Genomic DNA, 56108 nt, shown 5'->3' with positions numbered 1-56108 from the left:
TGGCGGTGTCGCCCTTCTTGGCGCCGAGCTCGCTGAAGGTGTTGTTGTCGTGCGCCCGGTTGTGGGTGACGCGGTTGCGGTTGCCGCCGAACACCTCGATGGCGGCGCCGTCGTAGCCGTAGTCGGGGCTCTTGGCGTAGCTGCCGGTGATGGTGTTGCCGGTGACGAGGTTGTCGTCGCCGTTGAGCAGGATGCCGAACGCGCCGGAGTCGTTGTCGCCGCCCTTGTCGGCGATGCTCATCCGGTTGTTGGCGGTGAAGGTGCTGTCGCGGACGGTGTTGCGGGCGCCGGTGGGCGCGATGACGGCGCCGGCGATGTTGCGGTCGGCCTCGACGCCGGACAGCGTGTTGTGGTCGCCCTCGACGCGGAAGCCGGCCCAGCGGCAGCCGGAGGCGCGCAGGCCGCTGACCTTCCAGTGGTTGCCGGAGATGACGACGCAGTCGGCGTCGCGGCCGCTGATCCTGGCCAGCGGCCCCTTGCCGTACGCCTTGACGGTGATGGGGCCGGCCGCGGTGCCGCTGGCGGTGAGGGTGAGCGAGCCGCTGAACGTGCTGCCGCGCCGGATCGCGACGGTGTCGCCCGGCTGGAGCGAGGTGGCGTTGACCGCGTCCAGCGACTTCCAGGCGGCCGACTCGGACGTGCCCGCGGCCGAGTCGTCGCCCGCCTTGGAGTCGACGTAGTAGGTCGTGCCGGCCTGGGCCGCGGCCTGCAAGGGGACGGCGGGCAGGAGCGTGGCCAGGACCGCCACGGACAGTAACCTCATACGTGACACCACTATCTAATTGAACGTTGCACGGAGATGTGCCAACTTAGCGTGATCGCGGGGCGAGGCGCCAGACGCGGAACGACGGCCCGTCCCCGGGCAGCACGTCGCCGTCGGGCGCGTCGTGCACCCCCTCGGCGTGCGTGCCCAGCCGCAGCTCCGGGCCGGGCGCGCGGCGCGCGCACACCACCAGCGTCTCCTCGTACGTCTCCCGCGCGAACACCAGGCAGTCGGCGTCGGCGTGCAGCCAGCGCAGGCCGCCGTGGCGCAGGGCGGGCTCGGCGCGGCGCAGGCCCAGCAGGGTGCGGTAGCCGGCCAGGGTGACGAGATCCTGGTCGGCCGGGCGGTTCCAGGGCATGGGGGTGCGCGCGTGCTCTCCGTTGACGCCGGTGAGCCCGTACTCGCTGCCGGCGAAGACCATGGGCGTGCCCGGCAGCGTGGCCTGCAGGCCGAGCGCCACCAGGTGGCGCTCGCGCGAGCCGGTCACGGTGCGGATGCGCGGCGAGTCGTGGGAGTCGAGGAGCTGCCAGGAGTGCACGAGCGAGCGCCACGACAGGTGCGAGGCGAACGCGCGGAACGTGGCGAGCGCGTCGGTCCCGTCGCGGCGGGGCACGCCGCCGGGCACGCCGAGGAAGTGCTCCAGGCCGGGGTCGTCGCCGCGCAGCCAGGCCCACACGGGCCGGGTGAAGCCGCCGTAGTTCATGGTGCCGTGCCAGCCGTCGCGGTCCAGGTCGGCGGAGGCGTCGTGGTTGTGCTCGGCGATGAACGCGGCCTGCGGCGGCAGGGCGCGGCGCAGCATCGCGGCCACCTCGTGGGCGTGGTCGGCGGCGCCGAGCCGGCCGGTCATGTTGGCCACGTCGACGCGCCAGCCGTCGAACGGCCCGATCCAGCGGGTGAGCACCTCGCGCATGCGGGCGCGGACCAGCTCGCTGCTCCAGTCGAGCTTGGGCAGCGACTTGAAGCCCCACCACGACGCGTAGTCGCCGGTGTCCGGGTCGAAGAAGTACATCTCGCGCTCGGGCGCGCGCACGTCGGACACGGCGGCGGTGAACCACTCGTGGGAGTCGCCGGTGTGGTTGGTGGTGATGTCGCCGAGCAGCCGCATGCCGCGCGCGTGCAGGGCGTCCGACAGCCGGTGCAGCGCCTCGTCGCCGCCGAGCAGCGGGTCGACCCGGTCGAACGTGGCCGCGTCGTAGCGGTGGTTGGAGCGGGCCGGGAAGATCGGCGTCAGGTAGACGGTGTCGGCGCCCAGCGCCTCGATGTGGTCCAGGCGCTCGGTGATGCCGTCGAGGTCGCCGCCGTAGAACTGCTCGGCGGTGCCGGGGCCGTGCGGGATGACGGGGTCGCGGTCCCAGTCGCGCGGCAGCGCCCAGCCGGGCAGCTCGCGCATCGGCCGGGAGGCGGCGAAGCGGTCGGGGAAGATCTGGTAGACGATCGAGCCGGCCATCCAGGCGGGCGGCGGCGCGTGGCAGACCAGCCGGAAGTCGCCCGAGTCGGGCAGGTCGTGCCGGACGAGCCCGGCGGCGGTCAGCCAGCGCTGCCCGCGCGCGGTCTCCAGCAGGAAGCGGTAGCGGGTCACCGGGTTGACCGCGGTGACCTCGGCCCGCCACCACACGTCGCCCGCGCCGTAGCCGCCGACCGCGCGGGCGGTCCTGGCGGCGTCGACGGACGCGGGCGCGTAGCGGGGCTCGCCGTCGTGCACGGCGCGTACGTGGACGCCGGTGACGCCCGCGGCGCGCGGGGCGCGCAGCCACAGGGTCACCGTGGAGCCGAGCTCGGGCGCCTGGGCGGAGACGTAGAGTGCGGAGCCGTCGTGATGCGGCTCGTCGATCAGGCGCACGTGATTCCTATCCCTTGACGGCTCCGGCGGTCAGGCCGGAGACGATGTACTTCTGCAGCCAGAGGAACACCCCCACGGTGGGGATCGCGGTGAGCAGCGTGCCGGCGGCGAACATGCCGAAGTTGGCGTTGCGGTTGTCGCCCGCGATCATCCCGAACATGCCCACGGCGAGCGTCTTGCTCTCCGGGTCGCGCAGGAAGACGCTGGCCATGAGGAACTCGCTCATCGTGCCGATGAACGCCAGCAGCGCGGTGACCGCGAGGATCGGCGTGACCAGCGGCATGATGACCCGCCAGAAGATCTGCGCGTGCGTGGCGCCGTCGACCGTGGCGGCCTCGTCGAGCTCCTTGGGGATGGTGTCGAGGAAGCCCTTCATCAGCCAGGTGTTCACGCCGAGCGCGCCGCCGAGGTAGAGCAGCAGCAGCCCCCACACGGTGTCGAAGCCGAACGCCGGGTAGAGCTCGGTCACCCTGGTGAAGATCATGAAGATCGTCACGATGGCCAGGAACTGCGGGAACATCTGGATGAGCAGCAACGCCAGCAGCCCGGCCCGGCGGCCGGCGAAGCGCATCCGGCTGAAGGCGTAGGCGGCGAACATCGACAGCAGCAGGCTGGCGAACGAGGCGGTCAGCGCGATGAACACCGAGTTGAAGAACCACCGGCCGAACGGGTAGACGTCCGAGCCGAACAGGTCGGCGAAGTTGCCGAGCCCGAACCCGGTCGGCAGCAGGTCGGTGGAGGCCAGCGTGCCCAGCGGGTTGATCGCGGCCGAGAGCACGAACACGATCGGGAACAGCGCGAACGCGCACACCGCCAGCGCGAACGCGTGCCTGAGCGCCATCTTCACGCGTACACCTCCTCCTGCTTGCGGGTGCGCCGGAACGCCGTCGCCGAGATGATCGCCACGATGGCGAAGATGAACACCGACACCGCGGCGGCGAAGCCGAACTGCGCCCCGCCCGCGCCGAACGCCAGCCGGAAGGTGTAGGTGATGAGCAGGTCGGTGGCTCCCACCTGCGGGTTCTCCGCCGGGAACGGCCCGCCGTCGGTGGTGAGCGCGATGGCGTTGAAGTTGTTGAAGTTGAACGCGAACGACGAGATGAGCAGCGGCGTCAGCGCCACCAGCAGCAGCGGCAGCGTGACCTTGCGGAAGCCCTTCCACGGCGTCGCGCCGTCGATGGAGGCGGCCTCGGTCAGCTCGCGCGGGATCGCCTGGAGCGCGCCGGTGGTGACCAGGAACATGTACGGGAAGCCGAGCCACAGATTGACCAGGATCACCGCGAGCCTGGCGGTGAGCGGTTCGCCCAGCCAGTCGACGTCCAGCCCGAACAGCTGGTTGATCAGGCCGAAGTCGCGGTTGAACATGTCGCGCCAGACCATCAGCATGGCGAAGGCGGGCATGGCGTACGGCAGGACGATCGCGATCCGGTAGATCCTGGTGCCGCGCATCCGGGGATGGTGCAGCGCCAGCGCGACCGACATGCCGAGGGCGAACGTGCCGGCGACGGAGGCCAGCGCGAACACCACGTTCCAGCCGAACACCCCGGCGAAGTAGCCGGAGATGGTGGGGTTGGTCAGCACCCGGGCGAAGTTGTCGAGGCCGACGCCGACCTGCCAGCCCTGCGCCAGGTGGTCGCCGGCGGCGTTGACGAAGTAGCCCTGGCTCTCGTCGGCGGTCCACGGCCCGCCCTCGCCGCGCACGCAGTCGCAGGCGGCGTCGTACACGAGCGCGGCCCTGCCCTCGACGGCGCGGCTGAGCCCGTTGGCCTTGATCGCCCCGCCGGGGGTGGGCACGGACAGCGCGGAGATCTCCTTGGCGCGGGCGGCGGCCTCGGGCGCCTTCAGCACGGTGAGCCCGGGTGCGCTCAGCACCTTGCCGGTGACGCCCACCCGGGCGCCGGCCAGCGGCTCCAGCCCTTCGGCGGTGCCCAGCCCGGCCTGCTTGGTGTCGGGGTCGACGAGCAGGAACACCAGCTCGCCGTCGCGCAGCGCGGCGGTCAGCGCGTACTCCGGTGAGCCGGGCGCCTGGCGGACCGAGCCGGTCTCGATGGCCACGACCGCGTCCTGCTTGCTGCCCCGGTGGCCGTCGCCGAAGTTCGTGAACGCGGTCGTCACCGTGTAGACGACGGGCACGACCTGGAACGCGATGAGGAAGACGGTGCCCGGGACCAGGTACTTGGCCGGGACGAGGCGGGGCGTCAGGTAGAGGTAGCCGATCAGCGCCGTGGCCGCGCCGAGCACGCCGAGCCCGAGCCAGGACTCGGCGGCGACGAGCGGCGGCACGGCGTAGAGCAGGATCGCGGCCGCCACGGCGAGCACCGCGATCCGGCTCACCACGAAGGCGGTGGTGATGTTGCGGCGGGGCCGCGGAGCGCGCTCCGCGGCCCCGGGCACGTCCGGAGCCATGACGTCAGTTCTTGAGCGCGCCGTCGATGGCCTTCTGCGCGGCCGCGGCCGCCTTGGCCGGGTCGCCGCCCTTGACGACCGCCGCCTCGGCGATGCCGAACGGCTCCCAGATCGCGGCCATCTCGGGGATGGCGGGCATCGGCATGCCGTCCTTGCCGGCGTCCATGAACTTGCCGGCGTCGGGGTCGGCGGCCTTGACCTCTTCGAGGGTCTCGGCCAGCGCCGGGGGCCGCGGGTCGGCCTCGTACAGCGCCTTGGCCACGTCCTTGTTGGTGACGTAGTTGGTGACGAACTCCTGGGCGAGGGTCTTGCTCTTGCCCTTGGAGGCGACGAAGAAGCTCTGCACGCCGACGAACGGGGTGGCCGGCTCGCCGTCCTCGAACGACGGGACGGGCGTGATGTCGTAGCCGAAGCCGCCCTTCTTCACGTCGGTCATCGCCCACGGGCCGGAGATGAGGTAGGCGCACTTCTTGCCGGCGAAGCTGGTGATGTAGTTCTCGTTGGTGATCGACGTCTTGAGCGCGCCGTCGCCCTTCTCGCCGAGCTCCTTGAACCTGCCGAACGCCTTGACCGAGCCCTCGGAGCCGAGCAGCACCTTCTTGGGGTCGGGGTCGCCGGAGGCGGTGGTGCCGAACAGCGCGCCGCCGCCGGAGGCGAAGATCGGGTAGGCGTGGAAGGCGTCGCCCTTCTGCGCGACCGGAAGGCAGAGGATCTCCTCGACCTTGCCGTCGTCCTTCAGCTTCTTGCCCGTCTTCACCATCTCCTCGATGCTGGCGGGCGCGTCGGGGGCCAGGTCGGTGTTGCGGATCAGCGCGATGTTCTCGACGGCGTACGGGGCGCCGTACACCTGGCCGTCGAAGGTGACGGCCTTCATCGCGATCGGGGAGAACGCGCTCTTCTGCTCCTCGGTCAGGTTGACCGGGTCGATGGCGCCGTTCTGCACCAGGTTGCCGATCCAGTCGTGCGCGCCGACCATCACGTCGGGGCCGCTGCCCTGCTGGGAGGCGGTCAGGAAGACGGTCTGGTTGTCCTTGCTGATCTCCTTGACCTCGACGGTCACGCCGTTCTCGGTGCCGAACTGGTCGGCGAACGGCTTGAGCGCCTTGACCCGGTTGGGGTCGGCCCAGATGACGAGCGTGCCCCCCGCCGCGGCGGGGGCCGACGCCGATCCGCTCGCCCCGGCCGTGGGCGCGGCCGACGGCGCGGCCGGGTCGGAGCCGCCGCACGCCGCGGTGGCGAAGGCCAGGGACGCGAAAGCGGCCACACCCAGAGCTCGCTTGCTCATGAGACCTCCTGAGGTCACGGAGGATGGGCGACACCTGAGCGTGCGCCGCCACCAAAGATCGTTAACAGGACCGCTTTCGCGGCTTATGTGACCGGGACGTTAGCGGCTCTTTGCAAGAATTGGAAGAACTTGCAATCGAGCGTTACCCGATCCACACCGTACGGGCCGAGGGAAACGCGCCCGGCCCAGCGCAGAGGCGATCTGCAACTTTCGGCAACTTGCGCTCAGCCGATCGGGCACGCCATCCTGCACCAGACATCACGGACACCCCCGGGGAGGACAGCCATGCCCGACAACGACGACTGGTGGCGCGACGCCGTCGTGTACCAGGTCTACCCCCGCAGCTTCGCCGACGCGAACGGGGACGGCGTCGGCGACCTGGAAGGGGTGCGCCTGCGGCTGGGCTACCTCAAGAGGCTCGGCGTGGACGCGATCTGGCTGAGCCCGTTCTACACCTCCCCGATGGCCGACGGCGGCTACGACGTGGCCGACTACCGCGACGTCGACCCGATGTTCGGCACGCTGGCCGACTTCGACGCGCTGATCGGCGACGCGCACGAACTGGGCCTGCGGGTCGTCGTGGACCTGGTGCCCAACCACTCCTCCGACCGCCACCCGTGGTTCCGGGCGGGGCTGCGCGACCGCTACATCTTCCGCGACGCCCCCAACGACTGGGAGTCGATCTTCGGCGGCCCCGCCTGGACCCAGGTGGACGACGGGCAGTGGTACCTGCACCTGTTCGCCCCCCAGCAGCCGGACCTCAACTGGGAGAACCCGGAGGTGCGCGCCGAGTTCCGCGACATCCTGCGGTTCTGGCTGGACCGGGGCGTCGACGGCTTCCGGGTCGACGTGGCGCACGGCATGATCAAGGCCGAGGGGCTGCCCGACGTCGGCCCCAAGGAGGGCCGCCAGGCCGAGATGCTGGGCGACGAGCGGGTGCCGTACTTCGACCAGGACGGGGTGCACGACATCTACCGCGAGTGGCGGCCGATCCTCGACTCCTACCCCGGCGGCCGGATGGCGGTGGCCGAGGCGTGGGTGTCGTCGCCGGAGCGGCTGGCCCGCTACATCGGGCCGGACGAGCTGCACCAGGCGTTCAACTTCGAGTTCATGATGGCCGACTTCCACGCCAAGTCGTTCCGTACGGTGATCGAGAAGTCGCTGGCGGAGGCGGAGCTGGTGGGCGCGCCGACCACCTGGGTGCTGTCGAACCACGACAAGCCCCGGCACGTCACCCGGCACGGCGGCCTGGCCCGCGCCCGCGCGGCCACCCTGCTCATGCTGGCGCTGCCCGGCTCGGCCTACCTCTACAACGGCGAGGAGCTGGGCCTGCCCGAGGTGCTGGACCTGCCCGACGAGCTGCGGCAGGACCCGGCCTTCCGGCGCACCGGCGAGAGCCGCGACGGCTGCCGGGTGCCGCTGCCGTGGACGGCCGGGCCCGGCTGCGGCTGGCGCGACCCGTGGCTGCCGATCCCGGCGGAGTGGACGGCGCTGTCGGCCGAGGCGCAGGAGGACGACCCCGCCTCCACGCTCAACCTCTACAGGGCGGCCCTGCGGCTGCGCAGGGAGCACCCGGCGCTCGGCGGCGGCACGCTGACCTGGCTCGACTCCCCCAGGGACGTGCTGGCGATCAGGCGCGAGCCCGGCCTGACCGTGGTGCTCAACACCGGCGAGGAGCCGGTCGACCCGGGCCTGGGCGGGCGGGTGCTGCTGGCGAGCGGCCCGCTGCCCGCCGGCGGCGCGATCCCGCCGGACACCGCCGTTTGGCTGCAGCATTGACCATACTTTGCCCGCAGGCGGCATGCGCGAGTGACTGCGGTTTGTAGCCTCGGTGGGTGTCACGCCTGTGGGCCCGCTCTCTGCGCGGACGCGTCACCCTCGTCGCCACGGCGGTCGCCGCCCTGGTGCTCACGCCCGTGGCCGTCGGCAGCGTGATCATCGCCAGGTCGCTGGTGGCCGACGCCGTGTGGTCCGACACCCGCGACAGCGCGGGCCGCACCGTCACCGAGGTCCGCACCGGCGCGCTCAGGCCCGGGGCGACGGTGCCGGTGCCGGACCCGTCCATCGACCTCATCCAGGTCGTCGCCCCCGACGGGACCGTCGTGGCGGCCAGCGACGCCGCCCGCAACCGGCCGCCGATCAGCGGCGTGCGCCCGCCGCCCGACGCGGGCGCCATCGACACGACGAGCTGCCGCTCCGGCGAGTGCCTGCACCTGACGGCCATGCGGGTCTCCCACGACCCCGGCGCGGCCGTCGTCTACGCCGGCCGCCGCACCCCGTCGGTGCTGGCCACCCGGACGCTGGAGGTCACCGTGGCCGCCCAGCTCGGCGCCCTGGTCGCGCTCGCCTCCTGGGCCACCTGGGCCGTCACCGGCTGGGCGCTGCGCCCGGTGGCGGCGATGCGGGCCGAGCTGGACGAGGTCAACGTCGGCGACCTGAGCAGCCGGGTGACGCAGCCGCGCGGCGAGGACGAGGTGGCGCAGCTCGCCCGGGCCGTCAACGGCACTCTGGCCCGGCTGGAGCGCTCGGCGCTGCAGCAGCGGCAGTTCGCCTCCGACGCCTCCCACGAGCTGCGCACCCCCATCGCCGGGCTGCGCGCCCAGCTCGAGAGCGCCGAGCTCTACCCGGAGGAGACCGACGTGCAGGCGCTGGTCAAGAGCTGCCTGCGCGACACCGACCGGCTGGAGGCCATCATCACCGACCTGCTCCTGCTGGCCAGGATCGGCTCCCGCGTCGACGTCGCCAAGGAGCGCACCGACCTGGCCGAACTGGTCCGCCAGGAGCTCGCCACCCGCAAGGACAAGATCCCGGTACGGGCCGAGCTGGAGGAGGGCGTCGCCGTGCAGGGCGTGCGCCTGCAACTCGTCAGGGTGCTGACGAACCTGCTGGACAACGCCCAGCGGCACGCCGAGAGCCGGGTGCGCGTCACGGTCTCGCGGGAGAACGGCCAGGCGGTGCTGGCCGTGGAGAACGACGGCGCGCAGATCGCCGAGGAGGACCGCGAGCGCATCTTCGAGCGCTTCACCCGCCTGGACGCCGCCCGCAGCCGCGACGCCGGCGGCACCGGCCTCGGCCTGGCCATCGCCCGCGACGTGGCCATGGCGCACGGCGGCGAGATCCGGGTCGAGGACCACCCCGACGGCGCCCGTTTCGTGCTCCGGCTGCCCGCCGTCTGAGGCACACGGAAAGTTCAGGACGGGGACGCTGCCAGTTCAATCGGTCCCTCTAGCTTCTGGGTGCAACCCGTAAGCATGGAGGAGTCACGTTGCGAGTCCTGGCCGTAGTTCCCGCCCGCGGAGGTTCGGCGGGCGTACCCCTGAAGAACCTCGCGCCGGTCGGCGGGGTCCCGCTGGTGGCCCGCGCGGTGCGCGCCTGCCTGCGGGCCGAGCTCGTGGACGAGGTCGTGGTGTCCACCGACCATGCCGGGATCGCGGAGGCCGCCCGCCGGGCCGGCGCGCGCGTCGTCGACCGGCCCGAGGAGCTGAGCGGCGCGACCGCCTCCAGCGAGTCGGCCGTGCTGCACGCGCTCGACACGCTCGGCGAGGACCCCGAGGTGGTCGTGCTCGTGCAGTGCACCAGCGCGTTCATCGACCCCGAGGACCTGTCGGCCGCGGTGCGGCGGGTCCTCGACGGCGAGGCCGACTCCGTCGTGTCGGGGCTGCCGACGCACGAGTTCCTGTGGACCGGCAACGGCTCCGGCATCAACCACGACCCGGCCGTGCGCCGCCGCCGCCAGGACCTGGAGCCGCAGTACCGCGAGAACGGCGCCTTCTACGCGATGCGCACCGAGGGGCTGCGCGAGCACGGGCACCGCTTCTTCGGCGCCATCGCCGTCCAGCCGGTGCCGCCGCAGCACGCGATCGAGGTCGACAACCCCGAGGACCTGGAGCTCGTCCGGGCGCTCGCGCCGTTCGTCGACGCGCCCGAGCCGATCGACGTCGACGCCGTCATCACCGACTTCGACGGCGTGCACACCGACGACCGCGCCTACGTCGACTCCGACGGGCGCGAGATGGTGCTGGTCAGCCGCTCCGACGGGATGGGCGTGTCGCTGCTGCGCCGCGCCGGGGTCAAGGTGCTCGTCATGTCGACCGAGCACAACCCGGTGGTGGCCGCGCGGGCGCGCAAGCTCGGCGTGCCGGTGCTGCAGGGCCTGGCCGACAAGCGCACGGTGCTGCGCGACTGGCTGGCCATCGAGGGGCTCGACCCGGCCCGCGTCGCCTACGTCGGCAACGACGTCAACGACCTGGGCCCGATGGCCGAGGTGGGCTGGCCGGTCGCGGTGCCGGACGCGCACCCGCGCGTGCGCGCCGCCGCCCGCGTCGTCCTCACCAAGGTCGGCGGCGACGGCGCGGTGCGCGAGCTGTGCGACCGGGTGGTGGCCGCCCGGCCGGAGCCCGAGCCCGCCCCCTCCCCCGCGCCCCGCCGCACGTTCGGCCCGGTCGCGATCGGCGACGTGCTGGTCGGCGACGGCGAGCCGGTGTACGTGATCGGCGAGATCGGCATCAACCACAACGGCGACCTGGACGTGGCCCGCCGCCTCATCGACGTGGCCGCCGACGCCGGCTGCCAGGCGGTCAAGTTCCAGAAGCGCACCCCGGCGATCTGCGTGCCCGAGGAGCAGAAGGGGCAGATCAGGCAGACGCCGTGGGGCGAGATGACGTACCTGGAGTACAAGGAGCGCACCGAGTTCGGCCGCGACGAGTACCGGCAGATCGCCAAGTACTGCGACGAGCGGGGCCTGCACTGGTTCGCCTCCCCGTGGGACGTGCCGTCGGTGGAGTTCCTGGAGGAGATGGACGTCCTGGTGCACAAGGTGGCCTCGGCCGGCGTCGCCGACCACGAGCTGCTGCGCGCCCTGGCCGCCACCGGCAAGCCCGTCATCCTGTCGACCGGCATGTCCACCCTCCAAGAGATCGACCGGGCCGTGGAGATCCTCGGCACCGACCGGCTGATCATGATGCACGCCACCTCCACCTACCCGCTGCCGCCGGAGGAGGCCAACCTGCGCACGATCACCACGCTCAAGGAGCGCTACGGCGTGCCGGTCGGCTACTCGGGGCACGAGCGCGGCCTGCAGATCTCGCTGGCCGCGGTCACGCTCGGCGCGGTCTGCGTCGAGCGCCACATCACGCTCGACCGGACCATGTGGGGCTCCGACCACGCCGCCTCCCTGGAGCCGGCCGGGCTGGAGCACCTGGTGCGCGACATCCGCGTCATCGAGCAGGCCCTGGGCGACGGCGTCAAGCGCGTCTTCCCCGGCGAGGAGGCCCCCAAGGCCCGGCTGCGCCGCGTCACCGTCTGACCCTTCTGGCCCGTACGGCCGCGCGGCCGTACCTGGAGACCGCATTGATCACACTCTCGGTCGTCGTGCCGATCCGCGACGGCGAGCGCTTCATCGCCGACGCGCTCGCCTCGCTGTGCCGCAACGCCCGGCGCGACTTCGAGTTCATCGTGGTCGACGACGGGTCGGTGGACGCCACCGGCGCGATCGTCGACGACTTCAGCGCCGACCTGCCCGGCCTGTCCGTGATCCGCAACCCGGCTCCGCTCGGGCTCGCGGACGCGCGCAACGCCGGGCTGTCGGCCGCGTCCGGCCGGTACGTCACGTTCATGGACGGCGACGACTGGCTGGCCCCCGGCTACCTGGCACGGCTCGTCGAGGCCATCGAGGGGCTCGGCTGCGACTTCGTGCGCGCCGACCACGTCCAGGTGGAGGGCCGCAAGCGGGTCGTGCACCGCGCCCCGCTGGCGCGGCGCGGCGCGGTGCTCGACCCTCGCGACGCGATCCTGCCCGCCGGGGTGCGCACCATGGTGGACTACCCGTACGCGTGGGCGGGCGTCTACCGCCGCTCACTGCGCGACCTGCTGCACTTCCCCGGATCGCTGCACACGGCCGAGGACCGGCCGTGGATCTGGCGGCTGCACCGGGAGGCGGCGACGTTCGCCGTGGTGTCGCTGGCCGGGGTGTTCTACCGGCGGCAGGTGGCCGGATCGCTCACCCAGGTCGGCGACGAGCGGCAACTGCACTTCTTCGACGCCTTCGAGCTGGTGTTCAAGGACCTGGAGGAGGAGTTCCTGCCCAAGGCGGTGCGGAACTTCTGCGCCCTGCTCGCCCACCATCTGGAGATCGCCGACCGGTTCACCCCCGCGCTGCGGGCCCGCTTCGAGGAGCGCGGCGCGCAGCTCGCCGGCTCGCTGCCGGTCGAGCTGGTGGCCGAGGCCGCCTCCGGCATGTCCGCCTCGCGCGAGGCCACGCTGCGGACCCTGCTGCCCGGCCTGCCCGCCGGTTCCCGCCATCGCCGCGATCGGGAGGACCCATGACCACGGTGTTCTACGCCTCGACCCTGTTCGGCGCGATGTCGCTGGCGGCGGCGATCGACGACGGCCGGTTCGGCGGCGGGCGCGCCGTCCTGCTGGTGTCGTCGAACGGCGCCGTGCCGGAGGCGGCCACGCCGCTCGACGCCACGCCGGGCTTCGCCGCGCTGCGCTCCCGCTTCGACGAGGTGCACTCGTGGAACGAGCTGATCGCGCCGCTGCACCCGTCGGACTGGCGGGCCCGGGTGATCGAGGTGCCCATGCTGGAGCGGCTCATCGGCGCCCGGCTCGGGCTGGAGCGGGTCGACGAGCTGGTGCTGGAGTCGATCGCGGTGCCGCCGGCCCGCACGATCGCCGGGCTGGTGCGCGACTGCCCCATCACCGTCTACTCCGACGGGCTGATGAGCTACGGCCCGACCCGCGACCCGCTGCCCGCCGAGATCTTCCGCCGCGTCACCCGGCTGCTCCACCTGGACCTGGTGCCCGGCCTGGAGCCGCTGCTGCTCAGCGAGTACGGCGTGCCCGCCGAGACGCTGCCGCAGGAGGCGTTCCTGGCCGTGGTGCGGGAGGTGGCGGCGACGGCGCCGGACATGATGGCGGCCGAGGCGCTGATCCTCGGCCAGTACCTGTCGGCGCTGGACATCGTCACCCCGCAGGAGGAGGCGGAGCTGCACGAGGCGATGCTGCGGGGCCTGGTGGCGCGCGGCCACACCACGGTCGCGTTCAAGCCGCACCCGGCGGCGGGCCGCCGGCACGCCCAGCTCCTGCGGGCCGCGGCCGAGCCGCTCGGCGTGCGGCTGATCGTGGCCGGCGAGAGCGTGCCGGCCGAGGTGTGCTTCGCCGCGCTGCGGCCGGAGCTGGTCGTCGGCTGCTTCTCGACCGCGCTGATGACCGCGCGGCGCTACTTCAGCCTGCCGGTGGCCACGTACGGCACCGGCCTGGTGCTGGAGCGGCTGGCCCCGTACGAGAACAGCAACCGGGTCCCGGCGACGATCGCCGACGCGCTGCTGCCCCGGCTGTCGGCCGACGGGAGCGTGGAAGCGCCGCCCCGGCTGGACGTGACCGCGCTGGTGCGCGCGGTGGGCTACTGCATGCAGGCCGACGCCTACCCGGAGCTGCGGCCGGAGACGCTGGAGTTCAATCCGCGCTACTTCAAGAGGAAGCGGCTGGAGAGTCTCGGCCTGGCCGAGCGGCCCAGCGCGATGGGCCGCTTCCGCAGGAAGCTGTCTCAGGTGAGAGCCTTCAGATAGCGGCGCACCCGCCGCTCGGCCCGCCGGCCCGCGCGCAGCATGTTCGGCGGCACCTCGACCCGCAGCCGGGCGCGGCGGCGGGCCGCGGCGTGCTCCGGCCCGTCGAGCAGCGACCTGGCCGGCACCCTCGGCCGGGAGACGACCAGCCCGGTCAGCAGGCCCGTCCAGTCGTCGCGCCCGGCCGGGTGGAAGTAGTTGGCGGCGGTCCAGCGCGGCTCGGCCCGCCGGAAGTCGCCGCGCGCCAGGTCGTCCAGGGTGCCGAGCAGGCCGCTGCCCTCGAACACCAGGTTGATCATCTCGGCGTTCACGCCGAAGTCGCTGAGCACGATGAGCGGCACGTCCTGCGCGATCGCCTCCAGCGCGGCCGTCGAGCTGACGGTGACGAACCCGGCCGCGTGCGCCAGGTGCTCGCGCATCGAGCCCGCCTCGAACCGCAGCCGGCCCGGCTCGCCGAGCTCCCGCCAGAGCCGCTGGTAGTGGTGGCGCTCGCGGTGCGTCTGCTGCTCGTCCTCCAGGGCGCGCAGCTTCACCACCACGTCCAGGTCGGGCCGCGCCGCGGCCAGCTCGGCCAGCCCGCGCAGCACCCGCTCGCGCTCCTCGCGGGCGCGCGGCACCTTGGCCTGGGTGGCGAACACCACCCGGTCGCCGCCGCCGCGCCCGGGGGCCGGGCGCAGGAACGGCAGCCTGGCCAGCCCGACCGCCCCTCCCCCGCTCAGCCGGGCGGCCACGGCGGCGAACTCGGCCACCTCCCGCTCGCTGTGCACCACGAACAGGTCGCAGCCGCTGCGGTAGATCCACGCCTTGTCCGTGGCCGGCACCGAGATGCCCGGCAGCCCGGTGACGAACACCGGCCGGGGCCGCAGCCCGTCGAGCACGCCCGAGACGAGCACGTCCACCACCGGCCCGGTGCACGCCACGAGGATCGCGTCCGGCCTGGACCGTTCCGCCAGCCGGCGCACCGCCCTGGCCGTCAGCACCGGCGGCGCGGGCAGCTCGCCCACCGCCGCGGCGATCTGGTCGGCGGACGGCGCGATCGGCGTGCGCACCACGACGAGCTCGCTCGCGCAGCCCGCCGGCAGGTCGCCGAGCAGGCAGGCCGCCCATTTCAGATACGAGTCGGAGTCGGCTATCGCCAGCACCCTCACCCGGTCACTCCTGTCACTTCCGTCAGATGCGAGCGCAGAGCGGGGGCCGCTCTGCTGGTCCACCAGTCGTCGGGCACCTCGACGGGCTCCACCGCCACCCCGCGCGGGCTCAGCAGCACGCGCAGCGAGGAGATCGCGGTGGACGGCAGGCTGAGCACCCGCTGCCCCGGGTCGAGGCCGCGCAGCCGCAGCTCGGCGGGCAGCCCGGCCTCGTGCACGGTGATGCCGGGACGCTCTCGGATCAGCGCCACGTCCACCGGGTCCTCGCGGCGGTGCGGGTAGTAGGCGAGCGGCTCGCGCGCGGCCAGCTCGGTCAGCCAGGTCAGGTAGCGGTCGCGGCGCACCAGCCCGTTGCGCACCAGCGAGGTGCCGAGCACCACGGTGCGCTCCGCCGGGCCGGGGTCGCTCGGCGGCTGGCCGCGCAGCCAGGCGAAGTCGTGGCGCACCAGGTCGACGCCCGCCTCGGTGACCGCCTTGTCCAGCTCGCGGGAGACCGGCAGCGCGGTGAACACCGTCACCCGGCCGGCGCGCAGCCTGAGGGCCGCGGCCAGCCCGAGCGCCGTGCGCAGCAGCCCGGGGTGGGCGCGCGCCCGCAGCAGGGGCCGGTACGGGCCCGCCGCCAGCAGCTCCAGCAGCCGGATCGTGGCCAGCCCGTCGTCGACCACGACGACGCGGCCCGGATGGGCCGTCAGCCAGCGCAGCTGCACCTTGCCCGAGAACGCGTCACCGACGGCCGACGGCCGGCGCGGCATGCGCTCGCGCGGCTCGGCCAGCTCCAGGCCGTCGGGCAGCGGCAGGCGGCGCAGCTCGCGCCGCGTCACCCGCAGCGCGCGCAGCCCCGCGCGCGGCACGACCTCGGCCGACGGCCCCAGCAGCCCGGCATGGTGGGCCTCGACGGCGCACAGCATCTGGAGCGGCGACTCCACCCAGGCCGACGCCCGTTTGACCACTGATGTTCTCCCAGCCAGGTGATGGCCCGTTCACGACCGCTTCAAGCTAGCCCGGGCGGCTTAAGCCGCTCGGAACGGCACGTGAACAATGGAGGGTATGAACTCGCTACGGCTATACAGAGACGGCGTGGAGATCCCGCAGCTGGGGCTCGGCGTCTGGCAGGTGCCCGACGACGAGGCGGAGCAGGCGGTCACGACCGCGCTCGCATGCGGCTACCGCCACATCGACACCGCCAAGCTCTACCGCAACGAGGCCGGCGTCGGGCGGGCGGTGCGCGCCTCCGGCATCCCGCGGGAGAAGCTGTTCGTCACCACGAAGCTGTGGAACAACGACCACGACCGCGCCGAGCAGGCCTTCGAGGAGAGCCTGGGCAGGCTCGGCCTCGACTACGTCGACCTCTACCTGATCCACTGGCCGGCGCAGCGGCAGGACAAGTACGTCCAGGCGTGGCGCGCGCTGGAGAAGGTCTACCGGGACGGCCGTGCCAAGGCCATCGGCGTGTCCAACTTCACCGTCGAGACGCTGGAGCGGCTGCTCGACGAGGCCGACGTGCCGCCGTGCATCAACCAGATCGAGCTGCACCCGTACTTCCAGCAGCGCGAGCTGCGCGAGTTCCACGACAAGAACGGCATCCTCACGCAGGCCTGGAGCCCGCTCGGGCAGGGCAAGGGGCTGCTGTCGGAGCCCGCGCTGGCGGTGCTGGCCGACAAGCACGGCCGCACGCCCGCGCAGATCGTGCTGCGCTGGCACATCCAGCTCGGCAACATCGTCATCCCCAAGTCCGTCACGCCGGCGCGGATCAAGGAGAACATCGCGGTCTTCGACTTCACGCTCGACCGGGAGGACATGGCCGCCATCGGCGCCCTGAACGCGGGCCGCCGGCTGGGCCCGGACCCGGACGTGTTCCCGTGAGGTGAAACCGGTCAGGTTTCGCGTCCGCGGATGAATCAGTACGATCTTCCGCGTGCGAGATCTAGCGTGGGGCATCGCGGCGACGGGCGGCATCGCCAGGACCGTGGGGGCGGTCATCGCGGCGGAGCCGGGCATGCGGGTGGCCGCCGTCGGCTCCCGCGACCTGGGCCGGGCCAAGGCGCTGGCGGCGACGCTGGGCGCCGAGTCCGCCCACGGCTCCTACGCCGAGCTGTGCGCCGACCCGGCCGTCGACGCCGTCTACGTGGCGACCCCGCACGCCCAGCACCTGGAGGTGGCCGAGGCCGCGATCGCGGCGGGCAAGGCGGTGCTGTGCGAGAAGCCGCTGGCGGCGAGCCTGGCCGACGCCGAGCGCATGGTCCGCCTGGCCCGCGAGGCCGGGGTCTTCCTGATGGAGGCCATGTGGATGCGGTTCAACCCGCTGGTGCGCATGCTCAAGGACGACCCGCGCTTCGGGGAGATCCGCTCGGTGCGGGCCTCGTTCGGGTTCGCGCTGCCGTACGATCCCGCGCACCGGCTGTGGGCGCCCGAGCTGGGCGGGGGCGCGCTGCTCGACCTGGGCATCTATCCCCTGGGGCTGGCCCAGCTGTTCCTCGGCATGCCCGAGTCCATGCACCTGACGGGCGCGCTGGCGCCCAACGGGGTCGACGCGGAGGCGGGCGGGGTGCTCGTCTACCCGGGCGGCCGGCGGGCGCTGGTCGACACCTCGCTGCTCGCGCACTTCCCCAATTCGGCCAGCATCGTGGGCACCGGGATGCGCGCCGACCTGGACGCGCCGTTCTGGGCGCCCCGGCGGGTGGTGCTCAGCGGGCCGTCGATGGAGACCGAGGAGCACGAGCTCGACCCGGCCGACAACGGCTACGCCGGGGAGCTGCGCGAGGTGCGGGACGCGCTGGCCGAGAACCGGACCGAGAGCGCGATCATGCCTCTTGACGAATCCCTTGCCATGATGGGGCTCCTGGCCGACGCGCGCGGGCAACTCGCCTAGCTGCAACTTTATCGACTTGTAATGCCTTGGCGGATGTATTACCTTATGGCGCATTCGCGGCTTACGTCCGGTTTGTCCGGTCGTTGCCAACCATCGCACAACACTCACAGGATCGTCCTGTGACCGCTGAATCCGCCTTGCGCGGAGCCGGGGACCCATGTCCTTTGGGGTGAATCGGCACCTTGTGTGCCGTAGGGCAGCTTCCACGCCCGAACCCGTCAGCTAACCCGGTAAGCGGCATGGAAGCAAGGAGTAATCCCCTCGATGGCGAAGCACCGTCTTACCCGTGCCCCGAAGAAGCTTCACCCCCGCGCCGGCGCCTCCCTCCGCGCCACCCTCGGCGCAACCGTCCTGGCCGCCGGACTCGGCGCCGGGATGACCACCGCACTCCCCGCCCAGGCCGCCGAGCCCGGCCACCAGGTCGAGACCCAGACCATGTCCGAGTCCACGCAGACCAGGGCCGGCGCCAACCAGGTCAACGTCACCGCCTCCCAGGTCCTGGCCCTGGCCAAGGCCCAGGTCGGCACCTCCGAGAACGCCTACGGCGGCGGCACCAAGTTCCAGGAGTGGTACGCCAGCTCCAAGCGCGCCCTCGAGACCGTCGCCCGCGACGGCGGCAACCCCAGCGCCTACCTCAACGCCCCCTGGTGCTCCATGTTCGTCTCCTGGGTCGGCGAGCAGACCGGCGCCCGCCCGCAGGTCGGCTGGGACGCCTACACCGTCACCCACGCCAAGTGGTTCGCCGCCAACGACCGCTGGGGCACCGAGGCCAAGCCCGGCGCCGTCGTCTTCTTCGCCTGGAACGGCAGCAAGAGCATCAGCGCCATCCAGCACGTCGGCTTCGTCGTCAAGGACAACGGCGACGGCACGATCTCCACGATCGAGGGCAACACCGGCAACGGCAAGGTCGAGGAGCGCGTCCGGCCCAAGTCCCAGGTCGTCGGCTACGGCTACCCCTCGTACGCCGCCTGACCCTCCCCCTGGCGAAGCGCGCGCCCCTCCCCCGGGCGCGCGCTTCCGCGTTTTCTCCCCTCCCCGTGTCGATCCGGCCCCCTCCGGGACGACGCACAGGTGTGGCAGGCTCGCCGGGAGCCCGCTTCACCGCCTGGACGAGGAGAACGCACCGTGAAATTCCTGATCGTCGGCAAGGCCAGCGAGGAGACCGAGGCCGGCGCCCTGCCGAGCCAGGAGCTCGTCGACAACATGACGGCCTTCAACGAGTCGCTCGTGAAAGCGGGCGTCCTGCTCGCCGCCGAAGGGCTCCACCCCAGCTCGCGCGGCGCCCGCATCGCCTACAGCGGCGGCAAGGCCCGCGTCATCGACGGGCCGTTCGCCGAGGCCAAGGAGCTCATCGCCGGCTTCTGGCTCATCCAGGTCAAGTCGCGGGAGGAGGCGCTCGAATGGGCCCTGCGCGTCCCCGTCCCGCCCGGCCACGACGGCGTCGGCCTGGACGTCTGGCAGGTCTTCGACCCCTCGGACATGCCCGAGACCTCCCTGACCCCCGAAACCGCCCAACGCCACGCCGTCATCCGCGCCGCTCTCGACTCCCCACCTGAGCCCTGACCGTCCGAGAGCGACGCCCCCGCGGGAGGCGACCCCGCTGCGGCGGCCCCTCCCGGGGAGGCCACCCCCCGCCGGGGCAGGCGGAAAGCCCCAGGATGGCGGCAACCCCGGAAGGGGCGCCTCGGGCAATCCGGCCCTCTGGCGGCCTCCGCCGGGGCGGCCCCACCCCACCGGCGATCCCGGTCGGGCCCCCCAGGGGCGCGGCCCCACCGGCGGCGCGCGCCCCGGACAGCCCGGCCCCACCGGCAGGCCGGACCCAGCCCCTCCGGTGCCCGGCTCCCGGGGGCGCGGCCCCACCGGCCGCCCGTACCCCGGACGGTCCGACCCGGCTGCTGGGCTGGGCGGTGCTGGTGGGTTGCGGGCCGCGTGGTGCGGCGCAGCCGCCGCCTCGTGGGAAGCCGCCGCCTCAGGGAGGCGTGCCCCCACGGAGCGGCAGGGGCCGTGTGGTGGAAGGGGTGCGTCCCACGAGAGAGCGCTTGGGTTGCGAGTAAGCGGGTGGGGCTGTTGTCATGGGCGGGTGACGGCGTCGGAGACTCATCGGGCCATTGAGGCGGTGTGGCGGATCGAGGCGGCCCGGGTGATCGCCGGGCTGGCCGGGATGGTGCGTGACGTCGGCCTGGCGGAGGAGCTGGCGCAGGACGCGCTGGTGGCGGCGCTGGAGCAGTGGCCGCGGGAGGGGGTGCCGCGCAATCCGGGCGCCTGGCTGATGACCGTGGGCAAGCGCCGGGCGGTGGACATGATCCGGCGGCGGGAGCGGTTCGAGCGCAAGCTGGTCGAGCTGGGCCGGGAGCTGGACGACGAGACGGAGCTGCCGGGCGTCGAGGAGATCGAGGACGACCTGCTGCGGCTGGTGTTCACGGCGTGCCATCCGGTGCTGTCGACGGAGGCGCGGGTGGCGCTGACGTTGCGGGTGCTGGGCGGGCTGTCGACGGACGAGATCGCGCGGGCGTTCCTGGTGCCGGAGGCGACGATGGCGCAGCGGGTGGTGCGGGCCAAGCGGACGCTGGCGGAGCGCGGGGTGCCGTTCGAGGTGCCGGAGGGCGCTGAGCTGGCGGATCGGCTGTCGTCGGTGCTGGAGGTCATCTACCTGATCTTCAACGAGGGCTACTCGGCGACGGCGGGTGACGACTGGATGCGGCCGGGGCTGTGCGAGGACGCGCTGCGGCTGGGGCGGGTGCTGGCCGGGCTGATGCCGAAGGAGGCGGAGGTGCACGGGCTGGTGGCGCTGATGGAGATCCAGGCGTCGCGGGCGGCGGCGCGGGTGGGGCCGTCGGGCGAGCCGGTGCTGCTGCTGGAGCAGAACCGGGCGCGCTGGGACCGGCTGCTCATCGGCCGCGGCCTGGCGGCGCTGGCGCGGGCCGAGGAGCTGAGCGGGGACCGGGGCGGGGACCTGGGCGAGGCTGCGGGCGGGGATGCGGGCGGGGATGCGGGCGGGGGGATGGGGCCGTACACGTTGCAGGCGGCGATCGCCGCCTGTCACGCGCGCGCGCTGACGGCGGAGGAGACCGACTGGGCGCGGATCGCGGCGCTGTACGAGGAGCTGGCGCGCCTGTCGCGCTCGCCGGTGGTGGAGCTGAACCGGGCGGTGGCGCTGGCGATGGCGTACGGCCCGGCGGTGGGGCTGGAGCTGGTGGACCAGATCGCCGGGGAGCCCGCGATGCGCGGCTACCACCTGCTGCCGAGCGTGCGCGGGGATCTGCTGTTCCGGCTGGGCCGGCTGGCGGAGGCGCGGGCGGAGTTCGTGCGGGCGGCGGGGCTGACGCGCAACGGCCGGGAGCGGCGGCTGCTGGAGGAGCGCGCCCTGGCCTGCGGCTGATCCGCGCCGCCGCCGGGGTGGGCTGCCCGGAGTGGTGTGGAATAGGTGCGCATGAGATGGGAGCGCTCCCAAAGGGCTATATGAGCCCTTTAAGGTGAAAAATCCGCTTCTAGTGGCCCGAAACACCCCATAGGTAACGGTTGAGTTTCGGGACGTTGACGTCCGCACGCCGTACGGGCACTCTTTGTGGGAGCGCTCCCAAAGACCTTCCTCTCGCGGCTCACCCCGCGATGCACCTCCCACGATCCACACCCAAAAGGGGTACGGAATGACGAACCACAAGCGCTTTGCTGTTTCCGGTGTCATGGTCGCGGCGCTGGCCGTCGCGACGGCCGCGTGTGGCGGCGGCGGCACGACGACGCCGGCCGGGGCCGGTGAGACGACGGCGGCGGCAGAGCCTGTCACGATCAATGTGCACACCTTCGGCGGTGGCGAGAACTTCGGTTACGACGCCGCCGTCGAGAAGTGGAACGCCGAGCACCCGAACATCCAGATCAAGTACACGAACCTGACCGACCGGTTCGAGGACGTCTACCTGCCGCAGCTGCTCCAGCGCCTGCAGGCGGGCAGCGGCGCCGGCGACATCGTCGGCATCGACGAGGGCGCGATGGGCCTGATGGCCGCCCGGCCGCAGTTCTTCACCGACCTGGGCGAGCACGGGCTGCAGGACCGCAAGGCCGACTTCCCGGCGGCCAAGTGGGAGGCGGGCGTCAACGCCGACGGCAAGCTGTTCGCGCTCGGCACCGACATCGGCGGCATGACCATGTGCTACCGCAAGGACCTGTTCGAGAAGGCGGGGCTGCCGACCGACCGCGAGGAGGTCGCCAAGCTCTGGCCGACCTGGGACGCGTACCTGGAGGCCGGCAAGAAGTTCCAGGCCGCCAACAAGGACGCCAAGTGGATGGACGGCCCGAACACCATCTACAACGTGATCCTGTCGCAGGAGGCGCCGAAGAACGGCAACGTCTCCTACTTCGACAAGAGCAACCAGCTCGTGCTGGAGACGAACCCGGCGGTCAAGACGTCCTTCGACTGGGTGCAGAAGTTCAGCCAGCAGGGCCTGACGGCCAAGCTGCAGGCGTTCAGCCCGCCGTGGAACAAGGCCATCAAGGGCGGCGACTTCGCCACCATGGGCTGCCCGTCGTGGATGCTCGGCGTGATCTCCGGCGCGGCCGGTGACGAGAACAAGGGCAACTGGGACGTCGCGGCCGTGCCGGGCGGGTCGGGCAACTGGGGCGGCTCCTGGCTGGCCATCCCCAAGCAGACCAAGCACCCGAAGGAAGCCGCGCAGGTGCTCAACTACCTGACGGGCAAGGAGGGCCACGTGGCGGCCTTCAAGGAGGCGGGCGCGTTCCCGAGCTCCATCCCGGCCCAGCAGGACCCTGAGGTGGCGGGCCTGAAGAACGAGTACTTCAACGACGTGCCGACGGGCGAGATCTTCGCGGCCTCGGTCAAGGACCTGCAGCCGGTGTTCCTCGGCGAAAAGCACGCCCAGGTCAAGACCTCGGTGGAGAAGGTGCTCGAGGGCATGGACCAGGGCGCCATCGGCTACGACGAGGCCTGGACCAAGTTCGTCGAAGCGGGCGTCAAGGCAGCCGGCTGACGGCTCGCCTGAAGGAAACGGGTGGCGTCCTCCCCCGCGGCGGACGCCACCTCACTCCCGCCCCGGCTCGAAAGGCCCTTCATGACTCTCCAACTCGCGCCGCCGCGGCACGCGTCCGGCAGGCGGGCGGCGCCCAGGCGGCGTATGGCCCGCTTCGACATCAAGGGGATGCCGTATCTCCTGGTGTCCCCTTACTTCCTGCTCTTCGCCGTATTCGGGATCTTCCCCCTGGTCTACACGCTCTGGCTGTCGCTGCACGACGCCGAGCTGGCCGGGGACCGGACCTTCGCCGGCCTCGGCAACTACGCCGAGCTGATCGCCGACGCCGAGTTCTGGAACGCGGTGTTCAACACGGTCGGCATGTTCGTGCTGGCCACCGTCCCGCAGCTGATCCTGTCGCTGGTGCTGGCCAACGCGCTGAACAAGAGACTGCGCGGCCGGCTGCTGCTGCGCCTCGGCGTGCTGCTGCCGATGATCACCTCGGTGGTCGCGGTGGCCGTCATCTTCAGCCAGCTCTACAGCCGTGACTACGGCCTGTTCAACTGGGCCCTCGGCCTGGTGGGCATCGAGCCGATCGCCTGGCAGAACGAGAAGTGGTCGTCCTGGATCGCCATCGCCACGATGGTCGACTGGCGCTGGACCGGCTACAACGCGATCATCCTGCTCGCCGCGATGCAGACGATCCCCAAGGACCTGTACGAGGCCGCCGCCATCGACGGCGCGTCGGCCCGGCGGCAGTTCTGGCAGATCACGCTGCCGATGCTGCGCCCGACGATCGTGTTCGTGGTCTTCATCTCCACCATCGGCGGCCTGACGCTGTTCACCGAGCCGGTGACGTTCGAGGGCGAGCAGATGATGACCGGCGGCACCACCGGCCAGTACCAGACGGTGGCGATGTTCATCGTGGAGCAGGCCTTCCGGGGCAGCTTCGAGATCGGCTACGCCTCCGCGGCGGCCTGGCTGCTGTTCGTGCTGATCCTCATCGGCACGATGATCAACTACTTCTTCACTCGCCGCATCGGGGGTGCGCGATGACCGCCGGACAACCGACCGGCCGCCTGTGGGAAGCGGGGGCTCTCACCAAGGTCGTGCTGGCCGTGGCCCTGCTGCTGTCCGCCTTCCCCATCTACTACATGTTCATCATGGCGACGCGGACGAACGACGACGCGCTCGACGTGCCGCCGCCGCTCCTGCCCGGCGGCCACCTGGGCGAGAACGTCGAACGCCTGCTCACCACCGAGGACGCGTACTTCATCACCGGCCTGGTCAACTCGGCGATCGTGGCCACGACCGTCACAGTGTCGGTGGTGCTCATCTCGACGCTGGCCGGGTTCGCCTTCTCCAAGCTGCGCTTCCGCGGCTCGAAGGTGCTGCTCGGCGTGATCCTGGTGACGATGATGGTGCCGCTGCAGCAGATGGGCATCGTCCCGCTCTACGAGCTCATGGTGACGCTCGGCTGGACCGGCAAGCTCCAGGCGGTGATCCTGCCGTTCCTGGTGAACGGGTTCGGCGTGTTCATGATGACGCAGTACGCCTCCCAGGCGGTGCCCGACGAGCTGGTCGAGGCGGCCCGGGTCGACGGGGCGTCCACGATGGGCATCTACCGCAAGGTCATCCTGCCGGCGCTGCGGCCGGGCATGGCGGTGCTCGCGCTGCTGGTCTTCATGCAGACGTGGAACGAGTTCATGTGGCCGCTCATCGTGCTGCTGCCGGAGAACCCGGTGGTGCAGACCTCGATCGCGGCGCTCAACCAGGCGCACGGCACCGACTACGTGATGCTGTTCGCCGGCACCGCGGCCTCGGTCCTCCCTCTCTTCGTGGTTTTCGTGCTGTTCGGCCGGCAGATCGTCGGCGGCCTGATGGAAGGTGCGGTCAAGGCGTGACGACTCAGGAGGAGCAGACCCGCTCCGAGCTGCGATTCCCCACCGGGTTCGCGTGGGGTGCGGCCACCTCTGCCTACCAGATCGAGGGCGCGGTGACGGCCGACGGCCGCGGCGTCTCCATCTGGGACACGTTCACCAGAACGCCGGGCAGGGTGGTCGGCGGCCAGCACGCGGACGTGGCCATCGACCATTACCACCGTTACCGCGACGACGTGCGGATCATGGCGGACCTGGGGCTGAGCTCCTACAGGTTCTCCGTGTCGTGGCCGCGCGTCCAGCCGTACGGTTCGGGACCCGTCAACCACAAGGGTCTCGACTTCTACAAGCGACTGACGGACGAGCTCCGCTCGCACGGCATCGATCCCTGGCTGACGCTCTACCACTGGGACCTGCCCCAGGCCCTGGAGGACAAGGGCGGCTGGCCGGAGCGCGACACCGCGCTGCGCTTCGCCGAGTACGCGGCGGCGGTGCACGACGCGCTGAAGGATCACGTGCACACGTGGAGCACCGTCAACGAGCCGTGGTGCGCGGCCTTCCTGGGTTACGCCTCGGGCGAGCACGCTCCGGGACGCCGCGAGCCCGAGAACGCGATCCGGGCCGCGCACCACCTCAACCTCGCCCATGGACTAGGGGTCCAGGCCATGGGCGCCAGGCGGGTGGGGGGTTGCGTCAACCTGTACGCGATCACCCCGGCCACGGCCAGTGAGGCTGACCAGGACGCCGCCCGCCGCATCGACGGGCTGCAGAACCGGTTCTTCCTCGACGCGCTGCTGACGGGCCGCTATCCCCAGGACGTCCTGGACGACCTGGGGATGGACCTGTCCTTCATCGAGGACGGCGACCTCAAGACCATCAACGCGCCCATCGACGTGCTGCTGGTCAACTACTACAGCCGCTTCACCGTCTCCGGTGAGGCCGGCGGGAAGGCGTCGGCCTCGGCCGCGCCGACCGAGACGGGCTCGCCGTGGATCGGCAGCGAGCACGTGTCGTTCGTCAACGGCGGCCGGCCCGTCACCTCGATGGGCTGGGAGATCGACGAGGACGGCCTGGTCGAGGTGCTGCAGCGGGTGGCGCGCGACTATCCGCCGGTTCCGCTGGTGGTCTCGGAGAACGGCGCGGCCTTCGACGACGTGCTGGAGGACGGCCGGGTGCGCGACACCGAGCGCCGTGACTACATCGAGGCGCACCTGCGCGCCTGCCGCACGGCGATCGACTCCGGCGTGCCGCTCGAGGGCTACTTCGCCTGGTCGCTGATGGACAACTTCGAGTGGGCCTGGGGGTACGGCAAGCGGTTCGGGCTGGTCCGCGTCGATTACGAGACGCAGCAGCGGGTGCTGAAGGACAGCGCGATCTGGTATGCCGAGATCATCCGGCAGAATAGGGCCCATGAACCGACCGACTCTTGAGGCAGTCGCAGCTCGGGCCGGCGTCGGCCGGGGCACCGTGTCGAGAGTCATCAACGGCTCACCCAACGTCAGCGAGAAGGCCCGCGAGGCGGTCCAGCAGGCCATCCAGGAGCTGGGTTACGTGCCCAACCGGGCGGCCCGCGCGCTGGTGACGCGGCGCACCGACACGGTGGCCCTGGTGGTGTCGGAGTCGGAGTTCCGGGTGTTCGACGAGCCCTACTTCGCCGGCACCATCCGGGGCATCGGCTCGGCGCTGACCGAGACGGGGCTGCAGCTCATCCTGGCGATGGCCCGCTCGCGGCAGGAGCACGCCCGGCTGGAGCACTACCTGACCGGCCAGCACGTCGACGGCGTGCTGCTGCTGTCGCTGCACGGCGACGACCCGCTGCCGGGCCGCCTGGAGGCGATGGGCGTGCCGACCGTGCTGGGCGGCCGGCCGGTCGGCCCTGCGACCCCCTACAGCTACGTCGACATGGACAACAGGGCGGGGGCCCGGCAGGCGGTCAAGCACCTGCTGGGCCTCGGCCGCGCCCGGATCGCCACCATCGCCGGGCCGCAGGACATGGGCGTGGGCGTCGACCGTCTGTCGGGCTACCGCGACGCGGTGCTGCCGACGGGCCTGCCGGAGCTGGTGGCCTACGGCGACTTCTCCGAGGAGAGCGGCGAGTCGGCCATGGCCGAGCTGCTGGCCGCCCATCCCGACGTCGACGCGGTGTTCGCCGCCTCCGACCCGATGGCGCTGGGCGCGATGCGGGTGCTCAAGGCGGCGGGCCGGGCGATCCCGGAGGACGTGGCGGTGATCGGGTTCGACGACTCCAAGGCCGCGCTGCACGCCGACCCGCCGCTGACCACCGTGCACCAGCCGATGGAGGCGATGGGCCGGCAGATGGCGCTGCTGCTGGTGGCCCGCATCAACGGCGAGGAGCTGCGCCAGCCGGTCGTCATCCTCGACACTCACCTGGTGCGCCGCGAATCCGCCTGACCTGCCGATATCATTTCCGAAACCGTTTACACCAGTCGAGAGGACGTCTGTCGTGCCTCAGCTTGTCGGCGGGGGCTACACCGCTCAGGTGAGCCGCCGCGGAGCCGCGCTCAGGACACTCAGGCACGGCGAGCGCGACCTGGTCACCTCGTGGCCCGAGGGCGGGCCGGTGCCCTACTTCGCGGGCACGATCCTGGCGCCGTGGCCCAACCGGGTGGGCGGCGCCCGCTACACCTTCGAGGGCCGCACGCACGAGCTGGCGGTGACCGAGCCGGAGCGCGGCCACGCCATCCACGGGCTGGTGGCGCGTGACGACTGGGAGATCGCCGAGGCGGACGGCTCCCGGGTGCGGCTCACGTACCGGATCGACGGCGCGCCCGGCTATCCGTTCACGCTGGAGCTGGCGGTGACGCACGAGCTGGGCGAGCGGGGGCTGACCACGACGGTGCTGGCCCGCAACGCGGGCGAGCACGACGCGCCCTACGGGTGCGGGCCGCACCCGTGGCTGCTCGGCGACGAGCTGGAGGTGCCGGCGGCCAAGGTGCTGCTGCCCGACGACGCGCTGCTCCCCCGCGAGCTGGCGGACGTCTCCGGCACCCCGTACGACTTCACGCGCGTCCGGGCGGTGGACGGCGCGGTGGTCGACCACGCGTTCACCGGCCTGGCGCGGGGCGAGGTGCGGGTCGGCGGGGTGCGGCTGACGTGGGACCCGGCGGTGCTGCCGTGGGTGCAGGTGTGCACCAGCCGTCAGCTCGGCTACGAGGGCGTGGCTGTGGAGCCGATGACGTGCCCGCCCGACGCGTTCAACTCGGGCACCGACCTGGTGGTGCTGAAGCCGGGCGGCGAGCACGAGGCGCGCTGGACGATCGGCGCGGCCTGAGGCCACACTTGCTCGCGTGGACAGCAGGACGAAACGCCGCTTATCCCCCGCCGAGCTCGACGCCCTGGCCCGCCGCGCGCTGGGCGCCGGGGTCGTGGGGCACACCGAGCTGACCGACGGCTACGCCAACGCCGTGTGGCGGCTGCGGCTGGACGACGGCCGCGAGGTGGTGTGCAAGCTGGCGCCGCCGCCCGAGCTCGACCAGCTCAGCTACGAACGCAACCTGCTGCGCATGGAGGCGGCCGCGTACGAGCTGGTGGCGGCGGCCGGGGTGCCGGTGGCGGCGCTGCTGCGGGCCGGGTTCGACGATCCGGTGCTGGGCGGCGACTACCTGATGCTGTCCGCGCTCGACGGCGTGTCGTGGAACGACGCGCGGCCGGGCAACGAGGACGAGCTGCGGCGCGAGCTGGGCCGGCTGATGGCCCGCTTCAACTCGGTGACCGGCGAGGTGTTCGGCTACCCGCACGCCGGGATCACCGGCGCGACCTGGCGGGAGGCGTTCCTGGCGATGGCGGGGGCGCTGCTCGGCGACACCGGGCGCTACCCGACGCCGCTGCCCGCGCCGCCCGGCCGGATCATGGAGGTGCTGGAGGCGGCCTCGCCGGTGCTGGACGAGGTGACGACGCCGCGGCTGGTGCACTTCGACATCTGGAAGGGGAACGTGTTCCTCGACGTGTCGGGCACGCCGCGCATCCAGGCGATCATCGACCACGAGCGGGCGTTCTGGGGCGATCCGCTGGCCGAGTTCGTCACCCCGACGATCTTCGGGGAGCTGCGCGAGGACGATCCGATGCTGGCCGGGTACCGCGAGGTGCGCCCGCTGGAGCTCACCGCGTCCGCGCGTACCCGGCTCGACCTCTACCGCGCCTACCTGTCGCTGATCCTGCTGGTGGAGAACGGACCCAGGCAGTACCCCGAGGAGGAGTACGCCCGGATCCGCGACGCGGCGTTCAGCTCACTGGGCGAGCTGCTGGATCGCCTCGTAGCTCCCGCCCCTGGGGCCCTCGCGTAGGTCGCGGCACTGGCCGCCGCCCGCGCCGGTGACCCGGTTCGGCACGCCCAGGTCCGCCGGGGCGGGGGTGTTGCCGGTGCAGGAGAGCGCGCCCTTGACCGTGGTGCCGGACACGGCCGGGGCCGTGTTGCGGGTCAGCGAGGCCGCGCCGCGCAGCTCGGCGCCCACGACGGTGAGCGTCCCGGTCCGGTCGGCGGTCAGCGCGCCGTCCACGCGGGTGCCCAGCAGGTGCAGCTCGGCGGCGCCGGAGGCGGTGAGGGTGCCGGAGATCCGGCCGCCGTCGGCCACCAGCGACGCCCCGGCCCGCACCTGGACCGGCCCGGTGACGGTGGCGCCGTCGAGGCAGGTCACGCCGCCGGTCACGGTGAGCGGGCCGCGGTGGGCGCCGGTGACCGTGCGGGTGCAGGCGGGGGGCGGCGCGATCGTCGTGACGGTGAACGACTTCGCCTTGCCCGCGTTGCCCGCCGCGTCGATCGAGCGGTACTCGACCGTGTGCCGGCCCCGGGGCAGCTTGCCGTACACGAGGTGGTCGATGACCGTGCCCTCCTCGGTGAACGTCCACGGCAGCTCCGAGGAGGTCGGCCAGCCGAAGTAGTTGAACCAGCCGTCGCCGTCGACCCGCGACTCCGAGACCACGTACCCGTCGCGGTCGTCGTCGCCGGTCAGCCGCATCGAGAACGGGCCGTTGTAGACGTAGGTGTCGCCGGACCTGACCAGCGGCTCCGACAGCTCGTAGCCGGTCGCGGGGGCGACGGCGTCGACCGTCCAGGTCAGCGTGTCGCCGCCGAGGCTCGCGGTGAGCCGGTGCGTGCCGGGGCTCAGGTCAAGCTCGCCCAGGTCGAGGTCGGTGCTGCCGTCGCCGACGCGCTCGCCGTCGAGCTCCCAGGCGACCTTCGGCACGGTGTGCGCCGGGTGCGTGGTCTCAACGTATATGACGTCCTCGGCGCCCGCCGGGCGGCCGGTCGGGGTGGAGGAGGTGAAGCCCGGCTCGACGCCGTCGGGCGGGGTGGTGAGCGTCGTGTCGACGGTCCACGTCCTGCTCGCCGTCAGCGCGGCGCGCACGGCCGGGTCGCGGACGAACTCCGTCGGGTCGGTCACCGTGGCCTTGACCGTGTGGGTGCCGGGGCTGAGGCCGAGCGTGCGCAGGTCGAGCGTGTCGGCGTCACCCGGCAGGTCCTTGCCGTCGACGTTCCAGGTGGTGGTCAGGCTGTGGCTGACCGGGCGCATCGGCTCGACCCACAGCACGCGGTCCGCGCCGACCGGCTGCCCGGACGGGGTGGCGTCCTGCACGACCGCGGTCTTCGCGGTGATGCGCCGGACCATGACCTCGCGGCTGACCTGGTCGAAGTAGTAGCCGAGGGTCTTCATCATCGAGTGCTGACTCGGCCGCCACACGCCCGTCGTGGCGTACAGGCCGCCCTCGTAGCGGGCGATCGGGCCGCCCGACTCGCTGGGCTCGCCCAGCCAGCGCCACCACTTGCGCTGCTGCTCGCGCATCTGCTGCTCGGTCAGCAGCGTGTGGTGCGCCGACGACGGCTCGCCGCCGCTGTAGGCGCCGCCGGGTTCGCCGCGCTGGTAGTAGTCATACTCGTCCTGCAGCCCGCCCAGTGAGTGGCCCAGCTCGTGCGGGCTGATCAGGGCGGACATGGCGTTGCTGCCCGACGCGGTGGCGTACGAGCCGCCCGCGCCGCCGTACGTGCCGCTGTTGCCCAGGGCGAGGATCTGCCGGTTGCCGGACGTGGTGCCGGCGACCAGGTTGGCGTAGCGGTTGGCGGCGCCGTTGTCCATGGTGATGAGCCGCTGCACGCTGCCGGGGTTGCAGCGGCCCCAGAAGCCCATGCTCAGCGGGGTCGTCCTGCGCGGCGAGGTCAGGTCGGGGTCACAGCTGATGCCCGATTCGCCGGACACGATGTCGACCCGGTAGACGTTGATGTAGTTGCGGTAGGACTTGAACGGCTCGATCGACCACATCACGTTGAGGTGACGGTCGACGTCCTGGCCGAACTTCGCCTGCTCTGACTCGGTGTAGCCGTCGCCCATGACGATCAGGTTGAAACGCTTCTCCGGCGCGCCGGTGACCTGCACGGGCACGACGGTGGCGGCGCCGGGCTCGGCGGCGGACACCGTGGCCGCCACCGTGGCGGTGGTGGCGACAGCCTGGGAGGGGACGTACACGACTGCGGCGGCCAGCACGAGGGCCGCGATTGTGCGCATGCCCAGCACTATCGGCCCGGCCACGCCGGACGTCTCATCCCATAAGGGCATAACCCCGGCGTGATACCTTCTGCCGGATGAAGCTGGAGCTGCGGCATCTGGAGACGCTCCGGACCATCGCCGACCAAGGCAGCGTCACCAGGGCCGCCGCCGCGCTCGGCGTCTCCCAGCCCGCGCTCACCGCCCAGCTCCGCCGCATCGAGGGGGTGCTCGGCGGGCCCGTCTTCGCCCGCGACCACCGCGGCGTCACCGCCACCCCGTTCGGCGAGTTCGTGCTGGCCAGGGCCCGGGTGGTGCTCGCCGGCGTGGACGACCTGCTCGCCGCCGGGCCGTACGAGCTCGCCGGGCAGGCCGTGCGCGTCGGCAGCTTCGAGCACCCCGTCGTCGTGCCGCTCGTCGCCAACCTGATGCGCGCCTTCCCCGAGGCGCGCATCACCCTGCAGACCGAGCACTTCGTCCGCGTCCTGGTCGACATGGTCGCCAACGGCCGGCTCGACGTCGCCCTCGTCGCCGACTACCCGGGGCACGAACTGCGCCCCCAGCCCTCGCTCGGGCTGGAGGCCGTGGCCGTCGAGCCGGTGTTCGTCGCCCTGCCCGCCGCCCACCCGCTCGCCTCGCGGGAGGAGGTCGAGCTCGCCGACCTGGCCGGCGAGCCGTGGGTGCTGCCGCCGCCGGACGGGCTCGGGTGGCCCGAGCACCTGCTGGACGCGTGCGGGCGCGCCGGCTTCACGCCCCGCGCCCGCTACCAGCTCATCGGGGCCGGGGTACGCGGCGAGCTCATCGGCGCCGGGCACGCGGTCTCCGCCTGCCAGGCGCTGCACGACCCCGGGCCCGGCGTCGTCGTGCGGCCGCTGGCGGGCAACCCGCTGTGGATGCGACAGGTGCTCGTGTGGCGCCCGGGGTTCGCGGCCCACGTACCGGCCCTGCTGGACAGCGCCCGCGCCGCCCACGCCGCCGTCGCCGCCCGCCGCCCCCCGTACACCACCTGGCTCACCCGCCAGCCCTGACCCGCCACCCGGCCCGCGGGCGCCGGGGCCCGTCCGCGCCGTCACGGCGGGGGCCTTCCCCGGGAGGGATGCGGGCCCCGCAGCAGGGGTGGGGGGCCGCGGCCTCGGCGGGCGGGGGGCGGGGGCGGGGCCGGCTCGCCGGGGGGCTCCTCTTCCTGCTCCCGCAGGGCTCCGCCGTGGGGGTGGAGGGAGCCGAGCAGGCGGGTGCGCAGGGCGGGCGGCGGCGGGACGGGGGCGGCGAGGCGGGCGGCGGTCTCGCGCAGGCGGCGGACCTCGGCCCGACAGGAGGGGCAGCGGGTCAGGTGGCGTTCGAAGGGGGCCAGGTCGGCGGCGGGCAGCGCGTGCACGGCGTAGGCGCCGGTGAGGAGGTGGAGGTCGTCGTTCATGTCCACTCCCGGGAGAGGCGGCTGCATCACCTGATTCGGTCCTTCCGCCTTTCCGGATGCGGGTATTGCTCCCTTTCCCGGCCCGTGAGACAATCTCATCAGGTGATGAATTATGAGCTGTGTGATCGCGGGCGGCGGCCCGGCGGGCGCGATGCTCGCCCTGCTGCTGGCCCGGACCGGCGTCGAGGTGACGCTGCTGGAGAAGCACGCCGACTTCCTGCGCGACTTCCGCGGCGACACCATCCATCCGTCCACGCTGCAGGTGCTCGACGAGCTGGGGCTGGCCGGCCGCTTCCTGGCGCTGCCGCACCGCAAGGCCCACGAGCTGAGCGTCGTGACCGACAGCGGGCCGATCCGGCTGGCGAGCCTGCGGGGGCTGCCCGGCCGCTACGACTACATCGCGTTCGTCCCGCAGTGGGACTTCCTGGACCTCATCACGTCCGAGGCGGCCCGCTACCCGAACTTCCGCCTGCTGATGCGGGCCGAGGCGTACGACCTGATCCGCGAGGGCGGGGCGGTGCGCGGGCTGCGCTACCGCGACCCGTCGGGCGAGCACGAGGTCCGGGCGGCGCTGACGGTCGCCGCCGACGGGCGCGGCTCGGTGCTGCGCGGGCGGGCCGGGCTGGCGCCGCAGGAGCTGGGCGCGCCGATGGACGTGCTGTGGTTCCGGGTGCCACGCGAGGAGTCCGACCCGGACCAGCCGTTCCTGCGGGTCTCCAGCGGCCACGTGGTCGTCGCGATCAACCGCGAGACCTACTGGCAGCTCGCGTACGTGATCCGCAAGGGCGGCTACGAGGAGCTGGCAGGCCGGGGCATCGAGGCGCTGCGCGAGCCGGTGGCGCGGATGCTGCCGTTCGCGGCCGGGCGGCTGGGCGTGATCGGCGGCTTCGACGACGTGAGCATGCTGACGGTGCGGCTCAACCGGCTGCGCCGCTGGCACCGGCCGGGCTTCCTGTGCATCGGCGACGCGGCGCACGCGATGTCGCCGGTGTTCGGCGTCGGCATCAACCTGGCGGTGCAGGACGCGGTCGCCACGGCCGGCCTGCTGGCGGGCGCGCTGCGCTCCCCCGGGCGCGGGCCGGTCCCGGAGGCGGCGCTGCGCCGGGTGCAGCGGCGGCGCATGCCGCCGACCCTGGTGACGCAGGCGGTGCAGCGGCTGGTGCAGAACCAGCTCATCAAACCGGCGCTGACCAGGAAATTCGGGCCACCGCGGGTGCGCCCGGACCTGGCGCGGGTGCCGGTGCTCAACCGGCTGGTCCGCCGCTTCGTCGGCCTCGGGGTACGCCCCGAGCACGTGCGGGCGACCCCTATTTTGACACCGTCTTCTCACAACGTGGACACGGCGGTCGGTGGGGAGGACCCGGTGGAATACCCTCGTATGTCGTGAGCGCACTGACCAATTCGCTGAATCTCGATTCGTGGCGAGCCCTCCCCGCGGCCCAGCAACCCGACTGGCCCGATCACGGCGAGCTCAAGAAGGTCGTCGCCGAGCTCGGCGGCCTCCCCCCGCTGGTCTTCGCCGGAGAGTGCGACCAGCTCAAGGACGAGCTCGCCGCCGTGGCGCGGGGCGAGGCCTTCGTGCTGCAGGGCGGCGACTGCGCCGAGACGTTCGCGGCGGCGACCGCCGACAACGTCCGCAACAAGCTCAAGACGCTGCTGCAGATGGCGATCGTGCTCACCTACGCGGGCAAGGTGCCGGTCGTGAAGATCGGCCGGCTGGCGGGGCAGTTCGCCAAGCCGCGCTCGAAGGGCACCGAGACCCGCGAGGGCGTCGAGCTGCCCGCCTACAGGGGCGACATGGTCAACGGCTTCGACTTCACCGCCGAGTCGCGCCGCCCCGACCCGTGGCGGCTGCTGAAGGCCTACCACTCCTCGGCCGTGACGCTCAACCTGGCGCGGGCGTTCACCAAGGGCGGCTACGCCGACCTGCGGCAGGTCCACGCGTGGAACCAGGACTTCGTGGCCGAGTCGCCCGCCGGGCGCCGCTACGACCAGCTCGCCCGGGAGATCGACCAGGCGCTGGCGTTCATGCGGGCGTGCGGGGCCGACCCGGAGGAGTTCCACTCGGTGGAGTTCTACTCCTCGCACGAGGCGCTGATCCTCGACTACGACCAGGCGCTCACCCGCATCGACTCGCGTACGGGGCTGCCCTACGACGTGTCGGCGCACATGGTCTGGATCGGCGAGCGGACCCGGCAGCTCGACGGGGCGCACGTGGAGTTCTTCTCCCGCATCCGCAACCCGATCGGCGTCAAGCTGGGCCCGACGACCACGCCGGACGAGGCGCTGGCGCTGATCGACAAGCTCAACCCGGACAACGTGCCGGGCCGGCTGACGTTCATCACCCGGATGGGCGCCTCCAAGATCCGCGAGCACCTGCCGCGGCTGGTCAAGGAGGTCACCGCCTCGGGCGCGCAGATCGCCTGGATCTGCGACCCGATGCACGGCAACACGTTCGAGGCGCCGAGCGGCCACAAGACGCGGCGGCTCGACGACGTGCTCAACGAGGTGGCGGGCTTCTTCGAGGTGCACCGTTCGCTCGGCACGCACCCGGGCGGCATCCACATCGAGTTCACCGGCGACGACGTGACGGAGTGCGTGGGCGGCGGCCACGAGATCGCCGAGGGCGACCTGGCCACGCGCTACGAGACGGCCTGCGACCCGCGGCTCAACCGTGGTCAGTCGCTGGATCTGGCGTTCCGGGTGGCGGAGCTCTACCGCGGCTGAGTGATCCACCTCACACCGGGGGTCATCGGTCACGGTGACCCCCGTGATCTCCTAGGATCGCGCTGTAAAGGGCGAAATATCAGGAGTTTTGGTGGACAGTGCTCCGGAGGGCGTCGACCCCAACGTGCCCAACGTCGCGAGGATGTACGACTACTACCTCGACGGCAAGGACAACTTCGCGGCCGACCGTGAAGCGGCCGAGCGGATCATGAAGATCTTCCCGGTCACCAAGGACGCCGCCAGGGAGAACCGGGCGTTCCTGCGCCGGGCCGTGCGCGAGGTGGTCGCGGGCGGCGTCCGGCAGATCATCGACCTGGGGGCGGGCCTGCCCACCCAGGGCAACACGCACGAGATCGCGCCCGAGGCGCGCGTGGTGTACGTGGACTACGACCCCGTGGTGTGCACGCACGGGCGTGCCCTGCTGGCCAGGGGCGAGAAGGTGGACTTCTTGCAGGCCGACGCGAGGAAGCCGGACGAGCTGCTCGAACGCCTCGACGGGATGGTGGACTTCGGGCAGCCGGTGGCGTTCATGATGCTGGCCATCCTGCACTTCATCCCGGACGACGACGCGTACGGGATCGTCGGCAAGCTGCGTGACGTGAGCGTGCCCGGCAGCCATCTGGTGATCAGCCACGCGATCGACGCCAAGCCGGACACCACGCCGCAGGCGATCGAGGTCTACAACCAGGCCACGGCCGGGCTGAACCTGCGCACGCACGAGGAGATCGTCCGCTTCTTCGACGGCTACGAGCTGCTGGAGCCGGGTCTGGTCTTCCCGAAGGACTGGCGGCCCGACGGCGGGGAGACCTATGGCGGCGGCACCGCCATCGGCTACGCGGGCGTGGGCCGCAAGACCGGCCCCTGAGCCTCACCGGGCGTCACTGAAAACACGGCAGCCCCGCCGCGAGCGGGGCTGCCCTGTCGTCTCACTGCTGCCGCTGCGCGTCCTTGAGCTCCTTGTCGAGCTCGGCGCGGATCTCGTCCATGTCCAGGGCGCGGACCTGGCGGATGAGGTCGGCCAGGGCGGGGGCCGGGATGGCGCCCGGCTGCGAGAACACCACGATGCCGTCGCGGATCGCCATCAGCGTCGGGATGGACCGGATCTCGAAGCCCTGCGAGAGCGCCTGCTCCTGATCGGTGTCGATCTTGCCGAACGTGATGTCCTGGTGCTCCTCGGAAGCCTTCTCGAAGATCGGCCCGAACATCTTGCAGGGGCCGCACCAGTCCGCCCAGAAGTCGAGCAGGACGATCCCCTTGTCGGCGATGTCGTTGAAGTTCTTCTCGGTTACTTCGATGGTCGCCACAAGTGGCTCCTCGCATTCGTCCGTCAGCGTGTGTACGTCAACATCTCTACACAGGAAGAACCCCTACCCTCGCGCGGGCATTCCAGCCCTCAGCCGCGGCCTCCCGGCAGGGCGAGCCCGACGACGAGCGGGTCGTGGTCGGAGGAGCGGTAGGCGTCCGGCCGGTAGAGGCCGGGCGGGTTGAACTCGGTGTTGTAGTCGAGGATGCGGGGCTCGTCGGCGTTCACGTGCCAGATGGCGGCGCCGGTGACGCGCTTGAGGAGCTGCCTGCCGACCAGCATGTGGTCGAGCTCCCCGGCCAGGCCCTCGAAGACGTAGCTGTAGCGCTGGGAGGCGGGCACGTGCTTCTTGGTGACGCTGGTGAGGCCGCCGGCTTCGAGCGTGCCGATGGGGTCCTCCTCGCCGTAGGCGTTGAGGTCGCCGAGCACGATCGGGTTGGGCAGGCCCGCGGTCAGGCCGAGCAGCGCCTGCGCCTGCTTGACGCGGGTGGCGTTCCAGCAGCCCTGGCCGTCGCCCTGGTCGGCGTCGGGGCCGTCGTCGGGGCAGGAGCCCTTGGACTTGAGATGGTTGACGATCATGGTGAACGGCTGGCCGCCGCCGGTGCGGCGGAACGTCTGGACGAGCGGCGGCCGGCTGAAGACCGGGTCGCGCGACGCCGCGGGCTCGCCGACCGGCTTGAGCTTGGCGGGCTTGTAGATGAGGCCGACCTGGATGGCGTCGGTGCCCGGGTACGGGTGCGTCAGGGCGGCGTACGTGCCCGCGCCCACCTCGGCGTTGACGGCGTCGACCAGCGCCTGGAGTGCGGTCCGGCCGTTGTTCTCGACCTCCATGAGGCCGACGGCGTCGGCGTCGAGGCCCTTGAGCGCGGCCACCAGCTTGGCGAGCTGCCGCTGCTGCTCGGCGGCGTCGGTGGCGCCGCGCGAGCCGAGCGTGGTGAACCAGTTGAGCGTGTTGAACGAGGCCACCTTGACGTTGCCGCCCACCCGGGCGGGCCTGGCCGGGCGCGGGTTGGCCGCGCGGTAGGCGACGGGCTCGGTGGGCTGCAGGCGGTAGGCGCCGAACCCGTACCCGAGGACGCCGGTGAGGCCGGTGACGGTGTCGCCGGCGCGGGCCAGGGGCGGGAGGGTGGCGGGGTTCTGGCGGGAGGAGCCGTCGTCGAGCAGCAGGGAGCGCCGCTGGTTGAGCGCCGGGTCGACGCCGGGCCGGTCGGTCGGCTGGAACAGCCGGCCGCCGGAGGAGAGCGTCACCTCGCCGAAGCGGCCCAGGTCGTAGTGGTCGCTGACGGTCAGCGGCTGCGGGAAGGTGAGCAGCACGTTCTCCACGGACTCCAGCCCGTCGGCGGGCAGGCTCTGGCGCAGGGGCGCGACGGAGCCGGTGCCGCACACGTCGACGGCGGTGACCGGTGACAGCTCGGTCCAGCCGTTGTACTCGATCGCCCGGCCCGTCACCAGGACGCGGTCGCCGACCTTGACGTCCTTGAAGGTGTCGCGGGCGAAGGCGAACAGGCCGTCGGAGGTGGCCGGGTCGCCGTCCGGCGTCGGGTCCTGGAGGAAGAAGCCGCTGAGCTGGTCGCCGCGCTGGAAGTCGCCGGTGACGACGCCCTCCACCCGGACGGTCTGCCCGGCGAGCGGGGTGGCGGCGCCGCGGCCCTGGACCTCGGCGACCTGCCGGTCCGCCGGGGTGTCACAGGGCCCGGCAGGGGCCGCGGAGGCGGGTACGGCCCCGGCAGTGAGGGTGGCAGTGAGGGTGGCGGTGAGGGTGGCTGCCACGGTGAGCGCGGCAAGCGGTAAAGCACGCATAATCCGCACTTTAGAGGCAGTCCCCGCCGTATCTTCCTCCATGGACAAGGCTGGAACATGAAATCTCCGAACCTTGACATGGACCCGCCCCGGGTATGACCCCTGCATGGACTGGGTCACCTGCGCGCACTCGGCCGCCTGCACCGGAGTCGCCCGCCCGCCGTCCGGGCGCTGCCTGGCCCATCTGCCCCACGAGGAGCTGTCGGCCGCCCTCGCCGCCCTGGCCCCGGGCCGCCTGCTGGACCTGCGCGGCACCACCGTGGGCGGCGACCTGCTGCGCCGGGTGCTGGCGGCGGCGGGCGACCGGCCGGGCCGGGCGCGGCTGGACCGGGCCAGGTTCACCGGCGACGTGCGGCTGTCGGGCGTGGCCTTCCAGGGGGACGTGTCGCTCGACGGGGCCAGGTTCGAGCGCCTGGCGTCGTTCTTCGGCGCCCGCTTCGACGGCAACGTGTCGCTGGCCGGGGCCTGGTTCGCCAGGGAGCTGTCCTTCCACGGGGTGCGGGCGCGCGGGCACGTGTCGCTGGACCGGGCGGTGATGTCGCGCGACGCGCTGTTCAGCCAGGCCGTCTTCGAGCACGGGCTGTCGTGCGAGAGCGCCAGGTTCGACGGGTACGCGACGTTCGACGGCGCCCGGCTGGGCGAGGCGGCGTGCTTCCGGGGCGCGCGGTTCGGGCGCACGCTGTCGTTCCGCAAGGTGGCCGGCAGCGCCGGGTTCGACGCCGCGCACTTCGCCGCCGACGCCTACCTGTCGGCGACCGGCCGGCTGTCGGCCGCCCGCGCGCGGGCCGACGCGACGCTGGACGTGGCCGTGCGCGGCTGCGGGGTGGACCTGCGCCAGGTGCGGGTGGCGGGCGCGACCACGCTGCGGCTGACCGATTCGCAGGCCGACCTGGAGGGCGCGGTGCTGCGCGGCCCGGCGACGGTGACCGGGCGCGGCCGGGCCACGCTGACGTCGCTGCGCCAGGTGGACGCGGCCAGCCTGGCGCTGGCCGGGCTGGACCTGTCGTCCTGCCGGTTCGCCGGGCTGGCCCACCCGTCGGGGCTGCGGCTCACGGAGTGCACGCTGGCGCTCGGCCGGCGCGGGACGCTCTGGCCGATGCTGCGCTGGCTCACAGCTCGCCGGCGATCCGCCCGATCAGGGTGACGATGCGCGGCCAGCCGCCGCCCATGATCCGGCGCGACAGCTGCTGGGCCGGGTCGTCCGGGTCGAAGCCCTCGTGGTCGAGGAAGAACCGGGTGCCGTGGCCCTCGGGTTCGAGCCGCCAGGTGACGATCCAGCCTTCGCGGCCCCAGGCCAGCTTGACCAGTTTCTCCGGCTCGACCTCCAGCACCTCGCAGGGCACCACGCCGTCGAAGCCGACGTCGGGCCTGGGCGTCGTGGTGAAGGTGAACCGGTGCCCCACCTCGGCCCGGTAGTCGCCGGGCATGAGCCAGCGGGTCACCAGGCCGGGGTCGGTGAGCGCCCGCCACACCTTGGCGGGCGGGTGGCCGATGAACTGGTCCAGCCGGATCGCCCTCCTGTCGTCAGGCATCGTCGTCCTCCAGGTCGTCCAGCAGGTCGGTGAGATCGGTCAGCTTCTGGCGCCAGAAGCGCTCGTACGGGGTCAGCCAGTCGCGGATCTCCATGAGCGGCGCCGCCTCCAGCCGGTAGTGCCTCTCGCGGCCCTTGCGGGTCTCGGCCACCAGCCCGGCGTCCCTGAGCACCTTGAGGTGCTCGGAGACGCTGGGCCGGCTCATGTCGAAGCGGTCGGCCAGCCGGCCGGCGGGCTGCGAGCCCTCCTCGCGCAGCAGCCTCAGCAGTTCGCGCCTGGCCGGGCTGGCCAGCGCGGTGAAGACGTGGTCGGCGGTCATTCCTGGCTGACCACGAAGCCGTTGCCGAACGGGTCGGAGAACAGCAGCTGCTTGCCCCACGGCTCATCGGTGGGCCCTTCGGCGGCCACGCCGTGCTCGCGCAGCCGCTCGGCGAGGGCGTCGACGCCGGGCGAGGAGAAGACCAGGCCGCCGATCGGCGCCATCGACGGGAACCAGGAGGCGAGCAGCAGCGTGCTCTCGGCCCCCTTGGGCGCGACGGTGAGCCAGCGGCCCATCGGGAACGGGTTGTCGGTGCGGACCTCGAAGCCGAGGACGCCGGTGTAGAAGGCGTGCGCGGCGTCCTGGTCGGAGACGGGCACGGTCACGGTCACGATGTGCGAGATGAGCATATCAGCCACTATACGTAGGTTTTTTCCTACGTAACAACCCGAATCAGGGAAAACCCTGATGGGCTCCCGGCGGGACCGTTCGTACACTGGTGCGCATGCGCATCGACGACTACGTCACCGACCTCGGCCGCGCCCTGTCCGGGCCGTCCGGGCCGAAGCGGGACATGGTCGTCGAGGCCCGCGACAGCCTGGTCGACGCCGCCGACGCCTACGAGGCGGGCGGGGCCGGGCGGGAGGAGGCCGAGCGGCTGGCGATCGAGGAGTTCGGCCCGGTCCGCGACATCGCGCCCGGCTTCCAGTCGGAGCTCACCGCGGTCGCGGGGCGGCGGCTGGGGCTGCTGCTGTTCGTCAGCGTGCCGGTGACCGTGGTCATGTGGTCGGTGGTCTGGCGCTTCCACCCGGGCTCCTTCGCGGGCTACGGGCCGCGCGCCGACTGGCACGTGTTCGCCTCGCGGCTGCTCGACGTGCTCCAGCTCGGCACCGGCCTGTACGGCGGGGCCGCACTGCTGGCCCTGGCTCGGGGCCTGGTGCGGCCCGGCCTGGTCACCCGGTCGCTGGGCGTGATCGTGTGGGCGATGCTGCCGGTCACCGGGGTGCTGAGCCTGGTGCTCGCGCAGACCTCCCCCGCCGGGGTCGCGCTCTTCCTGCCCGCGGTGCTGGCCAACCTGGTGACCTGGGCGTTCTGGGGCATGCAGCTCTACTGCGCCACCCGGTGCCTGCGGGTCAGCCGGCCGGTCCGGGGTCAGGCCTGAGCACGCTGCCGATCACGCCGGCGAACTCGCGCCAGGCCGACCGCTCCGCGGCGAGCTGCTTGCGCCCCGCGTCGGTCAGCCGGTAGGTGCGCCGCCTGCGCCCGCCGACCGTGGCCCACTCACTGGCCAGGCAGCCGGTGCGCTCCAGCCGGCGCAGCGCCGGGTAGACCGTGCCGGTCGGCACGGAGAGCGCGCCCTCGCTGCGCTCCTGCAGGGCCTCGATGATGGCGTAGCCGTGCAGGGGCTCGCGCTCCAGCACGGACAGCAGCAGCGCGTCCATGTGGCCGCGGAGCGCGTCGGGATTCATGTCATCGATCCTAGGCATCCGTTCTTCATGTAGCCAGCCTACATGTAGGCTCTCTATATGTAGACAGACACAACGACGGAGCGGAACCTTGGACGTACTCGACCTGGCGCGCACCCAGTTCGCCGTGACGGGAAGCCTGCACTTCCTGTTCGTGCTGCTCACCCTGGGGCTCGCGCCGCTGGTGGCGATCATGCACACCCGCTGGGCGCGCACCGGCCTGCCGCTGCACGAGCGGATGACGCGCTTCTGGGGGCAGATCTACCTGATCAACTACGCCCTCGGCATCGTGACCGGTCTGGTGATGGAGTTCCAGTTCGGGCTGGCGTGGAGCGGGCTGTCGCACTACGCGGGCGACGTGTTCGGCGCGCCGCTGGCCATGGAGACCCTGGTGGCGTTCTTCCTCGAATCCACCTTCCTCGGACTGTGGATCTTCGGCTGGGGACGGCTGCCCAAGTGGGCGCACGTGGCGTGCATCTGGATGGTCACCGCCACCGCGTACGGCAGCGCGTTCTTCATCCTGACCGCGAACGCGTTCCTGCAGAACCCGGCGGGCGCGGTGCTGTCCGGCGGGCGGCTGGAGCTGACCGACTTCGGCGCGCTGCTCACCAACGACGCCCTGGTGTACGCGTTCCCGCACGTGCTGGGCGCCGGGCTGTTCACCGGGGGGATGGTGCTCGTCGGCGCCAGCGCCTACCAGTTGCGGCGCCGCACCGCCGAGGTGGAGTTCTTCACCCGGTCGATGAAGACCGGCGTGATCACCGCCGCGATCGGCATCACGGTGACCGTGATGTTCGGCTACGCGCAGTTCGCCGTCGGCATCCAGCCCGGGAAGTTCTCCGGCAACGCGGCCGCCGCCGTGCCGCTCGGCTTCATGGTCGAGGGCGGGCACCTGTTCTCGCTGATCGTGCTGTTCTTCATGCTGCCGTGCATCCGCCTGCTGCCCCGCTGGCGGTGGGCGCACCCGCTGCTGATCGCGCTGACGCCGCTGCCGTTCGTGCTGGCCGTTCTCGGCTGGCTGGCCAGGGAGATCGGGCGGCAGCCGTGGATGATCTGGGAGCGGCTCACCGTCGCCGACGCCCTGACGCCCGGGCTCACCTCGGGCATGGTCACCGCCTCGCTCGCCGGGTTCACCGCGGTGCTCGGGCTGCTCGCGGTCGTCGACTACGTGCTCATCGCCCGGATCATCCGGCGCGGGCCCGGCGACGACCTGTCCCTCGGCGCCGCCGGCGAGCGGCGCGCCCCCGCGCTGACGTACTAGGGAGTCGCACATGGAACTGCTGTGGTTCGCCCTCTTCGCCGTGCTGCTTGCCGGATATTTCGCCCTTGAGGGGTTCGACCTGGGCGTGGGGCTGCTGCTGCCCGTCCTCGGCCGGACCGTCGAACGCCGCGACCGGATGGTCGCCGCCATCGCGCCGTTCGTGCTCGCCAACGAGGTGTGGCTGGTCGCCGTCGCCGGGACGCTGTTCGGCGTCTACCCGATGCTCGAAGGCGAGGTGCTGTTCGGTCTCTACCCGCTGGTCGTGGCCATGCTGCTGGCGTGGGTCGTGCGCGACGCCGGGCTGTGGTTCCGCCGCCGCGTGGGCGGCCCCGGCTGGCGCCGCTTCTGGGACGCCCTCATCGCCCTCGGCTCACTGTGGCTGTCGGCCGGCTGGGGCATGGCCCTGTACGGGGCCGCCACCGGGTTCACCTCCTCCCCCATGCACCCCGTGGGGCTGCTGCTGGGCGTCGTGGTCACGCTGCTGTTCGCCTTCCACGGCTGGACGTTCCTCGGCTGGCGCGACCCCGCGCTCACCGGCGCCGCCCGGTCCGGACGCGTGCTCGCCCTCACCGGGGCCGTCGCCGCGCTGCCCGCGCTCGGCCTGCTCGCGGGCGCCATGGGCTACCTGCTCGACCACAGCGCGCCCCCGGCCACGCTGAATGTGCTCAGTCTCATGGTGCTCCCGTTCGCACCCCTCATGGTCGCCGCGCAAGTATGGGTATGGCGCACTTTCCGACCGGGCAAGGGCGCCGACCGGATCCCATCGTTCTTCTGAGGCACCCGAGGCACCGTGCACAAAGATCTTCTGCGGCTCATGCGGGCCGAGCGGGCCGTCCGCCGCCACCTCGCCGTCACCTTCGCCGCGGCCACGGTCGCCGGGCTGCTCGTCCTGGTCCAGGCCGAGCTGCTGGCCGGCGTGCTGTCCGGCCGGTTCACCACCGTGGCGCTGGCCGGGGTGGCGGGCGTGGTCGCCCTGCGGGCGCTGCTCGGCTGGACGCAGGGCGTGTTCGCCGGGCGCACCGCCACCGGCGTCAAGTCGGCGCTGCGCCACCGGCTGCTGGCCCGGCTGCAGGAGCTCGGGCCCGCCCGCCTCACCGGCCACCGCTCCGGCGAGCTCGTCACCCTCACCGGGCGCGGGCTCGACGGCCTCGACGCCTACCTGACCGGCTACCTGCCCTCCATCGCCGTCGCCGCCGTCGTGCCCGTCGCCGTGCTCGTCCGGCTGCTCGCCGCCGACCTGGCCAGCGCCGTCATCGTGCTCGTCACGCTGCCGCTCATCCCGATCTTCGGGGCCCTGGTCGGGCTGACCACCAAGGCCGTCACCGAGAAGCAGTTCCACGCCCTGTCGCGGCTCGGCGGCCACTTCCTCGACGTGGTGCGCGGCCTGCCCACCCTGCGCGCCTTCGGCCGCGCCCGCTACCAGGCCACCGTCATCCGGCAGGTCGCCGACGCCCACCGCGCCGCCACCATGCGCACGCTGCGCGTGGCCTTCCTGTCGTCGCTCGTGCTGGAACTGTGCGCGTCGCTCTCGCTGGCCCTCGTCGCCGTGCCCATCGGGCTGCGCCTGCTCGGCGGCAGCCTCGACCTGACGACCGCGCTGCTGGTGCTGCTGCTCGCGCCCGAGGCGTACCTGCCGCTGCGCGCCATGGGCACCCGCTTCCACGCCTCGATGGAAGGCGTCGCCGCAGCCGACGCCGCCTTCGCCGTCCTCGACCAGGAGCCCGGCGAACGGCCCGCCCCCGACGCCCGCACCGCGCCCCCCAGCGGCGGCGCCGCGCCGCGGATCCAGCTCGAGAACGTCACCGTCCGCTACCCCGGCCGCGACGACCCCGCCCTGCGCGACGTCACCCTCACCATCGAACCCGGCGAACGGGTCGCCCTCGTCGGCGAGAGCGGAGGCGGCAAGAGCACCGTGCTCGCGCTCGTGCTCGGCTTCGTCCAGCCGGCCGCCGGCCGGGTGCTCGTCGACGGCACCGACCTGCGCGAGCTCGACCTGGAGGCGTGGCGGGCCCGGCTGGCCTTCGTCCCGCAGCGGCCCCACCTGTTCACCACCTCTGTCGCGGACAACATCCGCCTCGGGGACCCCACCGCGTCCCTCGACGACGTACGCCGCGCCGCCCGGGCCGCCCAGGCCGACGCGTTCATCGACGCGCTCCCCCAGGGCTACGAGACGCCGGTCGGCGAGCGGGGCGCCAACCTGTCGGCCGGGCAGCGCCAGCGCGTCGCCCTCGCCCGCGCCTTCTGCCGCCCCTCGGCGTCGGTGCTCCTGCTGGACGAGCCCACGGCCCGCCTCGACGGGCGCAGCGAGGCCGCCGTCGTGGCCGCCACCGCCGCCCTCTGCCAGGACCGCACCGCCATCGTCGTCGCCCACCGGCCCGCCATGATCGACCTCGCCGACCGGGTCATCCGCCTCCACGACGGCCACCTCCTCCCCGACCCCCCTCCCGTGGACGGCGACGCCCCTTACGGCGGCAAGCCACCCCGCAGTGGCGCGCCCTTCGGGGATGGCGGCGCCCCCTCGGGTGGCGAGACGTCGCCCAACAGCGGGACGCCCCGTAGCGGCGCGCCCTTCGGGGACGGCGAGGCCACCTCTGGTGGTGGGACGGCCCGCGCGTCCTCTGGGGACGACGACGGGGCCGTCGGTGGCTCGGGGGTCGGTGACGGGGAAGGGCCCACTGGCGGAGAGAGGGGCGCCTACGGCGGTGCGCCACCCGGCGGTGGGGTGCCCACCGGTACGGCGTCTCCCGGTGGGGTGGCCGCTGGTGGGGCGGGTTCTGGTCAGGGGTTCGCGGCTCGGGTCGAGGGGGCGTTGTGAGGCGGCGGATGGGGTGGCGGCTGGCCGGGGCGGTGCTGGCCGGCGGGGCGGCCGATCTGGCCGGCGTGGGCCTGATCGCGGCCGCCGCGTGGCTCATCACGAGGGCGGCCGAGCAGCCGCCGCTGGCGGCGTTGAGCGTGGCCATCGTGGCGACGCGGGCGTTCGCGACGAGCCGGGGCGTGTTCCGTTACGCCGAGCGGCTGACGGGTCACGACGTGGCGTTGCGGGCGCAGGCGGGGACGCGGGAGCGGCTGTACGAGTCGCTGATCCCGCCGCGCCGTGACGGGCTGGGCGGCGCGGATCTGCTGAGCCGGATGGTGGACGACACGGAGGCGGTGCAGGATCTGCTGGTGCGCTGCCTGCTGCCGGCCGCGGCGGCGGCGCTGGCGGGGCTGGCGGCGGTGACGGTGGGCCTGTTCGTGCTGCCGGTGACGGCGCTGGTGCTGGTGGCGGGCCTGGTGGTGGCGGGGGTGCTGCTGCCGGCGGGCACGGCGGCGGCGGCGCGGCGCTGGGCGGCCAGGATCGCGCCGGCCCGGGCGGAGCTGGCGGGCCGGGTGGCGGATCTGGTGCACGGTTCGGCGGACCTGGCCGCGTACGGCGCTGCGGGGCGGGCGCTGGGCGACGCGCGGGCGGCGGACGAGGCTCTGGCGTCGCTGGAGCGGCGTCAGGCGCGGGTGCACGCGGCGGCGCTGGCCGGGGGCACGCTGGTGCAGGGGCTGACGGTGGCGGCGATCGTGCTGATCGCGCAGGGGGCGGGCGCGGGCACGGTGGCGACGGCGGTGCTGGCGCTGACGGCGCTGGTGTCGTTCGAGCCGGTGCTGCCGCTGGCGGCGGCGGGTGAGCGGCTGGCGGGCGTGCTGGCGGCGCTGCGCCGGCTGCGCGCCGTGCGTGACGCTCCCCCGGCCGTGACGGACCCGGTCGCGCCGGTGGCGCGGCCGTCGGCGCCGCTGACGGTGGAGGTCGCCGATCTGGTGGTACGCCATCCGGGCGCGGACCGGCCGGCCGTGGACGGGGTGTCGCTGACGCTGACGCCGGGCAGGCGGGTGGCGCTGGTGGGGCCGAGCGGCGCCGGGAAGAGCACGGTGCTGTCGGCGCTGATGCGGCTGGTGGAGCCGGAGTCGGGCGGCGTGACGGTGAACGGGACCGACGTCCGCGCGATGGACTCCGATGACGTGCGGGCGATGATGACGGGCCTGACGCAGGACCCGTACATCTTCCAGACGACGTTCCGCGACAACCTGCGGCTGGCGGGGCCGGAGGCGGGCGAGGAGGAGCTGCGGCGGGCCGTACGGGACGCGCGGCTGGAGGAGTGGGCCGATCGCACGGGGTGGGACGCCGAGCTGGGCGAGGACGGCCGGACGGTGTCGGGCGGCCAGTTGCAGCGGCTGGCCCTGGCCAGGGCGCTGCTGCACGACCCGCCGGTGATGCTGCTGGACGAGCCCGCGGAGGCGCTGGACGAGGAGACGGCCGACGCGCTGATGGCCGACCTGCTGGACGTGACGCGCGGCCGTACGACGCTGCTGGTCACGCACCGGCTGCGGGGCCTGGAGTCGGTCGACGAGATCGTGGTGCTGGAGGAGGGCCGCGTGACGCAGCGGGGCCGCCATGACGAGCTGGTGCGCTCGCCCGGCTACTACCGCGACCTGTGGGAGTCGGAGGTCCTGACCCGGCGGTGAGGCGCCGGAATCCCCTCACCTTGCGTTGGCGTGGCAAGCTGGTTTAAAGTACAAACCAGTTTGAGGCCAAGAGGAGTTGGGATGACAGAAGACGGCGAGCGGATCCCGAGCCCCGAGGAGACGCTGCGGGTCATCGAGCAGCAGCGCGCCGCCACGGCGCGGGCGCTGCAGCCCAACCCGCTGCGGATGTACGTGCCGTGGGGCGTGGCCTGGCTCGTCGGCTTCACCGCGTTCTTCCTGCACTACGGCCTGCACGGCGAGTCGTACGCGCCGATCGGCCAGATGCAGGCGCTGACCGTGCTGATGGTCGCCCAGATCGTGGCCGGGTCGGTGGCGGCGTACGAGATCGTCCGGATGAGCGGCCACACGCGCGGCGACAACCAGGCCAGGGGCACCATGTACGGCTACACGTGGTTCGCCGGCATGGTGCTGATGATCCTGATCGCGATGCGCGTGTCGCCGCTGCTGCCTCCGGAGCTGTCCGGCCTGCTGTGGGCGGGCGGCATGCTGACCGTGGTGGCGATCCTCTACATGGCGGGCGGCGCGCTCTGGCTGCAGTGGCCGATGTTCTTCCTCGGCGTCTGGATCGCCGCCGTCAACGGGGTCGGCGTGCTGGTCGGGGCGGGCTGGCACGCGCTGCTGACGGCGGTCCTGCTCGGCGGCGGCCAGATCGCCGTGGGGCTGTGGCTGTGGCGGCGCTCGTGACCGACGCCGCCCCGGAGCTCGACCCGGTCATCCACGCCCAGGCCCGGCTGCGGGTGATGGTCACGCTCAACACGCTGCCGGAAGGCGACGAGATGGCCTTCCCGTCCCTCAAGGACCTGCTCGGCATGACCGCCGGGAACCTGTCCGTGCACCTGTCCAAGCTGGAGGAGGCGGAGTACGTGCGCATCGTCAAGACCCACAAGGGCCGCACGCCCGTCACGTACGTCGCCATGACGAAACGGGGCCGGGCGGCCCTGGAGGACTACACCAGGGCGATCCGCGCCCTGCTCGACACCGCGGGAGGCACCGCATGACCGTCCTGGCCAGAGCCGTCGAGGCCACACGCCGCTACGGCGAGGTGGTGGCGCTCGACCGGGTGTCGCTGGAGATCCGCGCGGGCGAGATCGTCGGGCTCCTGGGTCCCAACGGGGCCGGCAAGTCGACGCTGATCAACCTGTTCGTGGGGCTGCGCCGCCCGTCGTCGGGGCTGGTGGAGCTGCTCGGCGGCTCCCCCGCCGACCCGCTGGTGCGGCGCGGCATCGGCGTCACGCCGCAGGAGACCGGCCTGCCCGAGGCGCTGCGGGTGGGCGAGATCGTGGACCTGGTGTCGGCGCACTACCCCGACGCGGCGGGCAAGGCGGAGCTGCTGGCCAGGTTCGGGCTGGAGGACCTGGCCAAGCGGCAGGTCGGCGGGCTGTCCGGCGGGCAGAAGCGGCGGCTGGCCGTGGCGCTGGCGTTCGCGGGCAACCCGCGGATGGTGTTCCTGGACGAGCCGACCACCGGGCTCGACGTCGAGGCCAGGCGCACGCTGTGGGACGGCGTCAAGGCCTACCACGAGTCCGGCGGCACCGTCCTGCTGACCAGCCACTACCTGGAGGAGATCGAGGCCCTGGCGGAGCGGGTCGTGGTCGTCGGCCGGGGCCGGGTGCTCGCCGACGACACGGTCCGCGCCGTGCGCGACATGGTGGGCGTGCGACGGGTCTCGCTCGTCGCCGACCGGCTGCCGGAGCTGCCCGGGCTCATCTCCAGCGACCGTGAGGACGGCCGCTTCCACCTGCTGACGTCCGACTCCGACGAGCTGGTCGTCGAGCTGGTGCGCAGCGGGGTGCCGTTCTCCGGCCTGGAGATCCGGCCCAGTTCGCTCGAGGAGGCCTTCCTCGCCATCACCGAGAAGGAGAGCGCGCATGTCTAGCCTCGTCCTGGCCCACACCCGGCACCAGATGCTGGAGCAGATCCGGGTGCCGATCGGCCTGCTGGCCAGCAGCCTGTTCCCGGCCATCGCGATGCTGGCGTTCGCGGTGCCGTTCGTCGGCGACGACCCGCTGTCCTCGACGGTGTCGACCGGGTCGATGACGCTGGTCGGGGCCATGTCGGCGGCGCTGATGGGGTTGTCGATCACGGTGGCGCAGGACCGGGAGCAGCCCTGGGACCCCTACCTGCGCACGCTGCCCGCCGGGCCGCTGCCGCGCTTCGCGGGCCGCATCATCACCACGACGGCGGTGATGCTGGTGTCGATGGTCCCGGTGCTGCTGATCGCGGCGCTGTTCACCGAGGCGACGGTGATGCCGCTGCGGCTGCTGCTCGGGGTGGGCGCGGTGATCGTCTCGTCGGTGCCGTTCATGCTGATCGGCCTGGTGCTGGGCTTCCTGCTGCCGTCGAAGGCGGCGATCGGCGTGTCGCAGCTGCTGTTCTTCCCGTTCGCCATCCTGGGCGGGCTGATGCTGCCGCTGGAGATGATGCCGGAGCTGGTGCGGACGGTCGCGCAGTTCGTGCCCAGCCGGGGCGCGGGCGAGCTGGTGTGGTGGGCGACCACGGGCGTCGAGCCCGGCGTGCTGCCGCTGGTGACGCTGGCGGTGTGGACGGTCGTGGCCGGGGCGGTCGCGGCGTGGGCGTACCGGCGCGACGAGGGCCGCCGCTACTCCTGACGTACGGGCCCCGCGTACGGGGGGTGTGCCGCCGAGTCCGCAGCGATCTCAACGGCACACCCGTCCGGGAGGGGGCTTCTGTTATTTCTTCTCTTCGAGGGTCACGGTGGCGGTGCTCTGGCGACCGTCCCTCATATAAGTGATCTGAACCTGTTGGCCCGGTTTGAAACCTCTGACCTGCCCGACAACGTTCTCGGAGCCGTCGACCGGCTTGTCGCCGATCTTGGTGATCAGGTCTCCCTGCTTCAGCCCGGCCTTCTCCGCCGGGCTTCCGGCGTTCACCTGGCTGACCAGGGCGCCGGCCACGTCGCCGGTGGCGTCGGTGACGCTCACGCCGAGGAACGCGTGCCTGACCTTGCCGGTGCTGATGAGCTGCTCGGACACGTGCTTGGCGGTGTTGATCGGGATGGCGAAGCCGACGCCGATGCTGCCGTTGCTGCCGGCCGTGGCGATCGCGGTGTTGATGCCGACGACCTGGCCGGAGGCGTTGACGAGCGCGCCGCCCGAGTTGCCGGGGTTGATGGCGGCGTCGGTCTGGATGGCGCCGCCGATCGTCGTCGGCTGGCCCGACTGGCCCTGCTCGCGCCCCCAGCCCGGGGGAAGCTGCTCCTGCCCGCCGCCGCCGACCGTCAGCGTGCGGTCCAGGGCGCTGATGATGCCCATGGTGACCGAGCCGTCGAGGCCGAGCGGGCTGCCCATCGCCAGCACCGAGTCGCCGACCTGGAGCCGGCCGCTGTCGCCGAGCTGCGCCGCGGTGAGCCCGGAGACGCCCTCGGCCCTGATGACGGCCAGGTCGGTGGCCGGGTCGGTGCCGACCACGGTGGCCTTGGCCGTCTTGCCGTCGCTGAATTTGACCGACATCTGGCCGCCCTGCGCGGCGCCGACCACGACGTGGTTGTTGGTGAGGATCAGCCCGTCGGCCGACAGCACGACACCCGAGCCCTCGCCGGAGGCGCCCTGGATCATCACCACGGACGGCTGCGTGCGCCGGGCGACCTCGGCCACGGAGAGCGGGTTGGAGGCCTGCTTGAACGTCGGGCTCGGCGCGCTCACCGCGGCGACGGACGGCTGCTGGAAGGAGGTGACGACCGCGCCGCCCACGACGCCGCCGACGATGGCCATGGCCGCCATCGCCAGCCCGGCGACCGCCTTCTGCCGGGCGGAGAAGCCCGGCTTCCCCGCCGGCGGCGGCGGGGGCGGCGGCACCGGCTGGGCCATCGCCCGGGTGTCGTCGCGCCGGGGGAAGCCCCCGGCGGAGGGCGGCGTGTCACCGAACTGGCTCCACCCTCCGGCGCCCTGCTCGTGAGGCTCGTTCGCGTTCATCTCACATCTCCTCAAGTCCCGATGACTCAAGGGTGCCAAGAGCGGCGTAAGCGCCGGTTAAGGCATTGATCAGAGAAGCCTGAGAGCGCTGACGTGGCGCTTATCACTGCTGGTGGGGGCCCGATTACGCAACTCAGATCGCGCGGAAATCGATGCCGCGCCGTTCCACGACGATCGGAATGAACGGGGGCGGCCGAGGGTTGGGCACAGGGACACCGAACCCCGCGTACCCGAAGGAGCCCCCATGAGCGCCCCCCAGGAGAGCAGCCCGGCCGTCCGCCAGCTCAGGCTGGTGGTGGAGGCGGAGGACTACGAGGCCGCCGTGGCCTTCTACCGTGACGTTCTCGGCCTGCCCGAGCAGGCGGCCTTCAGCGGCGGCGACGGGGCACGGGTGGCGATCCTGGACGCCGGACGGGCCACGCTCGAGATCGCCAACCCGGCGCAGAAGAAGATGATCGACGAGGTCGAGGTCGGACGGCAGGTGGCGCCCAAGTTCCGGGTGGCGTTCGAGGTGGACGACGCTCGCGAGACCACCGGGCGGCTGGTCGCCGCGGGCGCGGACGAGGTGGCGCCGCCCACGGTCACCCCGTGGGAGTCGCTGAACGCCCGGCTCGACGCGCCCGGCGGCCTGCACATCACGGTGTTCCAGGAGCTGAGCACCCTTGAGGAGCGCGCATCGCACGACGGCTTCGGCACGGACGCCGGCCGCTCGGGCGACTAGGAGCTGCCCGCGGTTCGGCCGGAGCCCGGGAGGCGCCTGTCACTGCTGGTAGCGGGCCCGGTACTCGTCCTTCAGCAGGCGTTTGTACAGCTTCCCCGTCGGGTGCCTCGGCAGCTCCGCGCGGAAGTCGACCGACTTGGGGCACTTGTAGTGCGCCAGCCGCTCGCGGCAGTACGCGATCAGCTCCGCCTCCAGCTCCGGCCCGGCCTCGTCCATCGACACCGGCTCGACCACGGCCTTGACCTGCTCGCCCATCTCCTCGTCCGGCACGCCGAGCACGGCCACGTCGGCGACGCGCGGGTGCAGGCACAGCACGTTCTCGGCCTCCTGCGGGTAGATGTTCACCCCGCCAGAGATGATCATGTACGAGCGGCGGTCGGTGAGATAGAGGAACCCGTCGTCGTCCAGGTAGCCGATGTCGCCGAGGGTCGTCCAGCCCCTGCCCTTCGGGTCCTGCACGGAACGGGTCTTGTCCGGGTCGCCGTGATACTCGAACGCGGCGCTCTCGAAGTAGACCGTGCCGTGCTCGCCCGGCGGCAGCTCCTCGCCCTCCTCGTCGCACACGTGCACGGGGCCGAGCAGCGAACGCCCCACCGTGCCCCGGTGCTCCAGCCAGTCGTGCGCGTTCACGTACAGGAAGCCGTTGCCCTCGGTGCCCGCGTAGTACTCGTGCACGATGGGCCCCCACCACTCGATCATCCGCTCCTTGACCGGGACCGGGCAGGGCGCGGCGGCGTGGACGGCGCACGTCAGCGACGACAGGTCGTAGCGGTTGCGCGTCTCCTCGGGCAGCTTGAGCATCTTGACGAACATCGTCGGCACGAGCTGCGAGTGCGTGACCCGGTGCTTCTCCACCAGGGCCAGGTACTGCTCGGGGTCGAAGCGCTCCATGACGACGACGGTCGCGCCGAGCCGCTGGAAGGACATGCAGTAGCGCAGCGGCGCTGCGTGGTAGAGCGGCGCCGGCGACAGGTAGACGCTGTCGGCCGTGGGCGCGAACAGGCCCTCGATGAGCTTGAGCAGCACGTTCGGCTCGGCCAGCGGCGCCTTGGACAGGGCGGGCTTGACGCCCTTGGGCCTGCCGGTGGTGCCCGAGGAGTAGAGCATGTCGGCGCCCTGGCACTCGTCGGGGATCGGGGTGGCCGGGTGCGCCGCCACGGCCTCCTCGTACGAGGTGAAGCCCTCGGCGACGCCGTCGAGCATCAGGCGCAGCTCCACGCCGGGGGTGGCGTCGGTGACGGAGGTGGCGACGGCGGCCAGGTCGGCGCTCGCGATGAACACCCGGGCGCCGCAGTTGCCGACGATGTAGGCGAGCTCGTCGCTCTGCAGCCGCGAGCTGATCGCCGTGTAGTAGAGGCCGGAGCGGTGCGCCGCCCAGGCGACGGCCAGGAAGAGCGGGTGGTTGGAGAGGATGAAGGCGACATGGTCCCCCGGCTGGAGGCCGGCGGCGCGGAACAGGTGGGCCAGGCGGTTCGACTCCTCGTCGAGCCGGCGGTAGGTGACGACCTCTCCGGAGCCCGCCATGATCACAGCGGGCTTGTCGGGGGTGACGGCTGCGATGGCTCCCGGGTGCATGGACCGAACACTATTCTGCCGATTCGTCCCGCGCCAGGACCCGGACACGGCGGAGCCGCGGCCCCCCTCCCGGGAACCGCGGCTCGGCGTGGGTCACGCGGCGTGGTAGACGTCCTTCCAGCCCGAGTGCTTGCCGGTGGGGCCCCAGGCGCGGCCCCGGCTGACGTCCACGTAGATGTGGGCGGCGTCCGTACCGGAGAAGGAGAAGTGCTTCGGGGACTCGCCGCAGTTCTTGAACCGCTTGACGTACGTGTCGCCCTCGCCGGTCACGACCTTGAAGACCTCCCACGCGCACCTGTTCCTGCCCCACCACTTGTCGTTGGTGAGCTTGCTGCGCACGGTGAAGACGTCCTCGTACTTCCACTCCCACTTGTGCTTCTTGACCTTCTGGGTGACCCACTTGCACTTCTTGTGGCCGTCGGCGTCCTTCCAGCAGACGCGCTTCTTCACCCAGTACGTCTTCCAGTACCAGTCCTTGTACTTCTTCTGGTCCACGCTCACGTGGCCCTGGGCCTTGGCGTCGTGGTCGGTGGAGAAATAGGCTCCCCAGCCGGCCTCGTAGGAGGCCGGCGTGGTGGCCGAGGCCGCGGCGGGGGCGGCGATCGCGACCGCGGTGGCGGCGGCGACGCCGATCAGGATCCGGCTGACGAATCGCATTCGGGGACTCCTCGGGAGAGGTGAGTTCTTCTGTCCCCGTATTCGTACGCCGCCCCCATTGCCCGCGGCTTTCATCCGGCTTGAAACGGTCCAGCAATTTCGTTTCAGCCGGATTTCTCAGCCGGTCGTTCTTCAGCCGGCCGCGATGACCGAGCCCTGGTACTTCTGCGCGATGAAGTCCTTGACCTTCTGGTCCTGGAGGAGCTTGCCGAGCGTGACGATGCTCGCGTCCTTCTCGTGGCCCTTGGCCACGACCAGGCCGTTCACGTACGGGTTCCCCTCGGTCTTCTCCAGCACCAGGGCCTCGGTGGCGGGCTTGAGCCCGGCCTCGATCGCGTAGTTGCCGTTGATGACCGCCGCGTCCACGTCGTCGAGCGAGCGCGGGAGCTGTGCCGCCTCCAGCGGCTTGAACTGCAGGTTCTTCGGGTTTCCGGTGACGTCGCGCTCGGTGGCGGCGGTGCCGGCGCCCTCCTTGAGGGTGATCGTGCCGTTGTCAGCCAGCAGCTTGAGGGCGCGGCCCAGGTTGGTGGCGTCGTTCGGCACGGCGACCGTGGCGCCGGAGGGCAGCGCGGCCAGGTCCGTCGCCTTCTTCGAGTACAGGCCGAGCGGCTCCAGGTGCACCGGGGTGACGAAGCTCAGCTCGGTGCCCTTGGAGGCGTTGAAGTCGTCCAGGTACGGCTTGTGCTGGAAGAAGTTGGCGGCCAGCTGGCCCTCGCTGAGCTGGATGTTCGGCTGGACGTAGTCGGTGAACTCCACGATCTCCAGCTTCAGGCCGGCGGCCGGGGCCAGGTTGTCCTTCACGTAGGCGAGGATCTCGCCGTGCGGGACGGGGCTGGCGCCGACCTTCAGCACGGTGTCGGCCGACTCGGCCGGGCCGGCCGCGCCGGCGTCCGAGGTGGCGGACTGTGTCGAGCCGCATGCGGTGAGCAACAGGGAGAGGGCGGCCGCGCCTACGATGCTACGAATTTTCATGATTTTTCCTTTATTTATGTGAAAGACGCCGAGCGACCAGATCGCCCAGGCTTTGCATGATCTGCACGATCACGACGAGCACCACCACCGTCGCGATCATGATTTCGGTCTCGAAGCGCATGTATCCGTAGCGCACCGCCAGGTCGCCCAGGCCGCCGCCGCCGATCGTGCCCGCCATGGCCGTGTAGCCGATGAGCGCCACCACGGTCACGGTCACGCCCGCGACGATCCCCGGCAGCGCCTCCGGCAGCAGCACCTTGCGCACGATCGTGGTCCGCCCGGCGCCCATCGCCTGCGCGGCCTGCACCACGTCCCGGTCGACCTCGCGCAGCGCCGTCTCGACCAGCCGGGCGAAGAACGGCACCGCGCCCACCGTGAGCGGCACGACCACCGCCGCCGTGCCGATCGTGGTGCCCACGACCAGCCGGGTGAACGGGATGATGGCGATCATCAGCACGATGAACGGCAGCGACCGCCCGACGTTCACGACCATGCCGAGCGCCGACTTGAGCACCGGCATCGGCCGCAGCCCGCCCCGGTCGAACACCACCAGCGCCACTCCGAGCGGCAGCCCGAGCAGCACCGTGAACAGCGTCGACCAGGCCACCATCAGCGCCGTCTGCCAGGTGGCCTCGCCCAGCAGCGGAACCATCTCGTCCCAGGTCATCGCTTCCCCCTCCGCGCACTCGCACGCGTACTGACGCCCGTGCTCACGCCGTCTCCACCAGCAGGCCGCGCTCGCGCAGGTAGTCCAGCGCGGGGG

The 56108-nt window shown here is 72.3% G+C and carries 53 protein-coding genes and 1 riboswitch (2 of these 54 only partly in view); of the genes, 32 read left to right on the top strand and 21 right to left on the bottom strand.

Annotation, left to right across the window (positions count from 1 at the left end; translation table 11 throughout):
• The 5 genes in view from AB0G11_RS33275 to AB0G11_RS33255 are tightly spaced (at most 46 nt apart) and all read right to left on the bottom strand, a layout consistent with a single transcriptional unit that may run on beyond the window.
• Positions 1-763, bottom strand: the 5' portion of a protein-coding gene (locus AB0G11_RS33275) for a right-handed parallel beta-helix repeat-containing protein (protein WP_219509424.1). Its footprint begins 488 nt before the window's first position; only the first 763 of its 1251 coding nucleotides appear in the window; it begins with the start codon at positions 761-763; the stop codon falls past the left edge of the window.
• A gap of 46 nt (positions 764-809) precedes the next feature.
• The gene (locus AB0G11_RS33270; protein ID WP_308125956.1) at positions 810-2603 is read right to left on the bottom strand and encodes a glycoside hydrolase family 13 protein; all 1794 of its coding nucleotides are present in this window, start codon (positions 2601-2603) and stop codon (positions 810-812) included.
• 7 nt (positions 2604-2610) lie between these two features.
• The gene (locus AB0G11_RS33265; protein ID WP_219509438.1) at positions 2611-3444 is read right to left on the bottom strand and encodes an ABC transporter permease subunit; all 834 of its coding nucleotides are present in this window, start codon (positions 3442-3444) and stop codon (positions 2611-2613) included.
• Between the two features lie 2 nt (positions 3445-3446).
• A complete protein-coding gene (locus AB0G11_RS33260) occupies positions 3447-5009 on the bottom strand; it encodes an ABC transporter permease subunit (RefSeq protein WP_357590615.1) in 1563 nt (520 codons plus the stop codon).
• Between the two features lie 4 nt (positions 5010-5013).
• Positions 5014-6294 carry an extracellular solute-binding protein gene (locus AB0G11_RS33255; protein ID WP_357590613.1) on the bottom strand — a complete coding sequence of 427 codons (1281 nt, stop codon included), beginning with the start codon at positions 6292-6294 and terminating at the stop codon, positions 5014-5016.
• Between the two features lie 285 nt (positions 6295-6579).
• On the opposite strand from AB0G11_RS33255, the gene AB0G11_RS33250 reads away from it, so the two are divergent.
• From AB0G11_RS33250 to AB0G11_RS33230, 5 genes are all read left to right on the top strand, one after another.
• Positions 6580-8073, top strand: coding sequence for a glycoside hydrolase family 13 protein (locus AB0G11_RS33250; RefSeq protein WP_357590611.1), 1494 nt, complete (start codon positions 6580-6582; stop codon positions 8071-8073).
• Positions 8074-8129: 56 nt separating this feature from the next.
• On the top strand, positions 8130-9470 hold the full coding sequence (locus AB0G11_RS33245) for a HAMP domain-containing sensor histidine kinase (RefSeq protein ID WP_219509420.1): 1341 nt from the start codon (positions 8130-8132) through the stop codon (positions 9468-9470).
• A gap of 89 nt (positions 9471-9559) precedes the next feature.
• The gene (locus tag AB0G11_RS33240; RefSeq protein WP_219509419.1) at positions 9560-11599 is read left to right on the top strand and encodes an N-acetylneuraminate synthase family protein; all 2040 of its coding nucleotides are present in this window, start codon (positions 9560-9562) and stop codon (positions 11597-11599) included.
• A 44-nt stretch (positions 11600-11643) separates the two neighbouring features.
• Positions 11644-12618, top strand: a complete 975-nt coding sequence (locus AB0G11_RS33235) for a glycosyltransferase family 2 protein (RefSeq protein WP_219509418.1) — start codon at positions 11644-11646, stop codon at positions 12616-12618.
• A complete protein-coding gene (locus tag AB0G11_RS33230; protein WP_357590609.1) occupies positions 12615-13862 on the top strand; it encodes an alpha-2,8-polysialyltransferase family protein in 1248 nt (415 codons plus the stop codon). The genes AB0G11_RS33235 and AB0G11_RS33230 overlap by 4 nt, the downstream gene beginning before the upstream one ends.
• On the opposite strand, the gene AB0G11_RS33225 is transcribed toward AB0G11_RS33230, so the two are convergent.
• Positions 13841-15007: a DUF6716 putative glycosyltransferase gene (locus tag AB0G11_RS33225; RefSeq protein ID WP_357590608.1), complete on the bottom strand. Its 1167-nt coding sequence runs from the start codon at positions 15005-15007 to the stop codon at positions 13841-13843. The two genes, AB0G11_RS33230 and AB0G11_RS33225, sit on opposite strands and share 22 nt — an antisense overlap.
• Entirely contained in the window at positions 15004-15957 is a 954-nt protein-coding gene (locus AB0G11_RS33220; RefSeq protein ID WP_357590606.1) for a hypothetical protein, read from the bottom strand. Before AB0G11_RS33220 ends, AB0G11_RS33225 begins: the two co-directional genes overlap by 4 nt.
• 97 nt (positions 15958-16054) lie before the next feature.
• Here AB0G11_RS33220 and AB0G11_RS33215 point away from each other — a divergent pair, with 97 nt between their 5' ends.
• The 12 genes from AB0G11_RS33215 (at position 16055) to AB0G11_RS33160 (ending at position 29021) form a co-directional block, all read left to right on the top strand.
• Positions 16055-16870 carry an aldo/keto reductase gene (locus AB0G11_RS33215; RefSeq protein WP_219509414.1) on the top strand — a complete coding sequence of 272 codons (816 nt, stop codon included), beginning with the start codon at positions 16055-16057 and terminating at the stop codon, positions 16868-16870.
• Positions 16871-16922: 52 nt separating this feature from the next.
• On the top strand, positions 16923-17876 hold the full coding sequence (locus tag AB0G11_RS33210; RefSeq protein WP_219509413.1) for a Gfo/Idh/MocA family oxidoreductase: 954 nt from the start codon (positions 16923-16925) through the stop codon (positions 17874-17876).
• A 114-nt stretch (positions 17877-17990) separates the two neighbouring features.
• Positions 17991-18128, top strand: a riboswitch (cyclic di-AMP (ydaO/yuaA leader).
• 12 nt (positions 18129-18140) lie between these two features.
• Positions 18141-18848 (top strand): CHAP domain-containing protein, encoded by a 708-nt coding sequence (locus tag AB0G11_RS33205; protein ID WP_357590604.1) that lies wholly within the window; start codon positions 18141-18143, stop codon positions 18846-18848.
• Between the two features lie 153 nt (positions 18849-19001).
• Positions 19002-19439, top strand: coding sequence for a YciI family protein (locus AB0G11_RS33200; RefSeq protein ID WP_357590602.1), 438 nt, complete (start codon positions 19002-19004; stop codon positions 19437-19439).
• Between the two features lie 517 nt (positions 19440-19956).
• Positions 19957-21255, top strand: a complete 1299-nt coding sequence (locus tag AB0G11_RS33195) for an RNA polymerase sigma factor (RefSeq protein ID WP_357590600.1) — start codon at positions 19957-19959, stop codon at positions 21253-21255.
• A 268-nt stretch (positions 21256-21523) separates the two neighbouring features.
• The gene (locus tag AB0G11_RS33190) at positions 21524-22858 is read left to right on the top strand and encodes an extracellular solute-binding protein (RefSeq protein WP_219509410.1); all 1335 of its coding nucleotides are present in this window, start codon (positions 21524-21526) and stop codon (positions 22856-22858) included.
• A gap of 81 nt (positions 22859-22939) precedes the next feature.
• On the top strand, positions 22940-23893 hold the full coding sequence (locus AB0G11_RS33185; RefSeq protein WP_219509409.1) for a sugar ABC transporter permease: 954 nt from the start codon (positions 22940-22942) through the stop codon (positions 23891-23893).
• On the top strand, positions 23890-24741 hold the full coding sequence (locus AB0G11_RS33180) for a carbohydrate ABC transporter permease (protein ID WP_219509408.1): 852 nt from the start codon (positions 23890-23892) through the stop codon (positions 24739-24741). Before AB0G11_RS33185 ends, AB0G11_RS33180 begins: the two co-directional genes overlap by 4 nt.
• A complete protein-coding gene (locus tag AB0G11_RS33175) occupies positions 24738-26147 on the top strand; it encodes a GH1 family beta-glucosidase (RefSeq protein ID WP_219509407.1) in 1410 nt (469 codons plus the stop codon). Before AB0G11_RS33180 ends, AB0G11_RS33175 begins: the two co-directional genes overlap by 4 nt.
• The gene (locus AB0G11_RS33170; RefSeq protein ID WP_357590598.1) at positions 26128-27129 is read left to right on the top strand and encodes a LacI family DNA-binding transcriptional regulator; all 1002 of its coding nucleotides are present in this window, start codon (positions 26128-26130) and stop codon (positions 27127-27129) included. The genes AB0G11_RS33175 and AB0G11_RS33170 overlap by 20 nt, the downstream gene beginning before the upstream one ends.
• Before the next feature lie 52 nt (positions 27130-27181).
• A complete protein-coding gene (locus AB0G11_RS33165; protein ID WP_357590596.1) occupies positions 27182-28009 on the top strand; it encodes an aldose 1-epimerase family protein in 828 nt (275 codons plus the stop codon).
• A gap of 16 nt (positions 28010-28025) precedes the next feature.
• Positions 28026-29021, top strand: a complete 996-nt coding sequence (locus AB0G11_RS33160) for an aminoglycoside phosphotransferase family protein (protein ID WP_219509404.1) — start codon at positions 28026-28028, stop codon at positions 29019-29021.
• On the opposite strand, the gene AB0G11_RS33155 is transcribed toward AB0G11_RS33160, so the two are convergent.
• Positions 28965-31235: a M64 family metallopeptidase gene (locus tag AB0G11_RS33155; RefSeq protein WP_357590594.1), complete on the bottom strand. Its 2271-nt coding sequence runs from the start codon at positions 31233-31235 to the stop codon at positions 28965-28967. The genes AB0G11_RS33160 and AB0G11_RS33155 overlap by 57 nt on opposite strands.
• A 77-nt stretch (positions 31236-31312) precedes the next feature.
• Between AB0G11_RS33155 and AB0G11_RS33150 the strand changes: the two genes are divergently transcribed.
• The gene (locus AB0G11_RS33150; protein ID WP_357590592.1) at positions 31313-32242 is read left to right on the top strand and encodes a LysR family transcriptional regulator; all 930 of its coding nucleotides are present in this window, start codon (positions 31313-31315) and stop codon (positions 32240-32242) included.
• Between the two features lie 41 nt (positions 32243-32283).
• Here AB0G11_RS33150 and AB0G11_RS33145 read toward each other — a convergent pair whose 3' ends face one another.
• Entirely contained in the window at positions 32284-32628 is a 345-nt protein-coding gene (locus AB0G11_RS33145; protein WP_357590590.1) for a zf-HC2 domain-containing protein, read from the bottom strand.
• Positions 32629-32740: 112 nt separating this feature from the next.
• Here AB0G11_RS33145 and AB0G11_RS33140 point away from each other — a divergent pair, with 112 nt between their 5' ends.
• The 3 genes from AB0G11_RS33140 (at position 32741) to AB0G11_RS33130 (ending at position 36220) form a co-directional block, all read left to right on the top strand.
• Positions 32741-34015, top strand: coding sequence for an FAD-dependent oxidoreductase (locus AB0G11_RS33140; protein ID WP_246645911.1), 1275 nt, complete (start codon positions 32741-32743; stop codon positions 34013-34015).
• 5 nt (positions 34016-34020) lie between these two features.
• Positions 34021-35355: a class II 3-deoxy-7-phosphoheptulonate synthase gene (locus AB0G11_RS33135; protein ID WP_246645915.1), complete on the top strand. Its 1335-nt coding sequence runs from the start codon at positions 34021-34023 to the stop codon at positions 35353-35355.
• Between the two features lie 91 nt (positions 35356-35446).
• Positions 35447-36220: an SAM-dependent methyltransferase gene (locus AB0G11_RS33130; protein WP_219509399.1), complete on the top strand. Its 774-nt coding sequence runs from the start codon at positions 35447-35449 to the stop codon at positions 36218-36220.
• A gap of 61 nt (positions 36221-36281) precedes the next feature.
• Here the strand turns inward: AB0G11_RS33130 and trxA are convergent, their stop codons facing one another.
• Both trxA and AB0G11_RS33120 read right to left on the bottom strand, forming a co-directional pair.
• On the bottom strand, positions 36282-36659 hold the full coding sequence (gene trxA / locus AB0G11_RS33125) for a thioredoxin (protein WP_219509398.1): 378 nt from the start codon (positions 36657-36659) through the stop codon (positions 36282-36284).
• Between the two features lie 89 nt (positions 36660-36748).
• Entirely contained in the window at positions 36749-38458 is a 1710-nt protein-coding gene (locus AB0G11_RS33120) for an ExeM/NucH family extracellular endonuclease (RefSeq protein WP_357590588.1), read from the bottom strand.
• Positions 38459-38564: 106 nt separating this feature from the next.
• On the opposite strand from AB0G11_RS33120, the gene AB0G11_RS33115 reads away from it, so the two are divergent.
• Positions 38565-39602: a pentapeptide repeat-containing protein gene (locus AB0G11_RS33115; RefSeq protein WP_219509396.1), complete on the top strand. Its 1038-nt coding sequence runs from the start codon at positions 38565-38567 to the stop codon at positions 39600-39602.
• On the opposite strand, the gene AB0G11_RS33110 is transcribed toward AB0G11_RS33115, so the two are convergent.
• From AB0G11_RS33110 to AB0G11_RS33100, 3 genes are read right to left on the bottom strand one after another with little or no spacing between them, the layout of a single operon-like run.
• Positions 39568-39990, bottom strand: a complete 423-nt coding sequence (locus AB0G11_RS33110) for an SRPBCC domain-containing protein (RefSeq protein ID WP_219509395.1) — start codon at positions 39988-39990, stop codon at positions 39568-39570. The genes AB0G11_RS33115 and AB0G11_RS33110 overlap by 35 nt on opposite strands.
• Complete coding sequence (locus AB0G11_RS33105; RefSeq protein WP_219509394.1) at positions 39983-40309, bottom strand: metalloregulator ArsR/SmtB family transcription factor; 327 nt, start codon at positions 40307-40309, stop codon at positions 39983-39985. The genes AB0G11_RS33110 and AB0G11_RS33105 overlap by 8 nt, the downstream gene beginning before the upstream one ends.
• Positions 40306-40659, bottom strand: a complete 354-nt coding sequence (locus AB0G11_RS33100) for a VOC family protein (protein ID WP_357590586.1) — start codon at positions 40657-40659, stop codon at positions 40306-40308. The genes AB0G11_RS33105 and AB0G11_RS33100 overlap by 4 nt, the downstream gene beginning before the upstream one ends.
• A gap of 95 nt (positions 40660-40754) precedes the next feature.
• On the opposite strand from AB0G11_RS33100, the gene AB0G11_RS33095 reads away from it, so the two are divergent.
• Complete coding sequence (locus AB0G11_RS33095; protein ID WP_357590584.1) at positions 40755-41411, top strand: permease prefix domain 1-containing protein; 657 nt, start codon at positions 40755-40757, stop codon at positions 41409-41411.
• Here the strand turns inward: AB0G11_RS33095 and AB0G11_RS33090 are convergent.
• Positions 41383-41718, bottom strand: coding sequence for a PadR family transcriptional regulator (locus AB0G11_RS33090; RefSeq protein ID WP_219509391.1), 336 nt, complete (start codon positions 41716-41718; stop codon positions 41383-41385). The genes AB0G11_RS33095 and AB0G11_RS33090 overlap by 29 nt on opposite strands.
• 88 nt (positions 41719-41806) lie before the next feature.
• Here AB0G11_RS33090 and AB0G11_RS33085 point away from each other — a divergent pair, with 88 nt between their 5' ends.
• The 8 genes from AB0G11_RS33085 (at position 41807) to AB0G11_RS33050 (ending at position 50097) form a co-directional block, all read left to right on the top strand.
• Positions 41807-42976, top strand: coding sequence for a cytochrome ubiquinol oxidase subunit I (locus AB0G11_RS33085; RefSeq protein WP_219509390.1), 1170 nt, complete (start codon positions 41807-41809; stop codon positions 42974-42976).
• 10 nt (positions 42977-42986) lie between these two features.
• Positions 42987-43751, top strand: coding sequence for a cytochrome d ubiquinol oxidase subunit II (locus AB0G11_RS33080; protein WP_219509389.1), 765 nt, complete (start codon positions 42987-42989; stop codon positions 43749-43751).
• Positions 43752-43766: 15 nt separating this feature from the next.
• Entirely contained in the window at positions 43767-45791 is a 2025-nt protein-coding gene (gene cydD, locus AB0G11_RS33075; RefSeq protein WP_357590582.1) for a thiol reductant ABC exporter subunit CydD, read from the top strand.
• The gene (cydC, locus tag AB0G11_RS33070; RefSeq protein ID WP_357590580.1) at positions 45788-47467 is read left to right on the top strand and encodes a thiol reductant ABC exporter subunit CydC; all 1680 of its coding nucleotides are present in this window, start codon (positions 45788-45790) and stop codon (positions 47465-47467) included. The genes cydD and cydC overlap by 4 nt, the downstream gene beginning before the upstream one ends.
• A gap of 81 nt (positions 47468-47548) precedes the next feature.
• On the top strand, positions 47549-48172 hold the full coding sequence (locus AB0G11_RS33065) for a hypothetical protein (RefSeq protein WP_357590578.1): 624 nt from the start codon (positions 47549-47551) through the stop codon (positions 48170-48172).
• Positions 48169-48486 carry a transcriptional regulator gene (locus AB0G11_RS33060; RefSeq protein WP_357590576.1) on the top strand — a complete coding sequence of 106 codons (318 nt, stop codon included), beginning with the start codon at positions 48169-48171 and terminating at the stop codon, positions 48484-48486. Before AB0G11_RS33065 ends, AB0G11_RS33060 begins: the two co-directional genes overlap by 4 nt.
• Complete coding sequence (locus tag AB0G11_RS33055) at positions 48483-49364, top strand: ABC transporter ATP-binding protein (protein WP_357590574.1); 882 nt, start codon at positions 48483-48485, stop codon at positions 49362-49364. Before AB0G11_RS33060 ends, AB0G11_RS33055 begins: the two co-directional genes overlap by 4 nt.
• Complete coding sequence (locus AB0G11_RS33050) at positions 49357-50097, top strand: ABC transporter permease (RefSeq protein ID WP_357590572.1); 741 nt, start codon at positions 49357-49359, stop codon at positions 50095-50097. The genes AB0G11_RS33055 and AB0G11_RS33050 overlap by 8 nt, the downstream gene beginning before the upstream one ends.
• 81 nt (positions 50098-50178) lie before the next feature.
• Here AB0G11_RS33050 and AB0G11_RS33045 read toward each other — a convergent pair whose 3' ends face one another.
• Positions 50179-51420 carry a trypsin-like peptidase domain-containing protein gene (locus AB0G11_RS33045; RefSeq protein ID WP_219509385.1) on the bottom strand — a complete coding sequence of 414 codons (1242 nt, stop codon included), beginning with the start codon at positions 51418-51420 and terminating at the stop codon, positions 50179-50181.
• Between the two features lie 244 nt (positions 51421-51664).
• Between AB0G11_RS33045 and AB0G11_RS33040 the strand changes: the two genes are divergently transcribed.
• Positions 51665-52141 carry a VOC family protein gene (locus AB0G11_RS33040; protein WP_219509384.1) on the top strand — a complete coding sequence of 159 codons (477 nt, stop codon included), beginning with the start codon at positions 51665-51667 and terminating at the stop codon, positions 52139-52141.
• A 39-nt stretch (positions 52142-52180) separates the two neighbouring features.
• Here AB0G11_RS33040 and AB0G11_RS33035 read toward each other — a convergent pair whose 3' ends face one another.
• From AB0G11_RS33035 to AB0G11_RS33015, 5 genes are all read right to left on the bottom strand, one after another.
• A complete protein-coding gene (locus AB0G11_RS33035) occupies positions 52181-53716 on the bottom strand; it encodes an AMP-binding protein (protein WP_357590570.1) in 1536 nt (511 codons plus the stop codon).
• Positions 53717-53809: 93 nt separating this feature from the next.
• The gene (locus tag AB0G11_RS33030; protein ID WP_219519033.1) at positions 53810-54373 is read right to left on the bottom strand and encodes a hypothetical protein; all 564 of its coding nucleotides are present in this window, start codon (positions 54371-54373) and stop codon (positions 53810-53812) included.
• 132 nt (positions 54374-54505) lie between these two features.
• Positions 54506-55345, bottom strand: a complete 840-nt coding sequence (locus AB0G11_RS33025) for a MetQ/NlpA family ABC transporter substrate-binding protein (protein WP_357590568.1) — start codon at positions 55343-55345, stop codon at positions 54506-54508.
• 10 nt (positions 55346-55355) lie between these two features.
• Positions 55356-56012, bottom strand: coding sequence for a methionine ABC transporter permease (locus tag AB0G11_RS33020; protein WP_219519039.1), 657 nt, complete (start codon positions 56010-56012; stop codon positions 55356-55358).
• 43 nt (positions 56013-56055) lie between these two features.
• Positions 56056-56108, bottom strand: partial view of an ATP-binding cassette domain-containing protein gene (locus AB0G11_RS33015; protein WP_219519041.1) — the end only. The gene runs 898 nt beyond the window's last position; only the last 53 of its 951 coding nucleotides appear in the window; its start codon lies off the right edge, out of view — the gene reads right to left on this strand; the stop codon is at positions 56056-56058.

It is taken from the genome of Nonomuraea sp. NPDC023979, from assembly GCF_040639085.1.
GTDB lineage: Bacteria > Actinomycetota > Actinomycetes > Streptosporangiales > Streptosporangiaceae > Nonomuraea > Nonomuraea ceibae.
The sequence above is the reverse complement of the archived record's forward strand: the minus strand, read 5'-3'. Positions and strand labels throughout refer to the sequence as shown.

Excerpts from the sequence above, each read along its gene's own strand:
- AB0G11_RS33265 (WP_219509438.1), bottom strand. The coding sequence starts at position 3,444 with ATGGCGCTCAGGCACGCGTTCGCGCTGGCGGTGTGCGCGTTCGCGCTG.
- AB0G11_RS33260 (WP_357590615.1), bottom strand. The coding sequence starts at position 5,009 with ATGGCTCCGGACGTGCCCGGGGCCGCGGAGCGCGCTCCGCGGCCCCGC.
- AB0G11_RS33255 (WP_357590613.1), bottom strand. The coding sequence starts at position 6,294 with ATGAGCAAGCGAGCTCTGGGTGTGGCCGCTTTCGCGTCCCTGGCCTTC.
- AB0G11_RS33250 (WP_357590611.1), top strand. The coding sequence starts at position 6,580 with ATGCCCGACAACGACGACTGGTGGCGCGACGCCGTCGTGTACCAGGTC.
- AB0G11_RS33230 (WP_357590609.1), top strand. The coding sequence starts at position 12,615 with ATGACCACGGTGTTCTACGCCTCGACCCTGTTCGGCGCGATGTCGCTG.
- AB0G11_RS33215 (WP_219509414.1), top strand. The coding sequence starts at position 16,055 with ATGAACTCGCTACGGCTATACAGAGACGGCGTGGAGATCCCGCAGCTG.
- AB0G11_RS33205 (WP_357590604.1), top strand. The coding sequence starts at position 18,141 with ATGGCGAAGCACCGTCTTACCCGTGCCCCGAAGAAGCTTCACCCCCGC.
- AB0G11_RS33190 (WP_219509410.1), top strand. The coding sequence starts at position 21,524 with ATGACGAACCACAAGCGCTTTGCTGTTTCCGGTGTCATGGTCGCGGCG.
- AB0G11_RS33185 (WP_219509409.1), top strand. The coding sequence starts at position 22,940 with ATGACTCTCCAACTCGCGCCGCCGCGGCACGCGTCCGGCAGGCGGGCG.
- AB0G11_RS33180 (WP_219509408.1), top strand. The coding sequence starts at position 23,890 with ATGACCGCCGGACAACCGACCGGCCGCCTGTGGGAAGCGGGGGCTCTC.
- AB0G11_RS33170 (WP_357590598.1), top strand. The coding sequence starts at position 26,128 with ATGAACCGACCGACTCTTGAGGCAGTCGCAGCTCGGGCCGGCGTCGGC.
- AB0G11_RS33155 (WP_357590594.1), bottom strand. The coding sequence starts at position 31,235 with ATGCGCACAATCGCGGCCCTCGTGCTGGCCGCCGCAGTCGTGTACGTC.
- AB0G11_RS33150 (WP_357590592.1), top strand. The coding sequence starts at position 31,313 with ATGAAGCTGGAGCTGCGGCATCTGGAGACGCTCCGGACCATCGCCGAC.
- AB0G11_RS33145 (WP_357590590.1), bottom strand. The coding sequence starts at position 32,628 with ATGAACGACGACCTCCACCTCCTCACCGGCGCCTACGCCGTGCACGCG.
- AB0G11_RS33140 (WP_246645911.1), top strand. The coding sequence starts at position 32,741 with ATGAGCTGTGTGATCGCGGGCGGCGGCCCGGCGGGCGCGATGCTCGCC.
- AB0G11_RS33120 (WP_357590588.1), bottom strand. The coding sequence starts at position 38,458 with ATGCGTGCTTTACCGCTTGCCGCGCTCACCGTGGCAGCCACCCTCACC.
- AB0G11_RS33115 (WP_219509396.1), top strand. The coding sequence starts at position 38,565 with ATGGACTGGGTCACCTGCGCGCACTCGGCCGCCTGCACCGGAGTCGCC.
- AB0G11_RS33110 (WP_219509395.1), bottom strand. The coding sequence starts at position 39,990 with ATGCCTGACGACAGGAGGGCGATCCGGCTGGACCAGTTCATCGGCCAC.
- AB0G11_RS33105 (WP_219509394.1), bottom strand. The coding sequence starts at position 40,309 with ATGACCGCCGACCACGTCTTCACCGCGCTGGCCAGCCCGGCCAGGCGC.
- AB0G11_RS33100 (WP_357590586.1), bottom strand. The coding sequence starts at position 40,659 with ATGCTCATCTCGCACATCGTGACCGTGACCGTGCCCGTCTCCGACCAG.
- AB0G11_RS33095 (WP_357590584.1), top strand. The coding sequence starts at position 40,755 with ATGCGCATCGACGACTACGTCACCGACCTCGGCCGCGCCCTGTCCGGG.
- AB0G11_RS33090 (WP_219509391.1), bottom strand. The coding sequence starts at position 41,718 with ATGAATCCCGACGCGCTCCGCGGCCACATGGACGCGCTGCTGCTGTCC.
- AB0G11_RS33080 (WP_219509389.1), top strand. The coding sequence starts at position 42,987 with ATGGAACTGCTGTGGTTCGCCCTCTTCGCCGTGCTGCTTGCCGGATAT.
- AB0G11_RS33065 (WP_357590578.1), top strand. The coding sequence starts at position 47,549 with ATGACAGAAGACGGCGAGCGGATCCCGAGCCCCGAGGAGACGCTGCGG.
- AB0G11_RS33055 (WP_357590574.1), top strand. The coding sequence starts at position 48,483 with ATGACCGTCCTGGCCAGAGCCGTCGAGGCCACACGCCGCTACGGCGAG.
- AB0G11_RS33050 (WP_357590572.1), top strand. The coding sequence starts at position 49,357 with ATGTCTAGCCTCGTCCTGGCCCACACCCGGCACCAGATGCTGGAGCAG.
- AB0G11_RS33045 (WP_219509385.1), bottom strand. The coding sequence starts at position 51,420 with ATGAACGCGAACGAGCCTCACGAGCAGGGCGCCGGAGGGTGGAGCCAG.
- AB0G11_RS33040 (WP_219509384.1), top strand. The coding sequence starts at position 51,665 with ATGAGCGCCCCCCAGGAGAGCAGCCCGGCCGTCCGCCAGCTCAGGCTG.
- AB0G11_RS33035 (WP_357590570.1), bottom strand. The coding sequence starts at position 53,716 with ATGCACCCGGGAGCCATCGCAGCCGTCACCCCCGACAAGCCCGCTGTG.
- AB0G11_RS33030 (WP_219519033.1), bottom strand. The coding sequence starts at position 54,373 with ATGCGATTCGTCAGCCGGATCCTGATCGGCGTCGCCGCCGCCACCGCG.
- AB0G11_RS33025 (WP_357590568.1), bottom strand. The coding sequence starts at position 55,345 with ATGAAAATTCGTAGCATCGTAGGCGCGGCCGCCCTCTCCCTGTTGCTC.
- AB0G11_RS33020 (WP_219519039.1), bottom strand. The coding sequence starts at position 56,012 with ATGACCTGGGACGAGATGGTTCCGCTGCTGGGCGAGGCCACCTGGCAG.